We start from the raw sequence: 56,148 nt of genomic DNA on the forward strand, positions 1-56,148 counted from the left end.
CGATGATGCTCGGCGCCACGCGCGCCGGCAACCGCATCGTGGCCGTGGGCGAGCACGGCGTGGTGCTGCTGTCCGATGACAACGGCCAGCATTTCCGGCAGGCGGCGCGCGTGCCGGTGCGCGCGCTGCTGACCGGCGTGAGCTTCGCCGATGCCCAGCACGGATGGGCCGTCGGCCATGCCGGTGTGATCCTGCATACGGCGGACGGCGGCGAAACGTGGCAACTGCAGCGATCGGACCCCGGCGCGGACCAGCCGCTGTTCTCCGTGCTGTTCCGCGACGCGGATCACGGCTTTGCCGTGGGGCTGTGGTCGCTGCTGCTGGAGACGGCCGACGGCGGCAAGACCTGGCGCAAACATGACCTGCCGCCGGCACCGGGCAGCCAACACGCCGACCGCAACCTGTTTCGGCTGTTCGCTGCACCGGACGGGGCGATCTTCATCGCGGCAGAGCAGGGACTTGTGCTGCGCTCGACCGATCAGGGCAAGTCGTGGCGATACCTCGAAACCGGCTACAAGGGCAGCCTCTGGGCCGGGGCGGCGCAGCCGGACGGCACGCTCGTCGTCGCGGGCATGCGCGGCACCGTGTACAGCAGCCGCGACCGCGGCGAAAGCTGGGTGCCCGTGCGCAGCGGCACGCACAGCGCATTGACGGATCTTGTGGCGGTGCCGGGCGGGCTGGCCGCGGTGGGCACCGAAGGCGCATCCATCCGCGGCTCGGCGGCAGGCGGCCTTGTGCCTGCGCCACGCAAGGACCGCGTCGACCTGACCGCAGTCGTTGCCGCGCCGGACGGCAGGCTGGTCGATTTTTCCGCGCATGGGCCGCTTGCGCCGCGCTGACATACCCATGTAACAAAGCGCGGATGCAGCTTGCCATTTCGGGCCATTCGGGCCCGGAAGGCGACCCTATAGTTGACCCACACTTCAGCCCCCCCATTCCTACCATGCGCCACCCCATCCAAAGAACCGGCAAGTGCCACTGGCTGGCGGGCGTCCTGCTGTACGCGGGCATGACGGCATCCCATGCCGCCGAGCCGCTGCAACCGGAGACGCTGACCGTCAGGCCCATGCCGCCGCGCGGCGACCATGCCATCTATGCGCTCGAGATGGACAATCCGCTCGACACGCGGGTTGTTGTCTATGACATCGACAAGAAGAAGCTGATCGCCCAGAAGGGCGCGGGCTTCATGCCGGGCGTCGCGCGGTCCGGCGACTATCGCTACACGTACGTCGCCACCAGCTATTTCTCGCGCGGCACCACGGGCGAGCGCACCGATGTGCTGGAGATTACGGACAACGCGTCGTTCCGCAAGGTCGGCGAAGTGGTGCTGCCGTCCAAGCACGCGCAGCAGGTTCCGTCGCTGTTCAATACGACGGTGTCCGACGACGGCGGCTTTGCCTACGTCACCAACATCACGCCGGCCACGTCGGTCACGGTGGTCGACCTGAATGGCCGCAAGGTGGCGGGCGAGGTTGATACGGCCGCGTGCGTCCTGACCTATCCGGCCGGCAAGAACCGCTTCGCGTCGCTGTGCCAGAGCGGCAAGGCGCTGATCGTATCGCTCGACAAGGACGGCAAGGAAACCACGCGCGAACAGTCGGCACCGTTTATCGACGTCGAAAACGATCCCGTTTTCACGCATGCTGCGCGCTGGGGTGACGGTTATCTCTTCCTGACATTCAGCGGCAAAGTGACGCCAGCCGACTTCAGCGTCAGCCCGGCGCGCTTCGACGCGCCGTGGCAGATCGTCACGCCGCAAGACGCCAAACAGGGCTGGCGCCCCGGCGGCCTGCAGCCGTTCGCTGCCAGCGAGAAGGCGGGGCGGCTCTACGTCGCCATGCACCAGGGCGGCGAGGGTAGCCACAAGGAGCCGGCGACCGAGATCTGGGTATTCGACATGGCGAGCCATGCCCGCGTCGCCCGCTGGAAGCTGACCGGCGCGAAGCTGCTGCCGATGCTCACGCTGTCTGTGTCGGAAGGCGATCGTCCGCTGGTGTTCGGCAGCACCTATCACGGCGTGCAGGCCTTCGACGCGATGACCGGGCAACTGGTCCACGCCGACGCGAAGATCGGCAAGGCCATCGTACAGATGTTCCCGTTCTGAGGCCGCCATGGAAATCGATCCGGTTTTCCTTCGAACGAGCCAGGGCGCCGTGGCCATCGTGTTCGGCGCCGCGGCAGTCGCCAAGCTGCTCGATCTTGAACGCTTCGAGCAGGCGCTCGGCTCGTACGGGCTCGTACCGTCCATGCTGGTCGGCCCGCTGGCCCTTGCGATTGCGCTGCTAGAGCTGGCGGTAGCTGCGGCGCTTCCCGTCGATGCGGCCCGACAGCTCGCCGCCACGACGGGACTTGCGTTGCTGACCGTGTTCTTCGCCGCGATGGCGATCAACCTGGCGCGCGGCAATCGCGATATCGACTGCGGTTGCTGGGCCTTCGGCCAGAAGGGCGACGCCCGGGCACGGCTGTCCGGCTGGCATCTGGGCCGCGCGGCGCTGCTGGCGGCGCTGCTGTCGCCGTGCCTGTTCGAGCCCTCGGCGCGTGGCGTCGTTTGGGTCGACTACTTCACTGTCGCGGGCAGTCTGGCGATTGCCGGCGGCGTGTTCTTCGCTATCGATTTGCTGCTGGCCAATGGCGTCGCAGTACAGAAACTGAGGTCCTGAAATGCAGAATGCTCTGGTGATTTCCCAAATCATGCTCTGGCTCGTGGTAGTCGTGCTCGGGGTGGTATGCCTGGCCATGGTGCGCCAGATCGGCGTGCTGTACGAACGCATGATGCCGGTTGGCGCGCTGGTCGTGGACAAGGGGCCGGCCGTTGGCGCCGTGGCGCCCGCGTTCGACCTGCGCGACCTGTACCAGCGTGAAGTCCGCATCGGCGGCCGCGCTGCCGACGGGCGCAGCACCTTCCTGTTCTTCGTCTCGCCAACTTGCCCGGTGTGCAAGAAGCTGCTCGCGCTGTTGCCTTCGCTGCAGGCGAACGAAGGCGCGAACTACCGCTTCGTGCTCGCCAGCGACGGCCAGCGCGCCGAGCATGAAGCGTTCTATCGCAAGGCTGGCCTGTCCGCGTTTCCCTACATCCTGTCGCAGGAACTTGGCATGGCGTATCACATCGGCCGCCTGCCGTACGCCGTCGTGATCGACAGCGACGGCACGGTGCGTTCGAAGGGGCTTGTGAATAACCGCGAACACCTGGAAAGCCTGTTCGTTGCCAACGAACTGAAGGTGGCCTCGATCCAGGAATACGTCGCGCGCCGTGACGAGCAGCAGGCGCAAGCATAAGCAGGCACAAGAAGGCATAAGGAGTCGGGAAATGAAGTGGATTGACGGACTGTTCGAGCGGTCGGCGCGCACCGTGGCGCAACACCACGGCCGCCGCAGCGCGCTGGCGCGCATGGGCAAGCTGCTGGTGGGCGCGGCCGCCGTGCCGCTGTTGCCGGTGGACCGCCTGGCGCACGCGGCCGGCGCAGCGCCTGTCGCAAAACTGCCGGCCGGCATTGACGACGAAACCAGTTGCGAGTACTGGAAGCACTGCGCCATCGACGGCTTTCTGTGCGCGTGCTGCGGCGGCAGTTCGAGCAGCTGTCCGCCGGGCACCTCGACCTCGCCGATCACGTGGATCGGCACCTGTCTGAATCCGCACGACGGACGCAACTACATCGTGTCGTACAACGACTGCTGCGGCACCTCCAGTTGCGGGCACTGCCTGTGCAACCGCAACGAACGCGAGCGGCCGATGTACAAGATGTCGCTCAACAACGATATCAACTGGTGCATGGCCAGCCAGCCTTCCACCTATGTCTGCTCGGTGTCGGTGCTGCTGGGGGTGCAGGAACAATGAAGCGAATGACTTTCACCGCGCGCGCCACTGCAGCCATGTTGCTGGCGCTGGGCATGACCGGCGCCATGGCGCAGGACATGTCGGCCGGCAAGGCCGTGTTCTCCAGCAACTGCGCCGTGTGCCACCAGGCGGCAGGGCAGGGGCAGGACGGGCTCGCACCCGCGCTGACGACGTATCCGGGCCGCTATGCAAGCACCGAGGCCGGACGCAAGCTGCTCGCCCATGTCGTGCTGAATGGCATGGTGGGCGCCATCGAAAATGGCGGCAAGCAGTACAACGGCAATATGCCGAACTTCCGCGCGTTGTCCGACGCCGAGCTGGCCGATGTGCTGAACTACATCGCCACGGGCCTGTCGGGGGCGTCCGCTGGCGGCAGCCAGCCGTTCACTGCGGACGAGGTCAAGGCCGGCCGGGCGCAGAGCCTCACGCCCGCTGAGGTCCGGCGCCAGCGTGCCGACGTGGTCAGGGAAGCCGGGCTGTGAAAAAGCCGGCCGCAGCTGGCCTCGCCGCCGTCGCCGTGTGCGCTGTGCTGGCTGGCACGGCAAGCCTGCCTGCGCTGGGCCAGCCACAGCAGGATCGGGCGGGCGACGACATCGATGCCCACCGGAACTACGTGCTGCACTGCATGGGCTGCCACGGGCCAAATGGAGATGGCGTGCCGGGCAAGATTCCGCCGCTGAAAGGCGCGCTCGGTCTGTTCATCCGCTCCGAGGCAGGGCGACAGTTCATCGTTCGCGTGCCGGGGGCGTCGACCTCGGCGCTGTCCGACGGCGAACTGGCGGCTGTCACCAACATGATGCTCGTGCGCTTCAACGCGAAAGAATTGTCGCCCGGCTTCGTACCCTACACGGAAGCTGAAGTCGCCCGCGTTCGCCGCCCGGCGTTCCAGGACGTTGCGACCGTGCGCCACGGCGTCATTGAAGAGCTGCGCCGGCAAGGCATTCCGCTGCCGTTCGGATACTGAGCCTTGCTGGAGAGCGCACGGAGTATCGCATGACCGGCATACCTGGCGGGTGGCTACCGAGAGCACCAAGCTTTCTGATATCCGCGCGGCTGACTCGACCCGACTCAGGGCGGCAAAAGCGCTGCCCGGGCGGCGGCCAGCACCTCGCGACTCAAACCATCGATCAGCCCTGACGTCGCCCGGGCATGTTGCCAGTAAAGCGGTACATCCAGCGGCGTGTCCGGCACCAACTCGACGAGTGTGCCGTCTTCAAGATAAGGCGCGATGAGCGCCTCGGGATGCAAGCCCCAGCCCATGCCCGCCAGGGCAGCAGTCACGAACGCGTGGGCGGAGGGCAGCGTGTGCCGGGGCAGCTCCACGTGCCGGTGGCACAGACGCCGCGCCCAGCTTGCCTGCAATTCGTCCTTGGTGTTGAACACCAGGCTGGGCGCTTTCGCCAGGGAGCCAGCGCCGATGCCGTCGGCAAAGTGGCGTCGCATGAATCCGGGGCTCGCCGCCGCAAGATAACGCATGGCGCCCAGCGGGCTGCTGTTGCAGCCTGCGGCGGGGCGCGCCGACGCGGTGACGGCGGCCAGCACTGCGCCGCTGCGCAACCACTCGGTGGTATGGTCCTGGTCGTCCACGGCCACATCCATCAGCACGGGATTCTCCGCGGCGAACCGGGCGATCGCCGGGGCGATCCACGTCGCCAGGCTGTCGGCATTCACCGCAACAGGCAGCGTTACCCTCGCAAGCCCCTGCGGCGCGAGCGCCGGCAGCGCTTCCTGCAACGCCTGTTCGAGCAGCCGCACGCGGTCCATGTGCTGGCACAGGCGCCGCCCCGTCTCGGTCGGCCGACAAGGCTGATCGCGGACCACCAGAGTGCAGCCCACCTTTTCTTCCAGCAGCCGGATGCGTTGCGAGATGGCTGACGGCGTCACGCTCAGCGCGCGGGCGGCACGCTCGAAGCTGCCCTCCCGGATTACGGCAGCCAATGCAGAAAGGGCGGCGTAGTCGATCATGGATTAAGTTTTTCTAAACTGGATGAAGAAAGGATAGTTTGTCTTCACCAAAAGGTGATGGCAAGCTCGGGGCATGAACTTCCTGCCTGACACTGCTTCACTTGCCCTGTCCATTTCCCTGCAGGGTCTTGCCCTGAGTCTTGGGCTGATCGTTGCCATCGGCGCGCAGAACGCTTTCGTGCTGCGCCAGGGTTTGCGTCGCCAGCATGTGGGCAGCGTGGTGCTGTTCTGTGCTGCGGCGGATGCCTCGTTGATTGCCGCTGGCGTCATGGGCATGGCGCAGGCCTTGGGGGACCGGCCCGGACTCGCACGTGCCCTCGCCCTGGCCGGATCCGTCTTCCTGGCGCTATATGGCTGGCAGGCCTTGCAGCGAGCGCGGCAGTCGCATCAATTGAAAGCCTCGGACGGTGGGGACGGGCTCGGCCGGGGCGCCGTACTGGCGCAGGCGGCGGCCTTCACGCTGCTCAATCCCCATGTCTACCTCGATACGGTGCTGCTGGTCGGCAGCATTGGCGCCCAGCAACCGGCGGCGCTGCGCGGCTGGTTCGTGGCCGGCGCAAGCGCCGCCAGCCTGTTCTGGTTCGGGCTACTGGGATTTGGCGCACGGTGGCTGGCGCCCTGGTTCGCGCGGCCGACAGCCTGGCGGGTGCTGGACGGCGTCATCGCCATGACCATGTTCGTGCTGTCCGCCCTGCTGGTGCGTCACGTGTTCAACGGCATGTGACCCGCCGCAGGGCCACGGAGGCCTGCGACTCGTTCGGGCGTTGAAAAACCACGAACGCCCGGTTCGAAACTTTCGGATAGGTCTCTTCGAATCACAAAAATATACTGGCGTCACAACAAAACACACGGGCCCGGATGGCGGCCACGTGCAGACTGACGCAGGAGACATTGATGATTCGAAGCCTTACCCGCCGGCGCCTTGTCGCCACGCTTGGTGCTGCCGTAGTCCTGGGCGGCGCAGTTGGCAACCTGGCCCATGCCGAAACCTATCCCGGCAAGCCGGTCACGATTGTGGTCGCGTTTGCCCCCGGCGGCATGACGGATATCGTCGGGCGGCTGGTGGCCGCCGAGCTGACCGAGTCGCTCAAGCAGAGCTTTGTTGTCGAGAACCGGCCCGGTGCGGCAGGACAAATTGCCACGGAGTATGTCGCCCGGAAACCCGCTGATGGCTACACGCTGCTGCTGAGCGCCACCGGGCACGTCATCGGGCCGGCGGTCCAGAAATCGGTCCGATACCGGCCCGTGCTGGACTTCGAGCCGATCGCGCTGATTGCGAAGGCGCCCAATATGCTCGTGGTGAATCCGTCGGTGCCGGTCCATACCGTGCCCGAGTTCGTCAAATGGGCGAAGGAGCAGGGCAGCGTTCCCTATGGCTCGGCCGGCGCCGGCGGTTCCACGCACCTGGCTGGCGAGCTGTTTCGCCATATGACTGGCGCGCCGCTGGTTCATGTTCCGTACAAGGGCGCGTCGCCTTCGACCAATGCCGTGGTGGCAGGGCAGATTCCCGTTGTCTTCCAGGATTCCATGAGCGTTTCCGCATTTGTCGCCGCCGGCAAGCTGCGTCCCATCGCGGTCACCAGTGCCGAGCGCAGCAAGCTGTTCCCCGATGTGCCGACCATTGCGGAGGCCGGCTACAAGAACTTCGATGCCTACACCTGGCTTGGACTCTACGCACCCGCCGGCACGCCGCAGGCCATCGTCACGCGGTTGAATGCCGAGGTGAACCGCATCATGGCGTCGCCCGACATGGTGGCCAAGCTCAAGCGGCAGAACGCGGAAGCGGCCGGTGGCCTGAATCCCGCCGAATTCCGCAAGTATGTCGAGACTGAAGTGGCCAAGTGGCAGAACACCGTGAAAGTCACCGGTGTGCACATCGATCAGTGAGAGAGGCCATGACCGACAGCAAAACGCAAGGCGCTGATGAACATTACTTCGGCCGGCTGGCGCAAGGTGCGTTTGAAATTCCCCGGTGCCGCGCCTGCGACAAGTATCACTTCTACCCGCGCGTGGTCTGCCCGTTCTGCGGCTCGGACGATCTGCACTGGGCCGCACCATCTGGCTACGGGCGCGTCTATTCCACCTCGGTGGTTCGCGGTAAAGCGGCCAGTCACAACATTTGCCTCGTGGATCTGGACGAGGGCCCGCGCCTGATGAGCCGCGTTGTCGGCGTCGATCCCGAAGCGGTAAAGATCGGGGCACGGGTGAAGGCGCAAATCACACAGGAAGACGGGGCGGCGCTCCTCGTGTTCAGTCCGGCGGGAGAGACGCAATGAGGAAGGCAACAGACCGCGGCGGCGTGGCGATTCTCGGGACCGGACTTGCCGGCCTCGGGCACGCGGGCGGCCGCACCGAGCAGGAGATCATTGCTGAGGCAGCGAGAACTGCGGTCGCGGCAAGCGGGCTGCGCATGGCGGACATCGACGGCATCATCACGTCGAGCCTGACCTCGCCCTGGTGGGTCATGCGAATGTCCGAGTACCTGGGCATCCGGCCGCGCTTCTCGGACAGCACGATGTTCGGTGGCTCGTCGTTTATCGCCGACATCCGCATCGCGGCAATGGCGATTGAAGCCGGCGAATGCGAGAACGTGCTGATCTGCTACGGTAGCAATCCCCGCAGCATCCCGAGCAGTTCGCGTGTCAATGCAATGCGTGCGGAACTCGACCCGCAACCGTACGAGCACCCGTACAAGCCGTTCAACCCAGTGACGAGCTATGCGCTGGCCGCGGCCCGGCACATGCACGAATACGGCACCACGCGCACGCACCTGGCTGAAGTGGCGGTGGCGGCGCGCAAGTGGGCACAGCTCAATCCGGATGCCTTTGCGCGTGATCCGCTTTCGATTGACGACGTGCTCAACGCCAAGATGGTTTCAGACCCGTTGACCGTGCGGGATTGCTGTCTCGTCACCGACGGTGCTGGGGCATTTGTCGTGACACGCGCCGATCGTGCGAAGGACCTGCACGTCAAGCCGGTCTACGCACTGGGCGTCGGCCATGCTCACTGGCACCGCCAGATTTCCTGCATGGACGACCTCACGCGCACGCCGGCGATTGAATCGGGCGCCAGGGCGTTCTCGCAGGCAGGGCTGACACCGAAGGATATCGACGTTGTCGAACTGTACGACGCGTTCACGATCAACCCGATTCTCTTCCTTGAAGACCTCGGGTTCTGTGCCAAGGGCGAAGGCGGCGCATTCATTTCGGGTGGACGGATCGCGCCGGGCGGCGATTTCCCGATGAACACGAATGGCGGCGGTCTGTCATGTGTGCATCCGGGCATGTACAGCATCTTCCTGGTCATCGAAGCCGTGACGCAGCTGCGCAAGGAGGCGGGAGACCGCCAGGTCGCGGGCGCGGAGACCGCGCTCGTGCACGGCAATGGTGGTGTGCTCTCGAGCCAGGCCACTGCGATTCTTTCGATCCACCAATAAGCGCAAGCTGCACGCCGCATCGTTTCCGGAAAATCGAGATGTCTCAAGCTTCTGAATCTGTTCGTCTTTCGCCCACCGTCGGCTATCAACGGCAAGCCGATATCGCGGTACTGTGGCTCGACAATCCGCCGGTCAACGGACTGGGTGACAGCACGCGGGCGGGAATCCATGCCGGTCTGAAACTGGCGGTCGAGGACCAGGGCGTCGTCGGGATCGTCATCGCAGGAACGGGCAAGGTGTTCTGCGGCGGCGCCGATATCCGGCAGTTCAACACGCCTGCCGCGACGGCAAGGCCGCAATTGCGGGATATCCAGCAATGGATGGAAGCCTCGCCCAAGCCCGTGGTGGCAGCCATTCATGGCGTTGCTCTGGGAGGCGGTCTGGAACTGGCATTGGGCTGCCACTATCGCGTGGTGGCCCACGATGCGCGACTGGGGCTGCCGGAGGTCAATATCGGCCTGGTCCCCGGTGGTGGTGGCACGCAGCGGCTGCCACGGCTGGTCGGCGTGGAGCGGGCGTTGGACATGATCCAGCACGGCACGCCTGTCACCGGCAAGGGTGCGGTGCAGATCGGGCTGGCCGATGCAGTGACCGAAGGCGCAGGGGCGACGCGAGACGCGGGCGAAGTCGTGGCGCTGGCCGTCGAGTTCTGTCGTCGGGCGGCGGCCAGATCAAGCGCACATCCGTTGGTTGCAGCCCATGAGGTGCAGGGATCGTCCATCGATTTCGAAGCGAGGCTTGCAGCGGTCAGCAGGAAATCCCGAAACGCTTCGGCGCAGCGGGCGTGCGTTCTCTGCCTGAAGGCCGCGACCCAATTGCCCTTCAGCGAAGGGCTTGCATTCGAACGCGCGCGATTCGACGAACTGGTCGCCGGGGCCGAGTCGCAGTCGCTTCGCCATATCTTCTTTGCCGAGCGGGAAGCCCCGAAATTCAGCGATGGAAAAGGGCAGACGCTGCGCACCATCGACCGCGTTGCAGTGCTTGGTGCAGGGACGATGGGTGTCGGTATCACGATGGCTTTCGTCAACGCCGGCATCCCGGTCACGCTGGTCGAACGGGAACAGGCGGCGCTCGATCGCGGCATGGCCCTGATCCGGCGCAACTACGACGTCACGGCGTCAAAAGGCAAGCTGACATCGGCGCAGATCGAAGAGCGTATCGCGCGCATTGCGCCGTCGCTGGAGTTTGACGCGCTTGCCGATGCGGACCTCGTGATTGAGGCCGTATTTGAAGACATGGCGGTCAAGCGGGACATCTTCGAACGGCTCGACAAGGTCTGCAAGCCGTCGGCGATTCTTGCGACGAACACCTCGCGGCTCGACGTGGATGTCATTGCCGCATCCACACGGCGTCCGGGCGATGTCATCGGCCTGCATTTCTTCAGCCCGGCGAATGTGATGAAGCTGCTGGAGGTCGTGCGCGGAAAGGCCACCGGCCTCGACGTCATCGCCACCTGCCTCACCATGGCGCAACGTATCCAGAAGGTTCCGGTGCTGGTTGGCGTATGCGAAGGGTTTGTCGGCAACCGGATGCTGACGCCGTATTGGCGCGAAGCGGGCTTCCTGCTGGAAGAGGGTGCTTCACCGCAGCAGGTCGACCGCGCGCTGACCGAATTCGGCATGGCGATGGGGCCGCTGACCATGGCCGATCTTGCCGGCATGGACATCAACTGGGCAACGCGGAAGCGGCTGGCCTCGACGCGCCCCGCGCATCTGCGGTACTCCAGCGTGGCGGATCGCATCTGCGAAATGGGGCGGTTCGGGCAGAAGACCAGCGGTGGCTACTATCGTTACGAGCCCGGCAGCCGGACGCCGGTTCCCGACCCGCTCATCGACGACCTCATCGCGGACTGTGCCCGCGAGGCGGGCATCACAAGGCGCGCCGTGTCCGACGAAGAGATCGTGGAGCGTTGCATGCTTGCGTTGATCAACGAGGGCGCGCACATCCTGGAGGAGGGCATCGCCCAGCGAGCGTCGGATATCGACGTCGTCTACGTGCATGGCTATGGCTTCCCGGCCTGGCGCGGCGGCCCGATGTTCTATGCCGAAACGCTTGGTCTGGACAAGGTACTCGCCAGGATTCGCGCCTTGCGGGACGCGCACGGCGCGCACTGGGAACCGGCGCCGCTGCTGGAACGCCTTGTGTCGGGCGGCGCGCGGACGTTCGACCGCAAGGACTGAGCGAGGCGGCCCAGGCGCCGCCACCCCCGCACCCTGATATTCTCACGGTACTACGGGAGGAGAGGGACAGGGGGAGACTTGCAGACCAACGACAACACAAGCCAGAGCAACAGCACAAGCAAGAGCCGACCCGGTGAAGTACATTGGGTCGTGAAGATGAACCACCGCAACCGCACGGCGTCCTGGTGGATCGTTTTCCTGATTCTTGCGTTGCAGTTCCACGCCACGGGCCGCGACACGACGGCATGGGTCCTGATGTCGCTGCAGTTCCTGGTTTATCCGCACGTGGTCTATCTCGTCGCCAGGCATGCGCGCGCGCCGCTCGAAACGGAGATCAACAACCTGCGGCTCGACGACTTCTGCTTTGGCCTCTGGACCGCATGGCTGGGATTCCCGCTATGGATCACCTACCTGCTGGTGATATGCGGCGGCATCAACCTGGCCGCATTCCGCGGCTTTCGCGGGGCGCTGGAGGCGGTGGCCCTGTCGGCGGCCGGGGCTGCCGTGTCGGTGGCATGGTTCGGTCTGAAGTTCGAACCCGACACGACGATGCCGGTCACGGCCCTGAGCATGGCGTGCCTGACCGTGTACCTGCTGCTGTTCGCACGCGGCGCCTATTTCCGCGCGCTGTCGCTGAGCGAGACGCGCCACAAGCTGAAACTCAGCGAACAGGCCTTGCAGGGCCAGCTCGAGGCCGTGCACGCGCTGCAGGCCCAACTGACCGAGCAGGCCAACCGCGATCCGCTGACGGGCCTGTACAACCGGCGCTATCTCAACGACTCGCTCAGGCGTGAATTCGGCCCCGGTGCGCGCACGGACCAGTCCGTGGCGGTGCTGCTGGTCGATATCGACCACTTCAAGCAGATCAACGACCGGGATGGGCACTCGGCCGGGGACCAGGTCCTGAAACAGGTGGCCACGCTGCTGCAGCAGCAGGCGCGCGCCAATGACGTGGTGTGCCGTTACGGCGGAGAGGAATTCCTGGTGCTCCTGCCCGGATTGGAAGTCGATGCGGCCTTGAGCCGTGCGGAGCGGTACCGGCAGACGGTCTCGGTGCCCGGCACGGTCATCGCGATGGACGGTGCGGTGGTGACACTATCCATCGGGGTCGCCGGAACAACCGACAAGGCGGTGAACCCCGAGCACCTGATCGACCGGGCGGACAAGGCGCTGTATCTCGCGAAGTCGAACGGGCGCAATCGGTCTGTACTGTTTGCCGAGACGGATGCCAACGTGTCTGTCACCTGAGACAGGCCGCCTATGCGGCAATGTCTGCGGTTTCCACGGGCTTGTCATCTCGCGATGCCGGTGGCGCGCCGGGGCGCTTCAACGGGCTGTCGGGCATGTTGATCAGGTAGTGCGCCTCGCGCCGCAGTTGTGCGGCGAAACTGGCGACCACCGGAGGCATCGGGGAATCGGCGCGGTAGATCAGGCAGACGGTATGGCTCGGCAACGGGTCTTCGATCGGAAGGACCGCCAGCCCTGTTGAGGCACCCACGCGGTCTTGCATGAGCTGGCGCGCGACCATGCACAGCAGCCTGCGGTCCTGCAGCAGCGCCTGGATGAGGTTGAAGGTGTCGCACCGCACGGCGACGCGCGGCAACGGCAGATCCTGCGCGCGGAAGGCATCCATGATGGCCGCGCCCGGCCCGTGCATGCGGCAGGTGGTCAGGATCCATTCCGAACCCACCAGCTCGCGCAGCGTGCGCGCATTGCGCAGCGGATGGTCCTGGTGTGCGACCACGACCGAGTCGTTGTTGTAGAGCGGCTCGCAAATGAAGTCGTGGTCGATGCCTTCATCGGGAATCGGGCTCACCGCGACGTCGATCAGGCCCGCACGCAGATCCTGCAGGTGCACCGCAGAGCGGCCGCTGTCGATGTAGACCTGAACTTCCGGATGCTGCCGGCGGAACCGGTTCAGGGCGGCGGGCAGCAGCAGGTGCGCCGGACCGCCGGTGACGCCAATGCGAACCGTGCCGGTACGCGCGCCCAGCATCTGCGTCATTTCCTCCGTGGCCCGACGGGCTTCGGTGGCAATCAGCCGCGCGCGGCGCAGGAACGCTTCGCCGTAGTGCGACAGCACGACCCCGCGCGTCGTGCGCGTGAGCAGCGGCACATGCAGTTCATCCTCGAGCTGGCGGATGCTCTTCGTCAGCGCGGGCGCCGACACGTCGCGCGTCCGTGCCGCGGCGCGGATGCTGCCGCCTTCCGCCACCGCGATGAAATCCTGTATCTGGCTGAGTCGCATGCTGTGCATCCGGGTTCGAATCGGCGTCCAAAGTACCTTATGCCCTACTCGTGGAACGGGTCAAGGCGATGACCTATATTTCCAATATTTGGAAATGGATTCCACGTTTTGACACTGGGCGGCTCCGTGTCCAGACTGGATAGAGAGGAAACGCCATGAACCTGCCCGTCGAACAATTCATTGCCGAGCGCCGCCGCGAAGACCCGTCTTTCGGGGGGCTGCTGGCCAAAGGCTTTGCCTTGCTGCGCTGCTTTATCGACGAGCCGCGCCCGCTCGGCAATGGCGAACTCGCGCAGCGGCTGCAACTGCCGCGCGCCACGGTATCGCGCATCTGCCGCACGCTGTTCGAGCTTGGCTACCTCGACTGGGATCCCAAGCTCGACAAGTACTTCGTCAGCGCCCAGGTGCTGGCGCTCGGTTACCCGTACCTGACCGGCCTGCAAGTGCGCCATGTGGCCCGTCCGCTGATGCAGGCGCTGGCCGACCGCATCGAAGGCGCGGTGTCGATGGGCGTGGCGCACCGGCTCGACGTGACCTACCTGCAGTCCTGCACCCACAACGAAGGGACGCCGGCCCGGCCCGGCACCGGCGCCGTGCGCTCGGTGCTCAGTACGGCCATGGGGCGTGCCTATCTGTGCACCTTGTCAAAGGCCGAGTTCCAAAGCCTGATGACCGCCGCGAGCGAGGAGCGGCCGGAGGAATACGCCGCGTTCTACGACACGCTGTGCCACAACGTCGCCCACTACCCGAAGCGCGGCTTCGCGCTCAACGAGGGCGATGCCGGCATCGGCGTGCATGGCGTGGGCGTTTATTCGCGCATCCGCTACCTGAACCGTCCGCTGCTGTTCAACTGCGCCGTACCGGGATCGCAGGTGAAGCGCGGGATGATGGAAAAAAAGATCGCGCCGCTGCTGAGGGAGATGGTCCGCTCCATCGAGGCAGCCACCGGCCTGCAGCAATAGCGGCAGCCGCCCAACATCCACAACAAGACCGCATTGGAGACGCTCGTATGGTTGACCTGAATTCCCTGCTGTATCCGCGTTCGATCGCCGTGATTGGTGCTTCTACCCAGCCGGACAAAGTGGGCGGCATGCCCATCCGGCTGCTGCGCGAACTGGGCTATGCGGGACGCATCTATCCGGTCAACGCATCCGCGCCCGAAGTGCAGGGTTTGCGCGCCTATGGCTCGCTGTCCGATATCGGCGAACCGGTGGATCTTGCGATCGTCGCGGTGCCGGCCAGCGCCAGCCAGGACGTGATGGCGCAGCTTGCCGGCAACGGCACGCGCGCCGCGGTGGTCTTCACCTCGGGTTTCGCCGAGGCCGGCGGCGCCGGCGTGCCGATGCAGGAGCGCCTGGCGCGCAGCGCGCAGCAGGCCGGCATTACGCTGCTGGGCCCCAACTGCCTGGGCGCCATGAATCTGCGCGAGCGCGTGTTCGCCACGTTCTCGCCGATCGCGCTGAGCGGCACGCCGCCGGTCGGCGAAGTCGGTCTGGTGAGCCAGAGCGGCGCGTTCGGCGCCTATGCGTTTGCGCTAGCGCGTGAAGCGGGCCTGGGCCTGAGCCACTGGGTCACGACCGGCAACGAGGCGGGGCTGCAAGTGGCCGATGTGATCGAGTGGCTTGCCCATGATCCGAACACGCGTGTGATCCTGGCCTATATCGAAGGCTGCCGCGACGGCACGCGCCTGCGCCGGGCACTCGCCGCCGCGCGTGCGGCCGGCAAGCCGGTCGTGGTTACCAAGGTGGGTACGACCGAAGCCGGCGCGCGTTCAGCACAGTCGCACACGGCCAGCCTGGCCGGCGAAGACGCGGTGTACCAGGCGGTGTTCGATGCCTACGGCGTGCACCGCGCCCATACGCTCGAAGAGTTCTTCCGGCTCGGCTATGTGCTGTCGCGTGGCCGGCGGCCAGCCAGCTGGCAGCGCACCAGCGCTGGCGAGGCCAGTGCGGTCACGCCGCTGGCCATCGTCACCGTATCGGGCGGCGTCGGCATCATGATGGCGGACCGCGCCGAAGAACTCGGCCTGCCGCTGCCGCCGATGCCCGATGCCGCGGCCGAGGCACTGCGTACCGCGATTCCGTTCGCGAGTACCGCCAATCCGATCGACGTCACGGGGCAGATCGTGGCGCAGCCGCGCGTCTTCATGGACGCTATCGCCAACGTGGCGCGCAGTGGCGCCTACGGCAGCGTGGCGGTCTTTCTCGCTGGCGGCGCCAATGCCCCGCGGTTCTGGCCGGAGTTGCAGCAAACCATCGGCGCGCTGAGCGAAGCGCCGGACGCCGCGCCGCTGATGGTGTCCGGCCTCGTCGATGACGACAAGCGCGCCTGGCTCGAAGCGCGCGGCTGCCTGGTGTTCCGCGAACCGGGCCATGCGGTGGAAGCGGTCGCCACGCTGGCGCGTGCGGCCGCGCTCGAAGACGCGCGCGGAGATGACGCAGCGGAAGGGCATGCCCAGCCGACTGCGCAGGACGATCTGCTGCGCGATATTCCGCCTGCTGCCACCGCACTGTCCGAGTACGAGGCTATGCGCCTGCTCGCCGAGGCCGGTGTGCCGGTTGCCCCGCACGACCTCGCCCGTGACGCCGATGAGGCTGTGCGTATTGCGGAACGTCTCGGCTACCCCGTCGTGGTCAAGCTTTGCTCGCGCGAGATCCTGCACAAGAGCGATGTCGGCGGCGTGGCCCTCAACCTCGCCAACGCGCAGGCGGTGCGCGATGCCTTTGGCCGCATGGCGCAGGCCGTCGCCGGTCTGCGCACGGACAGCGGCGCACCGGTCGCGTTCGAGGGCGTGCTGGTGGCGCGCATGGTGCGCGGCTGGGGCGAGGTCATGGTCGGCGTGCGGCGCGATCCGGTATTCGGCCTGGTTGCGCTGGCGGGCATCGGCGGCACGGCCGTCGAGATCTTCCGCCAGACTGCCTGCGGGCTGGCGCCGCTGTCGCGCGAACAGGCGCACGCCATGCTGCACGCGAGCCGCGTCGCCGCGCTGTGCGAAGGGCACCGGGGCCATCCGCAGGTGGACCTGAATGCTGCCGCCCAGGTGCTGGCCAGCGTGTCGCAGCTTGCCGCGGAACTTGGCGACCGGCTGGATACGATCGAGATCAATCCGTTCATCGTCACCGCGCAGGGACTGGTCGCCGCCGACGCGGTCGTCACGCTTCGCGAGGACAGCCACGGCGCGCCGTAGCGCACGGAGTCCCATCCGAAGAAAAGGAGTCAGGATGTCCGCACAGACAGGCACCGGCTCCGCAGCAGACCCTCAATAAAACAGGAGACAAAACATGCAATTGCAGACGCACTTGACGGCGCGGCGCATGGTGCTGCGTGGACTGGGCGCACTCGCCGCGACAGCATTTTGCGCGGTGGCACCCGTTGCGCACGCGGGCGCCTATCCCGACAAGCCGATCCGTCTCGTGGTGCCGTTTCCGGCGGGCGGCGGCACCGATGTCGTGGGTCGGCTGGTCGCGGCCGGCCTGTCCAAGGATCTCGGCCAGACGGTTGTCGTCGAGAACATCGCCGGGGCTACGGGCACCATCGGCTCGGCACAGGTCGCGCGTTCCGCGCCCGACGGCTACACGCTGGTGCTCGGCATTTCCGCCACGCATGCGATTGCACCGGCCATCTTTCCCAAACTCCCGTACGATCCGGTGCGCGATTTCGTGCCGATCGGCCGGCTCTTCTATGGCGGCAATGTGCTGATCGCCGGGCCCGCCTTCAAGGGCCGCGACCTGCCGGCGCTGATTGCCGAGGCGAAGCGCCCCGGTGCGGATCTGGCCTACGGCTCCTGGGGCAATGGCTCGGGCGGTCACCTGGCTGGCGAAAGCCTCAACGTCCTGAGTGGCATCCACCTGCGCCATATCCCGTACAAGGGCGTCAACCCGATGCTCACCGACGTGATCGGCGGCACGCTGCCCGTGGCCATGTCCGATCTGGCCGGCACGCTGCCCCTGATTCGCAGCGGCAAGGTGAGGGCGCTGGCCGTCACCGGCTCCGAACGTTCGCCCGCGCTGCCCGATGTGCCGACCTTCACCGAATCCGGCGTCGCGTTCGGTGTCGACAGCTGGTTTGCCCTGTTCGCGCCCGCGCGCACGCCCACCGACATCGTCGACCGGTTGGAGCGCGCGTTGGCCGCAGCCATGCGCGACCCGGCGATCAAGGCACAGGCCGACTCGCTCGGCATGCGCTATACGCCTCAGCCGCGCAGCGCTTTTGCCGTGCAGATGCGCAGCGACGTGACGTCCTGGGCCGCACTGGTCAAGTCAAGCGGCGCGGCACAGGAGTGAGCCGCCGCGCCCGTCCGCTATTCCCTCAAGATTCCCGGAGCCCTGCATGAACCATCCCGCGCCACAGTTGTTTTCCGCCCCCGTCTACAGCTCCAGCCAGGAAGCACTGGTTGCCGCCGCCGCATTGCCTGTCGTGATCTATGGCTATCCGCTGATCGAGACCTTGCGCACCTGCCGCATACAGACCTCGGTCAGCACGGCAACCGGCTATGGCCGCGCGCCGGTCAATACGTTGTCGGCCAGCGAACGCCAGTGGACGCATGAAGACCGCGACGTCGTCACGCCCGCCAATGACCTGCTGTACTTCTGCGGCTGGATCAACCTCGCCGACGGACCGGTCACGCTGCGTGTGCCGCCGCTGCCCCAGCGCGACCGCTATTACGTCGTGGAACTGCTCGACGCCTGGACCAACAACTTCGAGAACCTCGGTCCGCGCAACGTGCCCGCCGAAGGCGGCACGGTGACGCTGGTCGGCCCCGGCCAGCAGGCCACGGGGAGCCATGTGGTGGCGTGCCCGACTTCGCTGGTCTGGCTGCTGGGCCGCGTGCTGGTGCAGGGCCCCGCCGACCTGGCCGCGGCGCATGCGTTCGAAAGCGGCTTTGCGCTCGATGCGCCTGCGAAGACAGTGCCTGAATGCTTGCGCGCCTGGAGCGACACTGGCAACGAAGCGCTCGATTTCTTCCAGAACCTGTTCAACGCACTGCGCGAGTACCCGCCCGCCGAACGCGAGCAGGGCGTGCTGACGCTGCTGCGCAAGGCCGGCCTGAAGCTCGAGGGCGAGATCGACATCGCCGGCCTGCGCGCCGAAGTCCGTGCCGGCCTGGAGAACGCGTATCGTCAGGCCCTGCAGGTGATCGAGGCACATACGCGCAGCCAGGGTCGCAAGAGCTGGGGCTACAGCATGAAGCTCGGGCTCTATGGCGACGACTGGCTGCAGCGTGCCTGCACCGCGATGAAGGGCCTGGGCGCGTTGCGGGCCGACGAGGCGATCTACGCGATGGCCGATTTCGATGCCGATGGCGAACCGCTGCGTGGCGAGCACATGTACGAGCTGCGCTTCCCGCCCGGCATGCTGCCGCCCGCGCAGGCGTTCTGGTCGGTGTCGCTGTATGGCGAGGACCGCTTCTTCAGCGCCAACGAGATTGGTCGCTACGCCGTGGGCGACCGCACGCCCGGCCTGCGCATGGAGCCGGACGGCGGCCTGGTCATCCCGATCTCGCACCAGCGGCCGGCGCACGCAGAGAACTGGCTGCCGGCGCCCGCGGGCTCCTTCTATCTGATCCTGCGTCTCTACCACCCGGCACCGGCCTTTATCGAAGGCCAGTACCGCATCCCCGCAGTGCGCCGCGTTTCCTGAGGAGCGAGGTCCATGAAGCTCAAGACAGACGACAACGCCATATCGCGCAGGGCCATGCTGGCCCGCATGCGCGACCTGTTGCTGCTGGGCGCGGCGCCCGCGCTGGCGCCATGGAGCGCGCTGGCGCAGGCCTATCCGTCGCGCACGGTGCGGCTGATTTCCCCGTACGGGCCGGGCGGGTCCAACGATACCTCGGCCCGGCTGCTGGCCGAGGCGCTGAGCCGCAAGTACGGCCAGCAGTTCGTGGTCGAGAACAAGCCGGGGGCCGGCACCCGCGTCGCCAACGAAACGCTCGCACGTTCCGCACCGGATGGCTACACGCTGCTGTGGGCCGCCGCGCCGTTCGCCATCAACACGGCGGCCGGCCTGCCGCAGCAGTACGACATCCACAAGGATTTCGTGGCGGTGGGCCCGCGCGTGGTCGGCCCGGTCTTCCTGATCGTCAAGGCCGATTCGCCGGTGCGCACGGTTGCGGACTTCGTGCGGATGGCGCGCGCAAAGCCTGGCGGCGCCACGTTTGCCTCGCCCGGCGCCGGCTCGGGGCCGCACCTGACCGCGGAACTGTTCGCCGCACAGGCGAAGTTCAAGGTGCTGAACGTGCACTACCGTGGCGACGCGACGGCCTACACGGAACTGCTGGCCGGCCGCGTGGACGCCACGCTGACGGCGATCACGTCCGCGCTGCCGTTCATCAAGGCCGGCCAGTTGCGCGTGCTGGCCGTGGCGTCGGAGCAGCGCACGCCGGTCTATCCGGATGCGCCGACCTTCGCCGAGCAGGGGTTCCCCGGTGTGGTCGGCTACGGTTGGTTCGGCCTGCTGGCCCCGGCGCGCACGCCAGCTGCCATCGTCCAGCAGATCAACCGCGATGCCAGCGCCGTGCTCGCGGACAGCGATGTCCGCAACAAGCTCACGGCGCTGGGGCTGCAGCCCGAGCCCGGTGACAGCGCGAGCTTCGCGCGGTTTATCGATGAGGAAGTGCGCAAGTGGGGCACTGTGATCAAGACCAGCGGCGTGGTGCTGGAGTAGCCGCGCCAGGACGCACGCCGCAGGCCGGCGCTCAGTGGATGCCGAAGGTATCCGCTGCGCCGTTTTCCAGCATGTCGGCAGCGGCGCCGTACAGGCTGCGGGACACGTAGCTCCGTACCTCGCCCGCACGCTGGCGCAGCCACGCGGCCTTGAGCCGGCGGGCTTCGGCCAGCGTGGGCGCGTCACCGGGCGCGAGTGCGAGCACATCGATCACGTGCAGCGCCAGCTGGATCTCGCCGCGCGTGGCCAGCGACTGCGCGTGGCGGATCAGCGCGCCGTGGTCGGCCACTGCGGCGGCGATTTCGGCCGCGGCTTGCTCGGGCGCGGCAGGGTGCAGCGAGGTCGCGTTGCGGTCCCACCAGCCATTCTCAGAGCGATAGATATCGCGCGCGATATAGCTCGGATCGCCGTACGTGGGCCGCATCCAGGGCTGGTCGAACAGTTCCGCGGGCGGCTTGAGCGCGGCAAGCATCTGGCGCTCGTTGCAGCCCGCGTTCATGAGCCGGACCACTTCCGCTCGCAGCCAGCGCAGCGCGCGCGCCGTCTGGCACAGCACGCGTTCGCATTCGTCCGCGCCGCGCAGCGTGGGGCCGAACTCGCGCACGACGGTGCGCGGTCCCAGCGCGGCCATGCGTTCGAGCGTTTCGGCCCAGCGCACGGTATCGCGCAGCGTGCGGAACGGCGTGCCGACGTTGGGAATGGAATCGATGACGGCCGGGCCGCCATACAGCAGCCGCCGTCCCGGCAGCCAGACCGCGACGGCGTCGTCGGTCTCCGATGGCGCCCACAGGATCTCCGCACGGCCATTGCCGTGGCCAATCGTCACGCCGTCGGCAAAGGTCTCGGTGGGCGCGGTGTGGCCGAGCTTGCCCGCCATGGCGCCGGCAGGGCGGCGGAACTGGATCTCGGCCATGCGTTCCTGCATGCGGCTGGTTTCGCGATAGCGCGCCTGGCGTGCCAGCACGTTCACGTGGGCGAGCACGCGTGGCGCGGGCTCGCCGCGTGCGGCAGCATGGTCGAGCCATTGCTGCAGACCGGCGTTGTAGCCCATATGGCCGTGGCTGTAGCAGATCGCCAGCACCGGCAGGCTGGTCTGCGTGCGCAGCGCGTCGATCATGCCGGCGGTGACGCGCCCGCCCGGGCCGCTGTCGACTACCAGCAGGCCGCCGCCGACATCCGCTACAAAGCTCTGCCCTTGCCCGTGCAACAGCCAGACACCGTCGTCGATGGCTTCGATGCCGGTGCCCGTTACCAGCGCGACGGCCCTTTCCTCGAGATCCTGCATGCGTGACTCCTTTCGCAAAATGGTGAATCCGGCTGGCCGCCATGCATGTCCATGGCAGCCGTCTTCAGCACGAATTTCAGGGCAAGCGGCCGAGGATTGGGATAGGGGAAACTCCGCTCCGCCGCTCCCCGATCACCCGTCGGGCCAGCGCTGGCGCGGCCCGCCGGCCGTTCGGGTTGGCGCCGTGTAAACCGGTGGTTAGCAGCGAGCATTGCGCGGCAGTTCCCCGCAGGCGCGGGACGCGCTAGCGCATACCCGGCAGCCGGGATAACCCCGAGGTGCTAACCACAGGTTTACGCGGCAGCGATCCTGCCATCTGCCGCAAACGCCGCTGCTGCCGCATGATCCTTTCGCATCATCGCAACGCCGGGCAAACCGGCATGGAGTCCATGGCATGGCAAGCCGGCAAGACCTGCCCCTCGCAGGCATTCGGGTAGCGGAGTTTGGGCAGTTCATCGCGGCGCCAGGCGCGGCCATGATGCTGGCCGATCTCGGCGCCGACGTGGTCAAGGTGGAAGCGCTGCGCGGCGACAGCGCGCGGCGTTTCGACGGCACCAGCGCGCAGAGTCCGATGTTCCTCGCGTACAACCGTGGCAAGCGCGGCATCGCGCTGGACCTGCGCAGCAGCGGCGGCGTGGAAGCCGCGCGGCGGCTCGCGCTGGCCAGCGACGTGGTGCTGCATAACACGCGTCACGGCGTGATGGAAGCGCTGGGGCTGGATGCCGCGACGCTGCGCGCTGAGAAAACCGAACTGATTCATGCATCGATCAGCGGCTTCGGCACGCGCGGACCGTCGCGCTCGCGGCCGGGGCTCGATATCGCCGCGCAGGCCGAAAGCGGCATGATGTCCGTGACCGGCGAAGCCGGCGGACAGCCGCTGAAGGCGGGCTTTGCACTGATCGACGCGGCTACCGCACTGGCTGCTGCCAACGCGATTCTCGCCGCGCTGTTTCGCCGCCTCCGTACCGGCAAGGGCGAAACCATCGAGACGTCGCTATTGCAGGTTGGCGTGCAACTGCAGGCGCAGTTGTGGGCGGAGTACCAATGCTCGGGCGCGCTGCCTGTGCGCAGCGGCAACAGCCAGCCCAAGGCCGCACCTGCGGCGGATGTCATCGCAGTGGCCGATGGCCATGTGGTGTTGTCCGCGTATCTCGACGAACACTGGGCGCGCCTGTGCGAAGCGATCGGTAATCCCGCGCTCGCGCAGGATCCGCGCTTCGCCAGCAATGCACTGCGCGTGCAGAACCGTCCGGCGCTGCTCGCGATCCTGCACGATGCGCTGCGCCAATTGAGCGGCGACGCTGCGCGTGCGCTGCTCGAACGCCATCAGGTCGTGGTTGGCGTGGTGCGCAATTACCACCAGGTCGGCGCCAGTGCGGATGTGCGCGCCAGCGGCATCCTGCGCGCGGTTGGCAATGGCGAAGGCGGCCTGCTCGAACTGCCGGGGCTGCCGTTCTCGATGGCGAGCCTGCAAGGGGACGATATTCCTGCTGTGCCTCGGCTGGGCCAGCACACCACGGAAGTGCTGACCGAGCTTGGCTACGGTGCCACTGAAATTGATGAACTGGCCTGCGCCGGCGCCATTGGCTGCGAGCAAGGAGCGATTGCATGAGTGAAGCGGCAACAACCTCACCGGTACTGCTGGAGCGTCATGCCGGCTGGACCGAGATCGTGCTGAACCGGCCGGAGCGGCGCAATGCCATCGACAACGCGCTTGCGCACGCACTGGCTGCCACAATCGACAGCGTCAACGCCGACGACAGCACGCGTGCCGTGCTGCTGCGCGGCGCCGATGGCGCGTTCTGTTCGGGACTGGATCTGAAGGCGCTGCAGGTCGAGCCGGACGGCATGGAAAAGTTCGCGCAGGTCTGGGAGCGTGTGCACTTGTCGTTGCTGCAGAGCGAGAAGGCGTGGATCGTGGCGCTGGAGCGCCATGCGGTCAACGGCGGCGCGGCACTGGCGCTGGCCGGCGACCTGATGGTCTGCGGCGCTGGTGCCTTCCTGCAGATCGGCGAGATCCGCCTTGGCATGGCGGCGCCGCGCAATGCGGCATGGCTGGCACTGCGCCATTCCGAAGCGGTTGCCGCGCGGCTTTGCCTGCTTGGCGATCGCGTACCTGCAACTGACCTGCTTCGGCTCGGCGTTGCCACCGAAGTCACCGACGACACGCAGGTGCTCGACCGCGCGCGCGACCTGGCCGCGACCATTGCCGCATTCCCGGCCGGCGGCGTGACCGCGATCAAGCGCGGCATGCGTGCCGCCAGCACGCGCATGGCGCTGCCGCAGTGGCTCGGCGCCTGCCGCGATACCCACGACTGAAGCGAGATCCCGCATGAGTGAATCCATCACGACTGACAGCGAAGCCTCCCTGGAGGCATTCCGTGGCGAGGTGCGCGCCTTTGTCGCGCAGGCCTTGCCGGAAACCGTGCGCGAGAAGGTGCGCCTCGGCCTTGAGGTCAGCAAGGACGAAATGATCGCCTGGCAGCACCGGCTGGCCGAACGCGGCTGGCTGGCGCCACACTGGCCGCGCGACTGGCAGGGCCTGGGCTGGAGCGCCGAGCGTCGCGCGGTATTCCAGGAAGAACTTGTGCTTGCCCACGCGCCGGAGACGGGTGGCATCTCGATCGAGATGATCGGACCGATCCTGATCCGCTACGGCACGCCGGCGCAGCAGCAGTATTTCCTGCCGCGCATTCTCAACCTGGAGCACTGGTGGTGCCAGGGGTATTCGGAGCCCAATGCGGGCTCGGACCTCGCTTCGCTGAAGACGCATGCGGTGCGCAAGACGCGCGCGGACGGCACCGAAGTCTATGTCGTCAACGGCAGCAAGATCTGGACGTCGTACGCGCAGTACGCGGACTGGATCTTCTGCCTGGTGCGGACCGACAGCGCAGCGCGCGCGCAGCAGGGCATCAGCTTCCTGCTGATCGATATGCGCAGCCCCGGCATCAGCGTGCGGCCGCTGGTGGGCATCCACGGCTGGCACCTGTTCAACCAGGTGTTCTTCGATGATGTCGAGGTGCCCGTCGACCACCGCGTCGGCGACGAGAATGCGGGTTGGGGCATCGCCAAGTCGCTGCTCGAGCATGAGCGCCTGAACCTGGCCCGCGTGGCCGAGAACCGGCGCCGCCTGGCCAAGGTGCGCGCCATTGCCGCGGAAGTCGAAGAGGCCGGGCAGCCGTTGACGGAGCGGCCATGGTTTGCGCGCCGATTCCGCGAACTCGACGTGCGCCTGGAAGCGTTGGCCGCGACCGTGCTGCGCTTTCGCCAGAGGGCGCGGGCGGGCGAGCGGCTTGGTCCCGAGACCGGCATGCTCAAGCTGCTTGGCAGCCGACTGATCCAGGACATCGAGAACCTCGCCGTCGACGCGCTCGGTCCCGGCACGCTCGCCTACGACCGCGCCGCGCACTTCGAGCCGGCGGCGCCACGCGCCGGGCAATCCGCGTATGCGGCAGCCGCATCCGCCCGGCGTTTCGTGACGCGCGGCTACACCATCGCCGGTGGCTCCAGCGAGATCCAGCACGAACTGCTGGCCAAGCAGGTGCTTGGGCTCTAACAAACTCAGCGAAAGGAACGGAACCCATGAGCGATTCCCACGACGACCGCCGCATGCTGCAGGAAAGCGTGCGGCGCTATGTCGAACGCGACTATGGCTTTGAACAGCGCCGCGCGGCACGGGCGGAGCCGGGCGGCTTCTCGCGCCGGCACTGGCAGGCGTTTGCAGGTTTCGGCTGGCTCGCGCTGGGCCTGCCAGAAGCCTGTGGCGGGTTTGGTGACGCCGCGGACCAGGCCGTGCTGGCCGAGGCGCTGGGCAGTGCCCAACCCGCCGAGCCGTGGCTGGCCAATGCCGCCTTGTGCGGCCCGCTGCTGGCCGCGAGCGGTGACGCCGCGCATGCCGCTACCGCCGCAGCAATGGCGGAGGGCAGGACGATGCTGGCGCTGGCCGCGTGGGAGCCGCAGGGTCGCTATGACGCGTTCGATGTCGCCACGTCCGCCGAGCCGCGGCACGGCGGCGGCGCCAGCGACTGGATTCTGGATGGCCGCAAGACGCTGGTGCTGGCTGGTGGAAGCGCCGACATGGTGCTGGTACTGGCGCGCACCAGCGGCCAGCGCCGCGACCGCGACGGCCTCACGCTGTTCGCCGTGCCCGCCGGCACGCGCGGCATCGCTATTGAAGCATTGCCGACCTACGACGGCCGCCAGACCGCCACGGTCACGCTGCGCCGTGTCAGCGTCCCCGACAGCGCGCGAGTCGGCGCCGTAGGCGGCGCATGGCCAGGCGTCGAAGCCGCGATCGATCGCGCGACCACCATGGCCTGCGCCGAAGCCGTTGGCACCATGGCGCGTGCGTTCGAGCTGACGCGCGACTACCTCGTCACGCGTGAGCAGTTCGGCCGGCCGTTGTCCGCGAACCAGGTGATCCGCCACCGGCTGGTCGACCTCTATGTCAGCGTGGAACAGGCGCGTGCCATCACGGAAGCGGCCGCCGCCGCGCTGCACGACGATGCGTCAGCGCGAATGCGCGCGGTCTCGCTCGCCAAGGCCTTCGTCTCGGTCGCGGGACGCGCGCTCGGCGAAGACGCGGTGCAGTTGTACGGCGCGGTCGGCATGACCGACGAGATGGAAGTCGGCCACTGCTACAAGCGGCTCGCCGCGCTGGCCAATCTGTTTGGCGATGCCGACTGGCACTACGAACGGCTTTCTGCCATCGATTCCGCGACACAGGCGCTGGCCGCCTGAGACGCATTAACCAGGGCGCCAGCGAGCGCCCGTCGACAACCAGCCGGCAACGCACCGGCATGGGCGGCCAATGCGCCGCCATGGAGACCACATCATGATCAGCCAGCACACCGGCGCACGCTGGGCCGGGGCGGCCCTCGCCGTGCCTCTGGCCTTCGCGAGCGCCACTGCCGCGCACGCCGAGGCCCCCTATCCGAACCGCCCGATCCGCATGGTGCTGCCCTCCGGCGCCGGCACCGTAACGGACCAGACTGCCCGGCTGATTGCCGAGCGACTGAGCACGTCGCTCAAGCAACCGGTGGTCATCGACAACCGCCCCGGCGCCAACGGCATCATCGCCGGCGAAACCGTGGCGCGCGCTGCGCCGGACGGCTACACGCTGCTGTTCACGTACTCGGCGACGCTGACGGTGAACCCGTGGACCACGCCGTCGCTGCCGTACGACCCGCTCAAGGACTTCACGCCGATCGCGCGGCCCAGTGCGCCCGGCGGCAACCTGCTCGCGGTCAGCGCGAGCGTGCCGGCGCGCAACCTGCAGGAGTTCCTGGCGTATGTGAAGGCCAGCAAGTCGGAGCTCGCGTATTGCTCATGGGGCGTCGGCTCGGGCGGCCATCTGGCGATGGAGTATCTGAAGGCCAAAACCGGCATCCACCTGCGCCATATCCCCTACAAGACCGCGACCCAGTGCAGCAATGACCTGGCGGCCGGACACGTAACCATCGGCATTACCGATTCGGTCTCGTCGATTCCGCACCTGAAATCCGGCCGGATCCGCGGCATCGCGGTCTCGGGTCCCGAGCGGCTGCTGCCCACGCCTGACGTGCCGACCATGACGGAGCAGGGCGTGCCGTTCCAGCAGGCGAGCTGGGTCGCGCTGTTCGGGCCCAAGGGCCTGCCGGCGCCGATCGTCACGCGGCTCAACGCCGAGGTGAACCGCATCCTGCAGTCCCCGGAAGACCGCGAGCGCTTTACCGCGATGAACCTGAAGCCGGCCGCGCCGGCGAGCGCGGCGGAGCTGGGCAAGCTGGTCAGCTCCGACCTGGCGGCATGGGGCGAGGTAGTGAGGGTCGCAGGACTCAAGGCGCAATAAGTCCAGAAAGCGCTGCAGGCCAAAGCACAACACAACAAGCAGTGAGAACGGGAGAGTGCAAGCGTGAACGCAAGACAGTGGATGGCAATGGGGGTGACTGGGGCGGCGCTGGCCGCCGGCAATGCGGCAGCGGGAACGATGCAGCTGTTCGGCGTGGTGGATGCCTCGCTCGAATATGCGAAGGGGTCGGACAGCGTGGTGCGGATGCGCGAAGGCCAGCAGGCGGCCTCGCGCTGGGGGATTCGCGGCATCGAGGATCTTGGCGGCGGACTGAAGGCGAACTTCCTGGTCGAGTCGGGCTTCAACATCGACACTGGCACGGAGTTCTTCGGCAACAACCGGTTGTTCGGACGGCAGGCCTACATGGGCCTGTCGGATGGCTGGGGCGAGTTCCGGCTTGGGCGCCAGTACACGCCGTCGTTCTATGCGTTGCTGCGGCTCGATCCGTTCCTGCTCAACGGCGCGGTGTCGCCGTTCAACCTGCTCAGCGCCACGGCGTCGCAGGGTACCGGGCACGTGGCCTACGGCGCGCGCTTTGACAATGCCGTGCAGTACTTCTCGCCGAACTGGGGCGGCTTTTCGTTCACGGCCGCGGTGGCGCCGGGCGAAGTCCCCGGTGCGCCGCGCTCAGGCCTGAACTTCGGCATGAACGCGACGTACGAGGCGGGCAACGCCTATGCGTTCTACAGCTACCAGGGCATGTACACGGGCGCTAACGTGCCTGTCGATACCACGCTGACATCGAACCACTTTGTCGGCGGCTCGTACCGGTTCCAGCCGATCGAAGTCGGGTTGCTGTTCAGCACGGCCAGCAGCGACCGGCCCAATACGCGCTCGGCGCGCCACTATGGCGTGACGTTCAGCTGGACGGTGACGCAGCGCGACACGTTCAAGGCCGCCGCGGTCAAGCGGCAGATCCTGGGCGGTGGGGAGCGGCCGCTCGCGGTGACGCTCGGTTGGGACCATGACCTGAGCAAGCGCACCACGGCCTACCTGCGCGCGGTGCTCGTGCATAACAGCCCCGGCGGCAGCGTCACCAACAACAGCATCGCGATCGATCCGGGCAGCGGGGATGATGCCAGGTCCGTAAGCGTCGGCTTGCGCCACCGGTTCTGAAGACCGTCAGCCCTTCGCGGGCTGGCCGTCCTTCAGGCGCCACAGGTCCAGCGGATTGCCGTCCTGCAACGCGGCCGGCAGCAATTCCGCGGGCACGTTCTGGTAGCACACCGGCCGCAGGAAGCGGTCCATCGCCGTGGTGCCGACCGAAGTCGTGCGCGTATCGGACGTGGCGGGGAAGGGGCCGCCGTGAACCATGGCGTACGACACTTCCACCCCGGTCGGATAGCCGTTGAACAGCACGCGGCCCACCTTGCGTTCGAGCAGCGGCAGCAGTTGTGCGGCCAATGCGTAGTCGCCGCGGTCGGCCTGCACGGTGGCGGTCAACTGGCCTTCCAGTTCGCGCGTGACGGTAAGCAGGTCTTCCACATCGCGGCAGACCACCAGGACAGTGGAAGGGCCGAACACTTCGGCATGCATGCGCGGATCGGCGATAAAGCGCTGCGCCGTGGTTTCGAATACTGCGGCGCAGGCCTGGTTCGGGCCTGTGCTCGCCTGGCCGGTCGCGGTGCGAGCGAGGCCGGGGATGTCCGACAGACTGGTGATGCCATGTTCGAACGCGCGCTGAATACCCGGCGTCAGCATCGTGCCGGCCGGCTTCGCGGTCACTGCGGCGCCGGCCGCCGCGCGGAACGTGTCGAGCGCCGGGCCTTCGAGCGCGAGCAGCAGGCCCGGATTGGTGCAGAACTGTCCCACGCCGAGCACCAGCGAATCGGCCAGTTCGCGGGCGATGGCTTCGCCGCGTGCCGACAGCGCCTCGGGCAGCAGGAAGACCGGGTTGATGCTGCTCATCTCCGCATAGACGGGAATCGGCTGCGCGCGGTTGCTGGCGACCTGCATCAGCGCCAGGCCGCCACTGCGCGAACCCGTAAAGCCCACGGCCTGGATGGCCGGGTGCGCAACCAGTTCCGTACCGACGGTGTGACCCACGCCGGTCAGCAGCGAGAACACGCCCTCCGGCAGGCCGGCATCGGCCACTGCCTTGCGGATCGCACGGCCGACTAGTTCCGAAGTGCCCGGATGCGCGGGATGCGCCTTGGCCACCACGGGGCAGCCGGCGGCCAGTGCCGAAGCGGTGTCGCCGCCGGCCACGGAGAAGGCCAGCGGGAAGTTGCTGGCGCCGAACACGGCGACCGGGCCAATTGCGATCTTCTGCATGCGCAGGTCCGGCCGCGGCGGCGTGCGCTCGGGCAGGGCGCTGTCGAGCGTGGCCGTCTGCCACCGACCGGCGCGCAGCACGCTGGCGAACAGGCGCAGCTGACCCGTGGTGCGGCCGCGCTCACCTTGCAGGCGGGCAATGGGCAGTGCACTTTCGGCATGCGCGCGCGCGATCAAGGTATCGCCGAGCGCTTCGATCTGGTCGGCGATTGCTTCGAGGAAACGTGCGCGCTGGTCAGGCGACGTGGCGCGGAAGGTATCGAACGCCGCTTCGGCCAGTTCGCAGGCGCGTGCCACATCATCGGTGCCGGAGCTGTGAAATACGGGCTCGAGCGTCGCGCCCGTGGCCGGGTTGATCGCGTGGAAGGGTTCGCTGCTGCCGTGCACGGCGCTCGCGCCGATCAGCATTTCGCCGGTAATCGTCATGGCTGGGGTTTCCTGCAGAAGAAGGGTGCGAGGGCACCGTCAAACGGAATGACCGGTCGGAGCGTGCCGCCGAATCTCATAAGACATCATATGACATGAGGCGGTCGTCCGCAACACCGGGGACGACGAAGGCTCAGCCGGCCGCGGAGGCCTTGCGCAGGCGCTCGCGGCTGTTGGTCAGGTGCATGCGCATGGCGGCCTTGGCGGCCTCGGGGTCGCGGCGCTCGATGGCGTCGTAGATGTTTTCGTGCTCGATATGCACGCGTTCCAGGTACTGGGCGCGCTCCTGCGAATTGACCTGCAGGCGGCTGCGCGGGATCAGCATGGTGCCGAGGTGGCCCATGATGTCAGTGAAGTAGCGGTTGCCGGTGGCGCGCGCAATAGACAGGTGGAACTCGAAGTCGGCGCCGACGGCGTCGCTGCCCTCGGTCGTATTGCGCTTCATGGTGTCGAGCGCCCGGCGCATGGCCCCCAGATGTTCGTCGTTGCGGCGCGTGGCGGCCAGGCCGGCGGCCTCGGCCTCCAGGCTCACGCGGAATTCCAGCATGGCCAGTACGTCCATGGCGGTGCCCATGGCGGCGATATCGATGCGGAACGGCGACGGCGTTTCCGCAGGGCGTGCCAGCACGAAGGTGCCGATCCCGTGGCGCGTTTCCACCAGCCCGCTGGCTTGCAGTCGCGACAGCGCCTCGCGTACCACGGTGCGGCTCACGCCGAACGTGGCCATCACTTCCGATTCGGTGGGCAGCTTGTCGCCCGGCTTGAGTTGCCCCTGGCGGATGCGTTCGGTCAGGCCACTCACCACTTCCTCGGCAAGCGTACGGCCGCGGCGGCGCAGGGGTGCGGGCGAAGTCATCTGGGCGTCGGACATGGTCGTGGGGAAAGGCGTAGGGAAATTGCGGCCTTGACCTGGCCGGGATGCCCTCATTATACTCGGTTGTAAGTCATACGACGACTGATAACGTATGCTAAAACATTCAAGCATGCGCCGCCAACCACGCATGCCAATCAGATCCTGGAGACAGCCCGCATGAACGCCACGCAAGCCGCCATCCCTGGCCAAACCGCCGCCACGCCGGTCGTGACCGAACTGACCGTGGTGCCGGTCGCCGGCCACGACAGCATGTTGATGAACCTGTCGGGCGCGCATGGCCCGTACTTCACGCGCAATATCGTGATCCTGCGCGACAGCGCGGGCAATACCGGCGTGGGTGAAGTGCCGGGCGGGGAGGGGATCCGCCAGACGCTCGAAGACGCCCGGACGCTGGTGGTGGGGCAGCCCATCGGCCAGTACCAGGCCGTGCTCAACCGCGCGCGTGCTGCGTTTGCCGGTCGCGACGCGGGCGGCCGCGGCCTGCAGACGTTCGACCTGCGCATCGCCATTCACGCCGTGACGGCGCTGGAAGCGGCGCTGCTCGATCTGCTTGGCAAGCATTTGCAGGTGCCCGTGGCGGCGCTGCTTGGCGAAGGCCAGCAGCGCGATGCGGTCGAGATGCTCGGCTACCTGTTCTACATCGGCGACCGCCGCCGCACCACGCTCGACTACCGTACCGAGCCCGACGCCGGCAATGACTGGTTCCGCCTGCGCAATGAAGAGGCCATGACGCCCGAGGCCATCGTGCGCCTGGCCGAGGCCGCTTACGAGCGCTATGGCTTCAACGACTTCAAGCTCAAGGGCGGCGTGCTGCGCGGCGACGAAGAGATGGAAGCGATCATTGCTTTGCATGAGCGCTTCCCGAAGGCGCGCGTCACGCTCGATCCGAATGGCGGCTGGCTGCTGGCCGACGCGATCCGCCTGTGCCGCGACAAGCACGGCGTGCTGGCCTACGCGGAAGACCCGTGCGGGGCCGAAGACGGCTACTCGGGCCGCGAGATCATGGCCGAGTTCCGCGCGGCGACGGGCTTGCCGACCGCCACCAATATGATCGCCACCGACTGGCGCCAGATGGGCCATGCGGTGCGGCTGCAATCGGTCGATATTCCGCTGGCCGATCCGCACTTCTGGACCATGCAGGGCTCGGTGCGCGTTGCGCAGATGTGCGCCGAGTGGGGCCTGACCTGGGGCTCGCATTCCAACAACCACTTCGATATCTCGCTGGCGATGTTCACCCACGTGGCCGCCGCCGCGCCGGGCCGCATCACCGCGATCGACACGCACTGGATCTGGCAGGACGGCGAACGCCTGACGCGCGACCCGCTGAAGATCGAAGGCGGCATGGTTCAGGTGCCCAAGACGCCGGGCCTTGGCGTGGAGCTGGACATGGATGCGCTGGCGCGCGCCAACGCGCTCTACCAGCAGAAGGGCCTCGGTGCGCGGGACGATGCGATCGCCATGCAGTTCCTGATCCCGGGCTGGAAATTCAACAACAAGGCGCCGTGCATGGTCCGCTAAGGGCCGCTGCACAGCCACCACACAACACGCAGCGACATAAAACAACAGGAGACAACCATGATCGAACTTTCCACGCTGCTGCGCCGCTGTGCGGGCGCGGGCATTGCCCTGGCGGCGGTAGCCATGACCGTTGCCGGCGGCGTTGCCGCGGCAGCCAGCCCGGCCTGGCCGCAAAAGCCCGTGTCGGTGGTCGTGCCGTTCCCGGCAGGCGGCTCGACCGACACGATCGCGCGCATGCTCGCCGTGCCGCTCAATGAAAAGCTGGGCCAGCCGTTCGTCATCGACAACCGCCCCGGCGCCACGGGCGCGATCGGTGCGACCTTCGTCAAGCGCGCGCCTGCGGACGGGTACACGATGATGGTCGCCTCGATCGGCGTCTATGCCGTCAATCCGTTCCTGCAGAAGAACCTCGGCTATGACCCGGCCAAGGACTTCGACCTGCTCACCGTGGCCGTGCGTGCGCCCAATGTGCTGGTGGCCAACCCGAACTTCCCGGCCAAGACCCTGCCTGAACTGGTCAGCTACATGAAGAAAAACCCCGGCAAGGTCAGTTTCGCGACCTCGGGCGCCGGATCGTCGGATCATCTGACTGCCGCGCTGTTCTGGCAGAAGAGCGCCACCGAGGGCCTGCACGTGCCCTACAAGGGCGGTGCGCCAGCCATCTCCGACCTGCTGGCCGGGCAGGTCGATGTGTCGTTCCAGAACATCAACGCAGTGCTGCAGCACATCCGCAGCGGCAAGCTGCGCGCGCTCGCGGTGACTTCAGACAAGCGCGCCGCGGTGCTGCCGAACGTGCCGACCATGGCCGAAGGCGGCGTGAAGGAGGTGGAGGTCTATTCCTGGCAGGGCGTGGCGGCGCCGCGTGGGCTGCCGGCTGACGTGAAGAGCCGCCTGCATGGCGCGCTGGTCGGTGCGCTCAACGAGCCGAAGATGCGCGAAAAGCTGGCCGAGAACGGCTTCGAGGTCGTGGGCAATACGCCCGAGCAGTTCGCGCAGTTCGAGAACCAGGAACTCAAGCGCTGGAAGACGGTGATCGAGCAGGGCAAGATCACCATCGAATAAGGCGCTGCCGAGGCGCTAGCGCGCAAGCTGCAGCGTGATGATCCCTGCCAGGACCAGCGCCGTGGCGGCAAGCCGGCGCCGGTCGAATGGCTCGCGCAGCAGGAAGTGGCCAAGCAGTGCGGCGAAGATGACGCTTGATTCGCGCAGCGCCGCAAGCTTGGCCACCGGCGCCAGCGTCATTGCCCACAGCATCAGCGCGTACGAGCCCACGCGGTTGATACCGCCGATCCACGCGCGCTTCCATTCGCTGCGCAGTAGCGTCACCAGCGCTTGTCCGCGCCGGGCAAAGGCGTAGGACGGCATGAAGATGTGCGACAGGGCCTGCAGCCAGACGATGTAGGTGAAGACCTCGCCGTAGCGCTTGACCGCTGTGCCGTCGATGACCGTGCCACCGGCCAGGCATGCACCCGCCAGCAGCGCGAAGCCGAGCAGGTCGGGCGCCTGCTGCCGCCAGCGCACCAGGCTGACCAGCCCGCAGCAGATCAGCGCAATGCCGGCATAGCCGCCGGGCCCCAGGCGTTCGCTGCCCGTCAGCAGCAGGATGACTGCCACCATCATCGGTGCCGAACCGCGCATCAGCGGATAGGCCTGGCTGAAATCGCCGCGGTTGTAGGCGGCCACCAGCGACAGCTTGTATCCCACCTCCAGTGCCACCGTGCCAAGCAGGAACGGCCATACCTGCGGTGCCGGCAACGGCACGAAAAACAGCAGCGGCGCCGCCGCGAGCAGGCAGAACGTGTCGATCAGCGCCATCGACGAAAGCCGGTCGCCACCGACCTTGACGATGGCATTCCAGGAAGCGTGCATCAGCGCGGACAGCATGACGGCTGCGAACGCCATGCCATGGAAGTCGGCGGGAAGGGGCATCAATATGGTGTTCGTGGCGCTGACAGGGTGAGCCCATCCCCGGCTGGCGGGGATGGACGTGGGCTGGAAACAGGCGTGGTCAGGCGGCCCGCACCAGCGCCTCCGGCTGCATGCTGATGCCCATCTCGCGCAACGTCTCGCCGATCGCCGAGACGACATTGCGCATCTCGTTGTCGTCGATCGCGCCGATGCAACCGACGCGGAACGTCTCCACCTGGGTCAGCTTGCCCGGGTACAGGATGTAGCCGCGGGAGCGCACTTTTTCGTAGAACGTCCTGAAGTCATAGCGGGCGTCGGCGGGCGCGTGGAACGTCACGATGATCGGCGCCTGCACATCGGGCGACAGGAACGGACGGAAACCCAGCGCCGCCATGCCTTGCACCAGCGTTTCATAGTTGCGGCGGTAGCGCTCGCCGCGCACCGGCTGGCCGCCTTCCTCCAGGAACTGGTCCAGCGCCGTGCGGAAGGCCGCCACCACATGCGTGGGCGGCGTGAAGCGCCACTGCGTGGTCTTCTGCATGTAGGTGTACTGGTCGTACAGGTCCAGCGCCAGCGAGTGGCTGTTGCCCTGGCTGCCTTCCAGCACGGTCTTCTTCACCAGCACGAAACCCATGCCCGGCACGCCCTCGATGCACTTGCCGGTCGCCGCGACCAGCGCGTCGAACGGCATCGTGCGCGCATCGATCTCGATCGCGCCGAACGAGCTCATGGCATCGACGATCAGCCCTTTGCCCAGGCGCGCGCACAGCGCGGCAATTTCGGGCAGCGGATTGAGCACGCCGGCGCCGGTCTCGCAATGGACCTGTGCCACATGCGTGATCGAGGGGTCTTTTCTGAGCGCCGCTTCGATCGCGGCCGCCGTGGCAGGCTGATCCTCGGGAATCGGCAGTTCCACGTGGGCGCGGCCCAGCACCTTGCAGATCTTCAGGATGCGCTGGCAGTAGGCCCCGTTCTGCGGCACCAGGACCTTGCCGTCGCGCGGCACCACGTTCGCAATGGCCGCTTCGACGGAGAAGGTGCCGCTGCCCTGCATCGGCACGCAGACGTGCGTGCCTTCGCCATGGACGATGCGCACCAGGTCCTCGCACAGGCTGCCCGTGATGGCATTGAAGGCGGCGTCCCACGATCCCCAGTCGCGCAGCATCGCCTGCTTGGTGGCCAGCGATGTGGTGAGAGGGCCGGGGGTAAGGAGGATCGGGTCGTTGCCGCGGATCATGTTCGGGCTCCTGGTGTTGGGAGGAGGTGGTCGGATCAGTGCCTGGCCGACGATGCCACAGGGTTTCGCTGAGGCTCCTTCGTCGGTCGGCTTTGTGGCATTGTAGTTGGCATTTTGTGTCAATGTGGTGAATATTTTACGCTGTGATAAAGTTGATTATAGTTCATATATTTATCGTAAGGTATTGAATTTGCGTGAACTTATGGAAGTTTGCCTGCTAGGCATCGCCAAAGATTTTGTTGGCGATACTTGATGATTGTTGACAATAGACAAATCCCTTGATGTAATCGCAGCCATCAAACCTGCCGTGGCGCGAGCGCGCCGAACCCGGAGCCTTCATGTCCATCCAAGCCCCGCTTGCGAGCGAAATCTCGATCCTGCAGAGCCAGTCGCTGACCACGCTGGTTCAGCGCGAACTGGAGACGCGGATCATGTCCGGCGGCCTTGTCCCGGGCGCCAAGCTCAATGAGATCGAGGTAGCGGGGCAGCTCAATGTGTCGCGCGGCCCGGTGCGCGAGGCGTTCCGGGCACTGGAACAGGCCGGCCTGCTGCGCATGGAGAAGAACCGGGGCGTATTCGTGCGCGCCATCTCGCTGCAGGAAGCCGACGAGATCTATGAACTGCGCGCGGTGCTGGACGAGCACGTGGGCCGGGCGCTGGCCGCTCGCGCTACGCCCGAGGGCGTGCGCGAACTGCGCGCCTTTGTCGAAGGACTGGCGCAGGCCAGCGCCGACCGCGACGTGGACGCGTACACGCGCCTGAACCTGCGCTTCCATGACCGCATGGTCGAGCTGACCGGCAACGGCAAGCTCGTCGACACCTACCGCCGACTCGTCAAGGAACTGGCGCTGTTCCGCCGCGAGGCACTGTCCGGCAACAGCGCTGCCATGCCCGATTCGACACGCGAGCACCGCGAGATCGTCTCCGCCATCGCCGCGCGCGATGCCGATCTGGCCGGACGCCTGATGCGCGAGCACGTCGAGCGCGGCCGTGCCCGGCTGCATGCGGCCGTGGCCCCCGCGCAGGCAAACGCCTGATTACGCCCGCCGGGGCAGTACATTCCCCGGCGCCATGGAAACCGAACCCAAGTCCCGCACTAATCGTCGTAATGCCTGATAGCCAAGCCTTGCCCCGCACCGTCACCGTCAACCAGCGTACCTACCAGTGGATGCAGCAGCCCATCGTCGTGGTCTGCGTCGACGGTTGCGAGTACGACTATCTCGAAGCCGCGGCTGCCAGCGGCAGTGCGCCGTACCTGAAGCGCGTGCTGGCCGAAGGCTCGGCCTTCCACGGCAAGTGCGTGGTGCCGACCTTCACCAACCCGAACAACCTGTCGATCGTGTGCGGCGCGCCGCCGGCCGTGCATGGCATCTGCGGCAACTACTTCTTCGACCGCACCGCCAACGGCGGCAAGGGCGAGGAAGTCATGATGAACGACCCGAAGTACCTGCGCGCCGGCACCATCCTGGCCGCGTTTGCCGATGCCGGCGCCAGCGTCGCGGTGGTCACCGCCAAGGACAAGCTGCGCCGCCTGCTGGGCCACGGCATGCGCGGTATCTGCTTCTCGTCGGAGAAGGCCGACCAGGCCACCGTCGAGGAAAACGGTATCGACAGCGTGCTCGAACTGGTCGGCATGCCGGTGCCGGAGGTCTACAGCGCCGAGCTGTCGGAATTCGTCTTTGCGGCCGGCGTGCGCCTGATGGAAACGCGCCGCCCGGACCTGATGTACCTGTCTACGACCGATTACATCCAGCACAAGTTTGCGCCCGGCTCGGACGGCGCCAACGCGTTCTACGCGATGATGGACAAGTACCTCGCGCGCCTCGAAGCGCTGGGCTGCGTGGTGGCGCTGACGGCCGACCACGGCATGAACGCCAAGCATGACGACGAGACCAAGGCGCCCAATGTCATCTACCTGCAGGACCAGCTCGACGCGTGGCTCGGCCGCGGCGTGGAAGCGGGCGGTGCGCGCGTGATCCTGCCGATCACCGATCCATACGTGGTGCACCACGGCGCGCTCGGTTCGTACGCGACGATCTACCTGCCCGAGGACGTGGACGCAGCCTCTACCCGCGCACAGCTCGCCGCGCTGCCCGGCGTGGAAGGCGTCATGGACAACGCCGAAGCGTGCGCACGTTTTGAATTGCCGACCGACCGCGTGGGCGATCTCGTCGTGGTCAGCGACAAGCATGTGGTGCTCGGCACGAGCCGCGCGCGCCACGACCTGTCCGGTCTCGATGCGCCGCTGCGCTCGCATGGCGGCGTGTCCGAGCAGACCGTGCCGCTGGTGTTCAACCGCACCACCGCCGGTATCCCCGGCAAGGCCGTCCTGCGCAATTTCGATATTTTCGATGTGGCGCTGAACCATCTGCACTGAGCCGCCCATCCTTTGAACGCAATCCGGAGACCGACCATGAATGCCCCCCAGTTTCCCGACAAGGCTGTCAGCCCCCAGTTCCGCGCCGAAGCGTTGCGCATCGATGGCCATAAGGTCGTGCGCGAGCGCGTGATCGAAGTGCGCAACCCGTATGACGGTACGCTCGTCGGCACCGTGCCCAAGGCCACGGTGGAAGACGTGCGCCGCGCCTATGAGGTGGCGCACGGCTATCGCTCGACGCTGACCCGCTATGAGCGTGCAGCCATCCTCAACCGTGCCGCCGCGCTGCTGCGCGAGCGCACGGAAGAAGCATCGGACCTGATCACGCTGGAATCGGGCCTGTCGAAGAAGGACTCGATCTATGAAATCGGCCGCGTGGCCGATGTGCTCGGGTTTGCCGCCACCGAGACGCTGCGCGACGACGGGCAGATGTTCTCGTGCGATCTCACGCCACACGGCAAGCGCCGCCGCGTGATGACGCAGCGCGAGCCGCTGCTGGGCGCCATCTGCGCCATCACGCCGTTCAACCACCCGATGAACCAGGTCGCGCACAAGATCGCGCCCTCCATTGCGACCAACAACCGCATGGTGCTCAAGCCGTCGGAGAAGGTGCCGCTGTCGGCGTACTACCTGGCCGACCTGCTCTATGAAGCCGGCCTGCCGCCGCAGATGCTGCAGGTCATCACGGGCGATCCGCGCGAGATCGCCGACGAGCTCATCACGCATCCGCTGGTCGACCTGATCACGTTCACGGGCGGCGTGGCCATTGGCAAGTACATCGCGAACAAAGCCGGCTACAAGCGCGTGATCCTGGAGCTGGGCGGCAACGATCCGCTGATCGTGCTCGACGATGCCGACCTGGACCGCGCCTCCGACCTGGCCGTGCAGGGCTCCTACAAGAACTCCGGCCAGCGCTGCACAGCGGTCAAGCGCATGCTTGTGCACGAGGCGGTTGCCGCGCGTTTCACCGAACTCGTGGTCGAGAAGACCCGTGCGTGGCGCTATGGCGACCCGATGGACCGCAGCGTCGACATGGGCACCGTGATCGACACGCAGGCCGCCGAGCTGTTCGAGGCCCGCGTGAACGAAGCCGTGGCGCAGGGCGCGCGGCTGCTGATCGGCAATAAGCGCAATGGCGCGAGCTATTCGCCGACCGTGCTCGACCGTGTCGATCCGTCGATGACGGTGGTGCGCGAGGAAACCTTCGGCCCGGTGTCGCCGATCATTACGTTCCGGGACGTGGATGATGCCATCCGTATCTCCAACGGCACGGCGTTCGGTCTGTCGTCGGGTGTCTGCACCAACCGCATGGACGATTTCACGAAGATTGCCAATTCGCTGCACGTGGGTACCGTCAACCTGTGGGAAGTGCCGGGCTACCGGATCGAGCTGACGCCGTTCGGCGGCATCAAGGACTCGGGCCTTGGCTACAAGGAAGGCGTGCAGGAAGCGGTCAAGAGCTTCACGAACCTCAAGACGGTCACGCTGCCCTGGGGCTGAGCGCGGGGCTGCAAGGCCGCAGTCCGGCGGCCTTCGGCTAGAATCGGCGCACTTGTCCGTCTCTTCCGGAGTCCATTGTGCTGGCCGAACAGCGGCAGAAACACATCCTCAATCAGCTTGCCGCGACCGGTGCGCTGGCTATCAGCGCGCTGGTCACGGAACTCGGCGTCTCGCGCGAGACCATTCGGCGCGACCTCAATGCATTGGCCGAACGCGGCCTGCTGGTGCTTACTCATGGTGGCGCGCTGGCGCCGAATCGCACCGAGCCCGACACGCAGACCCGTGCCGCGATCAACGCCGAGGGGAAGCGCGCCATCGGCCAGCGTGCGGCGGAACTGGTGCCGGACGGCGCGTCGCTGATCCTCGACTACGGCACCACCACGCACGCTGTGGCGCAGGCGCTGCAAGGCCATCACAACCTGCTGGTCTATACCAACGACCTGTCGATCGCGTTGCTGCTCGGGCGGCGCAATGGCAATCGCGTGATCGTGCTCGGCGGGGAGTTGCAGGACAACGAGGATGCCACCCACGGGTGGGACACCATCGAACAGGTCTCGCGCTATCACACCGACTTCGCTTTCGTCGGCATCGGCGGCGTGACGCCGCGCGGCGAGATCTGCGATTTTTCGCGTGGTGCGGCGGAGCTGCGCAGCCGCATGCTGCTGGCTGCCGATGTCGCCTGCGTGCTGGCCGACTATACGAAGTTCGGCCGCAACACCGGCGTGACCATCCGCCACTTCGAACAGGCCGCGTGGCTGGTCACCGATATGGCGCCCGAGCCGCCGCTGGCCGAAGCGCTGCGGCAGGCAGGGCCGAAACTGTTGATCGCCTGACCCGCGCGGGCAGGGCCGCGGCGCTACTGGTAGTCGAACGTGAATGTCATCGCACCGCTGACCGCGCCAGGCGTCGCGTGCGGAGCCAGCGCGAAGTATCTCAACGCGTAGGCGTAGGTGGCCGGCGCATTGGCGTCGATATTGCCGACCGGATTGCTTTGTTGCAGCGGCACGGGGTTGGTGGTGCGCGCATCGGTGAGTTGCACGCCGACTCCGCCAGCGGCGCCGGGCGCGCCTTCATTGCCCGGGCCGAGAACCCCGGCCTGCGCCGACTTGACGCTCGAGCCGCCGGCGGCATCGAAACTCACGCCAACGCGTGCAGTGCCATTGCAGTTCAGCACGATGGAGAACGGCGTCGCGCCTGCGGTGGCGCCCGCAGATGCCAGCGTCGAAGCTTTGACCCTCGGTAGTCGTACGGCCGCAGGATACGTGGCATTACAGGCGATCTGGCGTACCTGCAGCATGCCGCTGAAGCCGATGTAGTTTGATGTTCCGCCAAGTCCGTTCCCGCGATACACACCGAAGCCGAAGCGCGTTTGTGCCGAGTCCAACGTCCCGGCGGCCATCGGCCCTGTCTTGACGAACTCGGTCGATACGCTGACCGAATATGTCATGTCGGCATTGAGCGCTCCGAGCGAAGCGCTGCGGGTATCACAGCTGTACCCGGCCGCATTCTGCATGGGCTGGCCGGCGGCGTTGCGCAGGCGGATGCCAAGGCCGGAAATGCCGGTCGAGTACACGCCTGGGATGACTTCCTTGCCGGAACCGTAGTAGCAGGCGATGATCGCTCCGCCCGGCACCTGGTTGGGCTCGCCATAGTCGCATTTGCCGTTCAGTGTGTAGTGCCTGACCGTGCCTGGGATGGTCTCGCCAACCGCGAGGCTCGATTCCGCGGCAATCGTATCGATCGTCTGCAGGTAGGGCATTCCGGGTGTTGACGTGCAGGCCGCCCGGGCGTGACAGGGATAAAGCAGACTGGCAAGCAGCAGGGCCATCGGGAAAGCGGTGCTTTTCAAGGCGTCGATCATGAGCGTTGTGAGGGCAGGGGAGCGCGGAAGAGCCCGTCACTCTAGGCGGCGCCCGCCCCGGCCGACATCGCCGAACCTTGAAATGGCGAGGCTGGCTCCGGTGATTGCTGCAACACCTGTGCGCCAGTCACGGCAGTTTTGACTGTCGGCAGATCGTCACGAAATGGTAAAGTGCCACCTCGTTGATACATTCAATGCCGAACTTCAATGTATTAACAATTGCGACGGTCGGGGTTCTTCCACGGATCGCCGCAATTCTCACGGCACGCAGTCGGGCACGCATCCGGCGCGGCCGCCTTTTCCAGCACAGCAGAGACATCCCGTGAATTCTCCCTCCCTCGACGCATTCCTTGCCGGCGTCGCCCGGCGCGACCCCGGCCAACCTGAATTTCTGCAGGCCGTGAAGGAAGTCATGATGACGCTCTGGCCGTTTGTCGAGCGCCACCCGCGCTACGCCGACCAGGCCCTGCTCGAACGCCTGGTCGAGCCCGAGCGCGTGATCCAGTTCCGCGTGGCGTGGACCGACGACCAGAACCGCGTGCAGGTCAATCGCGCGTTCCGCGTTCAGCACAGCTCGGCTATTGGCCCGTACAAGGGCGGCATGCGCTTCCATCCGACGGTGAACCTGTCGGTGCTCAAGTTCCTCGGCTTCGAGCAGACCTTCAAGAACGCACTGACCACGCTGCCGATGGGCGGTGGCAAGGGCGGCTCGGACTTCGACCCGAAGGGCAAGTCGGACGCTGAAGTGATGCGCTTCTGCCAGGCGCTGGTCACCGAGCTGTACCGCCACCTGGGGCCGGACACCGACATCCCCGCCGGCGACATCGGTGTTGGCGCGCGCGAGGTCGGCTTCATGGCCGGCATGATGAAGAAGCTGTCGAACCACTCGGCCTGCGTGTTCACCGGCAAGGGCCTGGCGTTCGGCGGTAGCCTGATGCGTCCGGAAGCCACCGGCTACGGCACCGTGTACTTCGCGCAGGAAATGCTCCATCGCCGCGGCATGGGCTTCGACGGCCTGCGCGTGCTGCTGTCCGGCTCGGGCAACGTGGCGCAATACGCGGCCGAGAAGGCAATCGAACTGGGCGCCAAGGTACTGACGCTGTCGGACTCCGGCGGCGTGCTGCACTACCCGCAGGGCATGACTACCGAGCAGCTGGCCGAAGTGATGGCGTTCAAGAACGAAGAGCGTGGTCGTCTGTCCGACTTTGCCGAACGCCATGGCATGAAGTTCGAGTCCGGCCGCACCCCGTGGCACGTGCCTGCCGACGTAGCGCTGCCGTGCGCAACGCAGAACGAACTCGACGGCAACGACGCCGAGACCCTGCTTGGCAACGGTGTGGTCTGCGTGGCCGAAGGCGCCAACATGCCTTCGACGCTCGAAGCCGTGGACCGCTTCGTCGACGCGAAGATCCTCTACGCACCGGGCAAGGCCAGCAACGCCGGTGGTGTGGCCACGTCGGGGCTGGAAATGTCGCAGAACGCGATGCGCCTGTCCTGGCACCATGCCGAGGTCGATGAGAAGCTGCACGCGATCATGAAGGACATCCACCAGAACTGCATCCACCACGGGCAGAAGGATGGCGGATACGTCAACTATGTCGAAGGGGCGAATATCGCGGGGTTTGTGAAAGTGGCGGATGCGATGTTGGCGCAAGGGGTGATCTAAGGGCGGGGCAGGTGGGATGGTCGGTGGTTGCCGATACCCCCGCCTTCGTGGGGATAACCCGACTCACCACACTTCCCGCCTTCAGGCTATCATCGCCACTTCGACAGGCCCACGGCCTGACGAAAAAGCGGTGCCGGACTACCCTCCGGCACCGTGCGACCTCGCAGGAGAGACCGGAACGCCGCCAGGCGCGTCCGGCGCCGACGGAGCAACCGCCCCGGAAACTCTCAGGCACACAGGACTGTGGCGTCGCAAGTACAGATCTGGAGAGAGGCGCTACGCGCCCACCGAAGGGGACGGCATGGCCTGGCCATGTCCAAGCTCTCAGGTACCACGGACAGATGGGGCAGGGGACCGGCAACGGTCAAATTCATCCTTGCTTCAGGACAATCTGTCATGTCTCACATGCTCGTCATCGGCGCCGGCATTACCGGCGTCACGACCGCCTATACCCTCGCGAAACTCGGCTATCGCGTCACCGTGCTGGACCGCCACGACTATCCGGCGATGGAAACGTCCTTCGCCAACGGCGGACAGCTTTCCGCTTGCAATGCCGAGGTCTGGAACAACGCCGGCACGCTGCTCAAGGGCCTGAAATGGATGATGAAGCGCGACGCGCCGCTGCTGCTGAATCCGCGTCCGTCGTGGCACAAGTATTCGTGGCTCGGCGAATTCGTCGGGCACCTGCGTGGCTACCGCGCCAACACGATCGAGACCACGCGGCTGGCCATTGCCGCGCGCCAGCACCTGTTCGAGATGGCCGAGCGCGAGCAGATCGATTTCAATCTCGAGCGCCGCGGCATCCTGCACTTCTATCACGACCGGCCAAGCTTCGAAGCCGCGGGCCGCACCAACCGGATGCTGGTGGAAGGCGGGCTGGAACGCTATGCCGTCACGCCGGAAGAGATCCGCACCATCGAGCCCACGCTGCAGGGCAACTACTACGGCGGCTATTACACGCCGTCCGATTCCACCGGTGACATCCACAAATTCACGCGTGGCCTTGCACGCGCGTGCGAACGGCTCGGCGTGGCGTTCGTGCACGGCGTGGATGTGAAGAGCGTGGACCAGCGCGCGGATGGCGTGACGATGCGCGTGGCGGCATCGGAAGCGGCCATGGCCGCGGGACAGCATGGCGGCGAGCGCGAGATCAAGGGGGCGGCGGTCGTGGTGTGTGCTGGCGTGGGCAGCCGCCATATCGCTGCCATGCTGGGCGATCGGCTGAACGTGTATCCGGTCAAGGGATACTCGATCACCGTGCATCTCGATGATGCGCACAGCGTGAACAATGCGCCGTACGTGAGCCTGCTCGACGAGAGCGCCAAGATCGTGACGAGCCGGCTCGGTGCCGACCGCTTCCGCGTGGCCGGTACCGCCGAATTCAACGGCCACAACCGCGATATCCGCGCCGACCGCATCGCGCCGCTGGTGTCATGGGTGCGGCGCAATTTCGATATCGAGACCTCACGCGCGGTGCCTTGGGCCGGGCTGCGGCCGATGATGCCCGACATGATGCCGCGCGTCGCACGTGGCCGCGCGGCGCGCGTGTTCTACAACACGGGGCATGGGCATCTGGGCTGGACGCTGTCGGCCGCCACGGCGACGATGATCGGCCAGACCATCGCTGCAAGCCATCCCGTCCACTGACTGCGCTCAGGTCTCCGTGATGCCGGCCGGCGCCATGCGCCCGGCCGCACGGTGCGCCACGAGCTTCTTGTAGAACGCCGCACGGCTGATGCCGATGGCCCTGGCCGCGCGTGGCACATTGCCGCCGCTTGCGGCCAGCGCCTGTGACAGGTAGGCGGCTTCGTACTGTGCCATTGCTTCCGCGTATCCGAGCGGATCGGTTGGCGGCATTTGCTCCGGCGTGCGTGTCTGCGCGAGCGGCGAGGCCGTGACCGGCGCAACTGGCGGTGCCGTGACTGCGCGCCGGCCAAGCAGCGGCGCCAGCCTTGATGCATCGACGGCGCCGCCATCGTGCAGCATCACGAGGCGCTCCAGCGTGTTGCGCAGTTCGCGGACATTGCCGGGCCAGTCGTGCTGCCCCATCAGGCTCAGCGCGCAGTCGGACAGCACCGGCGCGTCGCGCTCCGTGCGGCGGCAGATTTCTTCGAGGATCGCGTAGGCGAGCGGCAGCAGGTCCGCCTGGCGCTGGCGCAGCGGCGGCAGGCAGATCGGCACGACGTTGAGCCGGTAGTAGAGATCCGCGCGGAACTTGCCGGCTTCCACCAGCGCAGGCAGGTCGGCCGAGGTCGCGGCAATGATGCGCACATCCGAGCGGATGATGCGGTTCGAGCCGATCGGTTCGATCTCCTTGTCCTGCAACGCGCGCAGCAGCTTGCTCTGCAGCGCGAGCGGCATGTCCCCGATCTCGTCGAGGAACAGCGTGCCACCATCGGCCAGCTCGAACTTGCCGACGCGTCCCTTGCGTTCCGCGCCGGTGTAGGCGCCCGGCGCGGCGCCGAAGAACTCCACTTCGAGCAGCGCATCGGGAATTGCCGCGACGTTGACGGTGACCAGCGGACGGTCGGCACGCAATGACCCGGCATGGATCGCGTGAGCGAGCAGTTCCTTGCCCGTGCCGGTCTCGCCAAGCAGCAGCACTGGCGCATCGACCTGCGCAGCCCGGCGCGCAAGGCGCTTGACCTCCAGCGTCGCGGGCGAGTTGCCGACAAAGCTCGCGAAGGTGTACTTGGCGCGGCGCGTCTGCTCGAGCGTTCGGCGCGTGGCGGCGAGTTCGTCGCGGGCACGCGTGTAGTGCGACAGCAGCGGCGTCAGCGCCTTGAGTTCGTCGAACAGCGCGAAGCCCACCGCGCCCACGGTGTTGCCGTCGTCGTCCTTGATCGGCAGCCGCATCACGATCATCGGCTCGCGTCCAGCCTCCATGATGTCGAGCAGGATCGGCTTGCCGGTGTCCACCACATCGCGCATCAGGCTGTTGGGAATGACCCGCTCGCAATCGAGCCCGACCGCTTCCTGCGGATCGGCAAAGCCGAAGCGCGCCGCATATCGCTTGTTGATCCACACGACGCGGCCGTGCACGTCGACCACGATCGTGCCCTCGCTGAAATTCTCGAACGTGCGGAACAGCGATTCCATCGCGCGGCGCGCCACGGAATCGTAGTTGCCCAGTACGTTGTCTCCGGCTTCGCTCAGTGTTTCCATGTTTTGTCTCGATTTGGAGATGGATAGTCTCATAATCGAGCGCATATGTCGTAGCGGTTTTCGGCTTCGTCTCGAAATCAAGACGTCATCCCAGTAATTGGCGGTTGAATTTCGATAAAAGATATTTATAAGTCACGTATTGCGTTGGCATGTTCCGTGCGATGTCACCCCGCTCCCTGAAGCGCGTCCCCGGCCGCGCGGACTGCCATAGATGTAAGTGGCCGGGCGCGCTCACGCGCCGGGACCTATATTTCCCCAGACCAAGAACAATCCTCGCGGAGACTTCATGTCCTTTGTGATCGTCGTTGCAGCCCTAGCCTTCCTGATGCTTGCCGCCTATCGCGGCTACAGCGTCATCCTGTTTGCCCCGCTGGCCGCCCTTGGCGCCGTGCTGCTGACCGACCCGTCGGCCGTGGCACCTGCCTTCACCGGCATCTTCATGGAGAAGATGGTCGGTTTCGTGAAACTGTATTTCCCCGTGTTCCTGCTCGGCGCGGTGTTCGGCAAGGTGATCGAGCTGTCCGGCTACTCGCGCTCGATCGTCGCGGCCGCAATCCGCTACATCGGCAGTTCGCGCGCCAACGCGGTGATCGTCGCCGTGTGCGCGCTGCTGACCTATGGCGGGGTGTCGCTGTTCGTGGTCGTGTTCGCGGTCTATCCGTTCGCGGCCGAGCTCTACCGCCAGAGCAATATTCCGAAGCGGCTGATGCCGGGCGCGATCGCGCTGGGCGCGTTCTCGTTCACGATGGACTCGTTGCCCGGTACGCCGCAGATCCAGAACATCATTCCGACCACCTTCTTCAAGACCACCGCCTGGGCGGCACCCGTGCTGGGCGTGGCTGGTGCACTGTTCATCATCGTGGTTGGCCTGAGCTACCTGGAGTGGCGCCGCCGCGCCGCCATGGCGAAGGGCGAGGGCTATGGCACGTCGCTGCTGAACGAGCCGGAGCCGATCGAGACGGCCCAGCTTCCGAACCCGCTGCTGGCCATCGCGCCGCTGGTGCTGGTCGGCGTGTCCAACTTCGTGCTGACGCGCATGATCCCGCAGTGGTACGGCGCATCCGCTGCGCTGGAACTGCCCGGTCTGGCCAAGCCGGTGACCGTCGCGGTCCCCTCTGTGGTCGCGATCTGGGCCGTGGAAGGCGCACTGCTGCTGGGTATCCTGCTGGTGGTCGTGACTGCGTTTGGCACCGTGCGCCAGCGCTTTGCCGAAGGTAGCAAGGCCGCGGTGGGCGGCGCACTGCTGGCCGCCATGAACACGGCATCGGAATACGGCTTCGGCGGCGTGATCGCTGCGCTGCCGGGCTTCCTGGTGGTGGGCGACGCGCTGCACAGCATCCCGAACCCGCTCGTCAACGCGGCGGTTTCCGTGAGCGCGCTGGCAGGCATTACCGGCTCCGCATCCGGCGGCATGAGCATTGCGCTCGCGGCCATGGGCGATACCTTCATCCAGGGCGCGCAGGCAGCCGGCATTCCGATGGAAGTGCTGCACCGCGTGGTGTCGATGGCCAGCGGCGGCATGGACACGCTGCCGCACAACGGCGCCGTGATCACGCTGCTGGCCGTGACCGGCCTCACGCACCGCGAGTCGTACCGCGACATCTTTGCCGTCACGATGATCAAGACGCTGGCGGTGTTCTTCGTGATCCTGGTCTACTACATGACCGGCCTGGTCTGACCGTTCCGAACGTTTCGAACGTTTCCCGCATTTCCTGAATCCGCATTGCCATGACTACCCTGAACGGAAAGACCGCGCTCGTGACCGGTTCCACGAGCGGCATCGGCCTGGGCATCGCCCGGGCGCTGGCCGAGGCCGGCGCCAACATCATGCTCAATGGCTTCGGCGACGTCGATGCCGCGCTCGACACCATCGGCGCCACGGGCGCACAGGTCGCGCACCACCCGGCTGACATGCGCAAGGCCGACGAGATCGGCGCCATGATCGCCATGGCCAACGAGCGCTTCGGCGCAGTGGACATCCTCGTCAATAACGCCGGCATCCAGCACGTATCGTCGATCGAGAGCTTCGATGCGCAGAAATGGGATGACATCATCGCCATCAACCTAAGTTCCGGCTTCCACACCACCCGCCATGTATTGCCCGGCATGCGGGCGCGCAACTGGGGCCGCATCGTCAATATCGCTTCGGTGCACGGGCTGGTCGGCTCGGCAGGCAAGTCGGCCTATGTGGCCGCCAAGCATGGGCTCGTCGGCCTGACCAAGGTGACGGCGCTGGAGACGGCCGGCACCGGCGTGACCTGTAACGCCATCTGCCCCGGGTTTGTGTTGACGCCGTTGGTGCAAAAGCAGATTGATGATCTCGCCACGCGCGAGGGCATCGCTACCGATGCGGCGCGGGCGCGCCTGCTCGGCGAGAAGCAGCCCTCGGGCCAGTTCGTGACGCCCGAGCAGTTGGGAGGGCTGGCGCTGATGTTGTGTTCGCCGCTGGCGGCCGAAGTACGTGGCGCCACGTGGGTGGCTGACGGAGGGTGGACGGCGCAGTAGTCGCCCGGGCCGGAAACGGCTTGCGCACCACATCCACGTCAACAGGCGCAAAAAGCCGGCGGTCACCGCCGGCTTTTTTGCTGACCAGAGCGGCCGGCCTGACGTTGTGCGCTCAGCTTGACTTCGGCTTGAGCAGCGCTCCCGCTTCCTGCAGGTTTTGCTGCGCGCGGTTGCCGATCACGGCCATCGCATCGGCCTGCGACTTGCGGGCCATCTCCGCCAGCTCGCGCATATTCTCCAGCGCCTGGTGCAGGGCCTTCTGCACGAACTCGTTCTGCTGCGTCATGGCCTCGGCCGGATTGGAGCCCGTGCTCATCTGTTGCGCGGCGGACTGGATCTGCTGCATAGCCTGGCCAAAGATCTCAGTCTGCTTCTGTATCAGCGCCTGCATGCCTTCATAGGCGAGCTTGTTGGCCTCGCCGAGCGCCTCGATATCCTTGCGCCGCGCTTCCATCACGGCGCTCATGTCCATGCCCGGAAGCTTGAATTGCTCAAACATCTTGGTGAAATCCGCGAAGGGGTTGGGAGGGGTTGTCATGCGGTCACTCCTTGTCATCAGGGGGAATCGGCGTGGCGGTGCATGCTGCATGTCTGTGAATACTCTAGATGGTGGACGGGCTGGGCGGCAAGGAATGGGATGATCTCCGGACGCAATTTCCGGGTCTGGCAGGCACACCCCACCATCGCCGGGTATTCGCAAAAACCCTAAAGTTTCGCCTTCCCGCTGCCGTTCCCATCCATAGCCCGCCACAGCCCCTGTCCAGGTCGGCGGGCCACGAGAGCGAAAGGCGGCGTCCGCGCGCCAGCACTTCGCCGTATCGAAGTCCAGATCAGGTAGAAGAAATAATGAAGAATTTCGGAATCGGGGTACGCCTCGGCATTGGCTTTGGCGTGGTGTTGGTGCTGTGCGCGTTGATGTCCGCGTTCGGCATCATGCGCCTGCAGCAGGTGGCGGAGCGCACGCATGACATGATGCAGCAGCCGCTGACCAAGGAGCGGCTGGTCAGCGACTGGTATCGGCTGATGCATACCAGCGTGCGCCGTACCACGGCGGTGGCCAAGAGCGCGGATCCGTCGCTCGGTGCGTTCTTCGCGAAGGAAACCAAAGCGTCGCTCGAAGGCATCGCCGCGCTGCGCGACAAGATGCAGCCGATGCTGACGTCCGAGGCCGAGAAGGCCGCGTTCGCGAAGATCCTGCAGGTGCGCGAGCCCTACAACGCGTCGCGCGACAAGATCACGAAGCTCAAGCAGGAAGGCCTGACCGAGGAAGCCAACGCGGTACTCGAGAAAGAGTTCGTGCCCGCCGGTGATGCCTACCTGGCCGAGATCCAGAAGCTGCTCGATATCCAGCGCACCAGCATCGATGCGACGGCTGCCGAGATCAACACCATCTACGTCAATGCGCGCAACAGCCTGATCATGCTGGGCGTGCTGGTGCTGGCCATCGGCGTCGCGTTTGCCGTGTGGCTGACGCGCGGGATTATCCGCCCGCTGGGCCACGCCGTCGATATCGCTCGCACCGTGGCGTCGGGCGACCTGACCAGCCGCATCCGCGTGGATAGCCAGGATGAGACCGGCCAGCTCCTGCATGCGCTGTCGGAGATGAATACCAACATCCTGCACATCGTGCGCGATGTGCGCACCGGCACCGAGGCCATTGCCTCCGGCACCAGCCAGATCGCCGTGGGCAACACGGACCTGTCGCAGCGTACGGAAGAGCAGGCGTCTTCGCTGCAGCAGACCGCGGCCAGCATGGAAGAGCTGACCAGCATCGTGCGCCAGAACGCGGACAATGCGAAGCAGGCCAGCGCGCTGGCCGTGAACGCATCGGAGATCGCGGCCAAGGGCGGCGACGTGGCCGACAAGGTGGCCGAGACCATGGAAGAGATCAACGGCGCGTCGAGGAAGGTGGTCGACATCATCGCCGTGATCGAAGGTATCGCGTTCCAGACCAATATCCTCGCGCTGAACGCCGCAGTGGAAGCTGCGCGCGCAGGCGAGCAGGGCCGTGGCTTTGCCGTGGTGGCGGGCGAGGTGCGCAGCCTGGCCCAGCGCAGCGCCACCGCTGCCAAGGAAATCAAGGCACTGATCGGCGATTCGGTCGACCGCGTGGAGAAGGGTTCGACCCTGGTGGCGCAGTCCGGCCAGACCATGCTGGAGATCGTCGAAGCGGTCAAGCGCGTGACGGACATCATGGGCGAGATCAGCGCGGCGTCGGCGGAGCAGAGTGCCGGCATCGAGCAGGTCAACCAGGCCGTGACGCAGATGGATTCCGTCACGCAGCAGAACGCCGCGCTGGTGGAAGAGGCTGCTGCCGCGGCCGGCTCGCTGGAGGAGCAGGCGCAGCGGCTCAAGCAGGCGGTGGCTACGTTTCGTATTGCGGCCTGACGCTGGCTGTTGTGTCCCCTCTCCCGCTTGCGGGAGAGGGGTTGGGGGAGAGGGCAGGCGCATGGCAAGCATCGTGACGCCTGACTTCGTGGAAGCGCCTGCCCTCTCCCCCGCCCCTCTCCCATAAATGGGAGAGGGGAGACAACACTTGCAGCTTTTCGCTTAGCGCGCCTTCAGGAGGTCACCGACTTCCAGCAACACCAGCTCATTGTCATCCGCACGGTTGGGCTCGCGGCTGCTGGAGAAGGGCAGGTTGTTATCGTTGCCCACGACGATGTGGGTGGCGTCCACCACGTCGACGTTCTCGATTGTGAAGAACGGGAAGGCCAGCACACCATCGGTCAGCGGCTTGCGTGCGAGGTGGTTCGGATCGGCAATGCGCAGCAGGTCGATATAGCCGATCTTGCGTACCGGCGCGCCGGCGTTCGCGTCGGTCAGTTCGATCTTGTAGATGCGCTTGAACTTCGCCACGTCGTCAAAGCAATCGCTGCGCTTCTGCCCGGCCGGGCAGGCCTTGTCAGGCGTGCCTTCGCCGTTGTCGCGCTCGATGATCAGGCCCGTGGTGGCGTCGATCATGTTGAAGTCGCCGATGGCGTGGTGGCCGGCTTCGAGCACGTATTTCCAGTGGCGGCCGGTCCAGGCACGCTGCTTCACGTCGAACTCCAGCACGCGCAGGTACGGCTTGCCGTCTTCCGACTCATAGGCGCGGCTGGCCTCGTTCCACAGTGCGCCTTCCAGCAGCGCATAGAGCTTGCTGCCATCCGGCGATGACGCCATGCCCTCGAAGCCCTTCGAGCGGCGCACCTCGAATTTCACAGTGCCGTCCGGCGCCCCGGGCGCGGTCACGGCCGGGTGGTCGGGCGAGCGTACCAGCTTGCCGTCCACCTTCGTCTCGAATACCGCCAGCACCTTGCCGTCCAGGTCGGCCTGGATCAGGAACGGGCCGAACTCGTCGCCGATCCACAGCGAGCCGCCGGCGAACTGGAAGCTCTCGGTGTCGAAGTCCGAACCGGTGAGGTAACGCGCCTTGCTGCCTTCGTGAACGATGCGGAACGGCACCTTCTTGTCCGGGTCATGCAGGAACACGGTCTTCAGGCGCTGGAACTTGCCGCTGGCGAAGTCGACCTTGTAGTGGTTCAGGTACAGCATGAAGTCCGGCGAATTGGCCTTGGCGCCCGCGCCGTTGTCCGTCAGTACCCAGAAGGTGCCATCGGCCATGCGCTTGATGCCGGAATGGCCCTGTGCAGGCTGGCCCTGGAACGGCAGCGATACGCCGGTCGGACGGCCGTTCGACTTGCCTTCCACGGTGCCCGGCACGTCAGCCCGCTGCGCGGTGGTGAACTTGCCGCTGAGATGCAGGTCAGCCGGTGCATCTTTCGGCACGGGCAGATAGGTCTGGGCTGGCAGCACGGCGTGGCCGGCCAGCGTGGCGGGATAGGCGGTCTGGGCTTGCAGCGACGGCGACAGGCCAAGACAGGCCAGCGCGATGGCGCTGGCCAGGACGGTTTGACGGAACATCGGGCGGGCTCCTTTGCCGGGATTTTCGGTAAGCACGGCAACACGCCGCGCAAGCAAAGCGCCCATTCTGGCGGCCCTGTTTTACAGATTTGTGATGCAGCCGCCGCAGCCAGGCCGTGGGCTGCCAGTGGCATGCCCGGCAAGGCTGCCGAAATTACCTGCCGTAGCGGCCTACAACACTGGCGCCGCCGCGGGCGTGGCCCTTGAGTGCGGTCATCAACTCGTCGCGGGTCAGGCCGGCTGGCAGGGCGCCCGGCTCCAGATCCGTGGCGACCACCGTCACGATGTAATGGTGCGGCACATCGCCGACGGGCGGGCAGGGTCCGCGGTACGCGGCTTCGCCGGAAATGTTCTTGCCGACGGTAATCCCGGCGCCATCCTTCTGTCCCTCGCCCTGCTTGAGATGGCCGCGGTCCGCGGCGATGTTGTAGGCGACCCAGTGCGAAACGCCCAGCCCCATGGCGCCATCCGGATCGAACATGAAGATCGCCACGGATTTCGTTCCGGCAGGCAGGCCCGACCATGCCACGGGCGGCGAAACGCCCTGACCGCCGCAATTGGGGGGCGTGTTGCCAGCATGGGCGGCCGGAATGACGGCGTTTTCGGAGAATGCGCTCGACGATACGGTCATCGGAGCGGCAGTGACCATCGAGGTGCAGGCCAGACACAGCGCTGCCACGGTGCCACAGAGCAAGAGGGTCGCTTTCATAGGGATTTCCGTTCGGTTTGACGGGCGGGATTGTCCGCGTCGACTCCAATACGGTAGGACGGAATCCGCAAAATGCCTAGAACGTTGCCTGCCCACTGGAGGCAATGCCTATGCCATGGCAAAACGCCTGCGCAGCACGCGGGTGGCATTGGCCAGCGTGCCATCGGACACCTCGACCACCTCGCGCAGATAGTCCTCGCTGGCATCCAGCAGTGCCGCATACATATCACGGCACAGGTCTCGCGCCGTGCGGCCGGGCCAGTCCGCAGGCAGCAGCTGTTCCGGCAGGTTCGGGTCGCGCAACAGCACGCGGCGGTATTCGTGCAGCAGCAGCGTGCGTACGAAGAAAGCGTCGGCCGGCGTCATGGCATGTGCGTCGGCCAGCACGGGCGAGAAGCGGCGCAGCAGCGCCTGCCACGCGGACGCCACGTCACCGAGCTTGAAAGTCTGGTGCATCAGCGCCTGCAGCGGGCGGATCGAGAACGCCTCGAGGCTGGTCGCTTCCATCACCGCGACGAAGTCCTCTGCATGTGCCGCGCGGATGATCTCGCGCAGCGAGCCCGCATCGGCGTTCGGATGCGCATACACGCCCAGCGCGATCGCGCCGAACCCTTCCCACAGCAATTCGCGCTTGAGCCGCTGGCGGATGGTGGCACGTGCGTCGCCGCGCACGAATGCCAGCGTCCAGCGGCCGTCCCAGTCGGGTGCATCGCCGGCGTAGATGCGCTTGCCGGCATGCAGGCAGCGCTGCAGGCCGGCTTCCGACAAGCCGTAATAGCTGCGCCGCCCGATGCGCGTGGCGTTGAGCCAGTCGTCGGCCGTCAGCCGGAACGTCGCGGTGCGCACCAGCCGGTCGTTGATGCCGAACGGCTCGGCCAGGCGGATCAGGCTGCCCAGCCACAGCGCCTGCGGCCGCGGCGCGACCACATCGCCGAACAGCGTCACGAGCATCGAATTGGCGCCGAGCTTGAGGCCGCGAGCGAGCCGAGCGACCTGCGGGGAAACTGGTTCTATCGCCGAACGGGTGACCATGCATGCACCTCAAAGTGATCCCGAAAGTGATACACAAACGTCGATTGTTTGAATCAAATTGTATCACTATCATCCATTGCAACCGAATGATTTGACGCAGGTCAAGACCCTACAAAGCGGAGTACTGCATGTACGCACAGTTGGTGGATACCGGGGCAACGAGGCTCCGCGCGATGGAAGACATGGACCCGCAGGAGCGCGAGTTCCAGGCACGCGTGGATGCCGGCATCAAGATCGAAGCCAAGGACTGGATGCCCGAGGCCTACCGCAAGACCCTGATCCGCCAGATCTCGCAGCACGCGCATTCGGAGATCGTCGGCCAGCTGCCCGAAGGCAACTGGGTCACACGCGCGCCGACGCTCGAACGCAAGGCCGTGCTGCTGGCCAAGATCCAGGACGAAGCGGGCCACGGCCTCTACCTGTACAGCGCCGCCGAAACGCTCGGTGCCTCGCGCGACGAACTGCTGGGCGACCTGCACTCCGGCAAGGCCAAGTATTCGAGCATCTTCAACTACCCGACGCTGAGCTGGGCTGACATCGGCGCGATCGGCTGGCTGGTCGACGGCTCGGCCATCATCAACCAGGTGCCGCTGTGCCGCTGCTCGTTCGGCCCGTATGCGCGTGCCATGGTGCGCGTGTGCAAGGAAGAATCGTTCCACCAGCGCCAGGGCTACGACATCCTGCTCAAGCTGTGCCAGGGCACGGCCGAGCAGAAGCAGATGGCGCAGGACGCGTTGAACCGCTGGTGGTGGCCCGCGCTGATGATGTTCGGCCCGTCCGACGCGGATTCGCCCAACAGCGCGCAGTCGATGCAATGGCGCATCAAGCTGTTCTCCAACGACGAGCTGCGCCAGAAGATGGTCGACCAGACCGTGCCGCAGGCCGAATACCTTGGCCTGATCATTCCCGATCCGGATCTCAAGTGGAACGAGGAACGCGGCCACTACGATTTCGGCGCGATCCACTGGGACGAGTTCTACAACGTCCTGCGCGGCAACGGCCCGTGCAACCGCGACCGCCTGCGCACGCGCGTCAAGGCCTGGGACGACGGCGCCTGGTTCCGTGAAGCGCTGGTGGCTCACGCCGACAAGCCAGAGCGCGCCGCCGCCTGAATCTACGGCGCGCCCGCGCCGACAACCCCGCAAAACTGACAGGAGAGTTGCCATGAAAGAGTGGCCGCTTTGGGAGATCTTTATCCGCAGCCAGCACGGCCTGGCCCACAAGCACGTGGGCAGCCTGCATGCGCCGGACGGCGAAATGGCGATCAACCATGCACGCGACGTCTACACGCGCCGCAATGAAGGCGTCAGCGTCTGGGTCGTGAAGGCCGCCGACGTCGTCGCCAGCAGCCCCGGCGACAAGGGCCCGCTGTTCGAGCCCGCCAACAGCAAGGTCTACCGCCACCCCACCTTCTTCCCGATGCCGGAAGAGGTCAAGCACATCTGAATTCCAGGCGCGAGGACGCATCCACCATGGACCAACACAAGTTCGAATATCTGCAGCGCCTGGGCGATACCACGCTGGTGCTCGGCCAGCGCCTGTCGGAATGGTGCGGCCGCGGCCCCGCGCTGGAAGAGGACATTGCGCTGACCAACGTCGCGCTGGATCTCGTCGGCCAGACCCGCCTGTGGCTCGGCTACGCGGCCGAAGTCGAAGGCGCGGGCCGTGACGCGGATCAGCTTGCCTACCTGCGCGACGCGCACCAGTTCCGCAACCTGCTGCTGGTGGAACAGCCCAACGGCAGC

Annotated in this window: 51 protein-coding genes and 1 riboswitch (2 of these 52 only partly in view); of the genes, 38 read left to right on the top strand and 13 right to left on the bottom strand. The window is 66.4% G+C overall.

Annotated elements, in window-relative coordinates; translation table 11 throughout:
- From KHO41_RS20640 to KHO41_RS20670, 7 genes are all read left to right on the top strand, one after another.
- A protein-coding gene (locus tag KHO41_RS20640; RefSeq protein WP_244873928.1) for a WD40/YVTN/BNR-like repeat-containing protein crosses the window boundary here: on the top strand, positions 1 to 839 show its 3' portion. It extends 136 nt beyond the left edge of the window; the window shows 839 of its 975 coding nt (coding positions 137–975); its start codon lies beyond the left edge, outside the window; the stop codon is at positions 837 to 839.
- A 104-nt stretch (positions 840 to 943) separates the two neighbouring features.
- A complete protein-coding gene (locus tag KHO41_RS20645; RefSeq protein WP_211955151.1) occupies positions 944 to 2,104 on the top strand; it encodes an amine dehydrogenase large subunit in 1,161 nt (386 codons plus the stop codon).
- Positions 2,105 to 2,111: 7 nt separating this feature from the next.
- Positions 2,112 to 2,660: a MauE/DoxX family redox-associated membrane protein gene (locus KHO41_RS20650; protein ID WP_211955152.1), complete on the top strand. Its 549-nt coding sequence runs from the start codon at positions 2,112 to 2,114 to the stop codon at positions 2,658 to 2,660.
- A 1-nt stretch (position 2,661) separates the two neighbouring features.
- Positions 2,662 to 3,276: a methylamine dehydrogenase accessory protein MauD gene (gene mauD / locus KHO41_RS20655; protein WP_211955153.1), complete on the top strand. Its 615-nt coding sequence runs from the start codon at positions 2,662 to 2,664 to the stop codon at positions 3,274 to 3,276.
- Positions 3,277 to 3,307: 31 nt separating this feature from the next.
- Positions 3,308 to 3,835 carry a methylamine dehydrogenase light chain gene (locus KHO41_RS20660; protein ID WP_211955154.1) on the top strand — a complete coding sequence of 176 codons (528 nt, stop codon included), beginning with the start codon at positions 3,308 to 3,310 and terminating at the stop codon, positions 3,833 to 3,835.
- Positions 3,832 to 4,317, top strand: a complete 486-nt coding sequence (locus KHO41_RS20665; RefSeq protein WP_244873929.1) for a c-type cytochrome — start codon at positions 3,832 to 3,834, stop codon at positions 4,315 to 4,317. Before KHO41_RS20660 ends, KHO41_RS20665 begins: the two co-directional genes overlap by 4 nt.
- Positions 4,314 to 4,799 (top strand): c-type cytochrome, encoded by a 486-nt coding sequence (locus KHO41_RS20670; RefSeq protein ID WP_211955155.1) that lies wholly within the window; start codon positions 4,314 to 4,316, stop codon positions 4,797 to 4,799. Before KHO41_RS20665 ends, KHO41_RS20670 begins: the two co-directional genes overlap by 4 nt.
- A gap of 104 nt (positions 4,800 to 4,903) precedes the next feature.
- Here KHO41_RS20670 and KHO41_RS20675 read toward each other — a convergent pair whose 3' ends face one another.
- Complete coding sequence (locus tag KHO41_RS20675) at positions 4,904 to 5,800, bottom strand: LysR family transcriptional regulator ArgP (protein WP_211955156.1); 897 nt, start codon at positions 5,798 to 5,800, stop codon at positions 4,904 to 4,906.
- Positions 5,801 to 5,873: 73 nt separating this feature from the next.
- Here KHO41_RS20675 and KHO41_RS20680 point away from each other — a divergent pair, with 73 nt between their 5' ends.
- The 6 genes from KHO41_RS20680 (at position 5,874) to KHO41_RS20705 (ending at position 12,664) form a co-directional block, all read left to right on the top strand.
- Positions 5,874 to 6,524 carry a LysE/ArgO family amino acid transporter gene (locus KHO41_RS20680; RefSeq protein ID WP_211955157.1) on the top strand — a complete coding sequence of 217 codons (651 nt, stop codon included), beginning with the start codon at positions 5,874 to 5,876 and terminating at the stop codon, positions 6,522 to 6,524.
- Between the two features lie 170 nt (positions 6,525 to 6,694).
- Positions 6,695 to 7,687 (top strand): tripartite tricarboxylate transporter substrate binding protein, encoded by a 993-nt coding sequence (locus KHO41_RS20685; RefSeq protein WP_211955158.1) that lies wholly within the window; start codon positions 6,695 to 6,697, stop codon positions 7,685 to 7,687.
- Between the two features lie 8 nt (positions 7,688 to 7,695).
- Positions 7,696 to 8,076, top strand: a complete 381-nt coding sequence (locus KHO41_RS20690; protein WP_211955159.1) for a Zn-ribbon domain-containing OB-fold protein — start codon at positions 7,696 to 7,698, stop codon at positions 8,074 to 8,076.
- The gene (locus KHO41_RS20695; protein WP_211955160.1) at positions 8,073 to 9,236 is read left to right on the top strand and encodes a thiolase; all 1,164 of its coding nucleotides are present in this window, start codon (positions 8,073 to 8,075) and stop codon (positions 9,234 to 9,236) included. Before KHO41_RS20690 ends, KHO41_RS20695 begins: the two co-directional genes overlap by 4 nt.
- Positions 9,237 to 9,274: 38 nt before the next feature.
- Positions 9,275 to 11,416, top strand: coding sequence for a 3-hydroxyacyl-CoA dehydrogenase NAD-binding domain-containing protein (locus KHO41_RS20700; RefSeq protein WP_211955161.1), 2,142 nt, complete (start codon positions 9,275 to 9,277; stop codon positions 11,414 to 11,416).
- A gap of 156 nt (positions 11,417 to 11,572) precedes the next feature.
- Positions 11,573 to 12,664, top strand: coding sequence for a GGDEF domain-containing protein (locus KHO41_RS20705; RefSeq protein ID WP_211955162.1), 1,092 nt, complete (start codon positions 11,573 to 11,575; stop codon positions 12,662 to 12,664).
- 10 nt (positions 12,665 to 12,674) lie between these two features.
- Here the strand turns inward: KHO41_RS20705 and KHO41_RS20710 are convergent, their stop codons facing one another.
- The gene (locus KHO41_RS20710; protein ID WP_211955163.1) at positions 12,675 to 13,664 is read right to left on the bottom strand and encodes a LysR family transcriptional regulator; all 990 of its coding nucleotides are present in this window, start codon (positions 13,662 to 13,664) and stop codon (positions 12,675 to 12,677) included.
- A gap of 155 nt (positions 13,665 to 13,819) precedes the next feature.
- Here KHO41_RS20710 and KHO41_RS20715 point away from each other — a divergent pair, with 155 nt between their 5' ends.
- From KHO41_RS20715 to KHO41_RS20735, 5 genes are all read left to right on the top strand, one after another.
- The gene (locus KHO41_RS20715; protein ID WP_211955164.1) at positions 13,820 to 14,626 is read left to right on the top strand and encodes an IclR family transcriptional regulator; all 807 of its coding nucleotides are present in this window, start codon (positions 13,820 to 13,822) and stop codon (positions 14,624 to 14,626) included.
- A 47-nt stretch (positions 14,627 to 14,673) separates the two neighbouring features.
- The gene (locus KHO41_RS20720) at positions 14,674 to 16,851 is read left to right on the top strand and encodes an acetate--CoA ligase family protein (RefSeq protein WP_211955165.1); all 2,178 of its coding nucleotides are present in this window, start codon (positions 14,674 to 14,676) and stop codon (positions 16,849 to 16,851) included.
- 94 nt (positions 16,852 to 16,945) lie between these two features.
- Positions 16,946 to 17,947 (top strand): Bug family tripartite tricarboxylate transporter substrate binding protein, encoded by a 1,002-nt coding sequence (locus KHO41_RS20725; protein WP_211955166.1) that lies wholly within the window; start codon positions 16,946 to 16,948, stop codon positions 17,945 to 17,947.
- A gap of 46 nt (positions 17,948 to 17,993) precedes the next feature.
- Complete coding sequence (locus tag KHO41_RS20730; protein WP_211955167.1) at positions 17,994 to 19,304, top strand: DUF1254 domain-containing protein; 1,311 nt, start codon at positions 17,994 to 17,996, stop codon at positions 19,302 to 19,304.
- Positions 19,305 to 19,370: 66 nt separating this feature from the next.
- Positions 19,371 to 20,330, top strand: coding sequence for a Bug family tripartite tricarboxylate transporter substrate binding protein (locus KHO41_RS20735; RefSeq protein WP_244873932.1), 960 nt, complete (start codon positions 19,371 to 19,373; stop codon positions 20,328 to 20,330).
- Positions 20,331 to 20,361: 31 nt separating this feature from the next.
- Here KHO41_RS20735 and KHO41_RS20740 read toward each other — a convergent pair whose 3' ends face one another.
- A complete protein-coding gene (locus tag KHO41_RS20740) occupies positions 20,362 to 21,615 on the bottom strand; it encodes an alkyl sulfatase dimerization domain-containing protein (RefSeq protein WP_211955169.1) in 1,254 nt (417 codons plus the stop codon).
- 394 nt (positions 21,616 to 22,009) lie between these two features.
- On the opposite strand from KHO41_RS20740, the gene KHO41_RS20745 reads away from it, so the two are divergent.
- From KHO41_RS20745 to KHO41_RS20770, 6 genes are all read left to right on the top strand, one after another.
- Positions 22,010 to 23,227 carry a CaiB/BaiF CoA transferase family protein gene (locus tag KHO41_RS20745; RefSeq protein ID WP_211955170.1) on the top strand — a complete coding sequence of 406 codons (1,218 nt, stop codon included), beginning with the start codon at positions 22,010 to 22,012 and terminating at the stop codon, positions 23,225 to 23,227.
- Positions 23,224 to 23,934: an enoyl-CoA hydratase/isomerase family protein gene (locus KHO41_RS20750; protein ID WP_211955171.1), complete on the top strand. Its 711-nt coding sequence runs from the start codon at positions 23,224 to 23,226 to the stop codon at positions 23,932 to 23,934. The genes KHO41_RS20745 and KHO41_RS20750 overlap by 4 nt, the downstream gene beginning before the upstream one ends.
- Before the next feature lie 13 nt (positions 23,935 to 23,947).
- Entirely contained in the window at positions 23,948 to 25,171 is a 1,224-nt protein-coding gene (locus KHO41_RS20755) for an acyl-CoA dehydrogenase family protein (protein ID WP_211955172.1), read from the top strand.
- A 26-nt stretch (positions 25,172 to 25,197) separates the two neighbouring features.
- Complete coding sequence (locus tag KHO41_RS20760; protein WP_211955173.1) at positions 25,198 to 26,355, top strand: acyl-CoA dehydrogenase family protein; 1,158 nt, start codon at positions 25,198 to 25,200, stop codon at positions 26,353 to 26,355.
- A gap of 94 nt (positions 26,356 to 26,449) precedes the next feature.
- The gene (locus tag KHO41_RS20765; RefSeq protein WP_211955174.1) at positions 26,450 to 27,445 is read left to right on the top strand and encodes a Bug family tripartite tricarboxylate transporter substrate binding protein; all 996 of its coding nucleotides are present in this window, start codon (positions 26,450 to 26,452) and stop codon (positions 27,443 to 27,445) included.
- A gap of 81 nt (positions 27,446 to 27,526) precedes the next feature.
- Positions 27,527 to 28,561 carry a porin gene (locus KHO41_RS20770; protein WP_211955213.1) on the top strand — a complete coding sequence of 345 codons (1,035 nt, stop codon included), beginning with the start codon at positions 27,527 to 27,529 and terminating at the stop codon, positions 28,559 to 28,561.
- 6 nt (positions 28,562 to 28,567) lie between these two features.
- Here KHO41_RS20770 and KHO41_RS20775 read toward each other — a convergent pair whose 3' ends face one another.
- A complete protein-coding gene (locus tag KHO41_RS20775) occupies positions 28,568 to 30,145 on the bottom strand; it encodes an aldehyde dehydrogenase (NADP(+)) (RefSeq protein WP_211955175.1) in 1,578 nt (525 codons plus the stop codon).
- 133 nt (positions 30,146 to 30,278) lie between these two features.
- Positions 30,279 to 31,016, bottom strand: a complete 738-nt coding sequence (locus KHO41_RS20780; protein ID WP_211955176.1) for a FadR/GntR family transcriptional regulator — start codon at positions 31,014 to 31,016, stop codon at positions 30,279 to 30,281.
- A 159-nt stretch (positions 31,017 to 31,175) separates the two neighbouring features.
- On the opposite strand from KHO41_RS20780, the gene gudD reads away from it, so the two are divergent.
- Positions 31,176 to 32,537, top strand: coding sequence for a glucarate dehydratase (gene gudD, locus KHO41_RS20785; protein WP_211955177.1), 1,362 nt, complete (start codon positions 31,176 to 31,178; stop codon positions 32,535 to 32,537).
- Positions 32,538 to 32,594: 57 nt separating this feature from the next.
- Entirely contained in the window at positions 32,595 to 33,599 is a 1,005-nt protein-coding gene (locus tag KHO41_RS20790) for a Bug family tripartite tricarboxylate transporter substrate binding protein (RefSeq protein ID WP_211955178.1), read from the top strand.
- Positions 33,600 to 33,614: 15 nt separating this feature from the next.
- On the opposite strand, the gene KHO41_RS20795 is transcribed toward KHO41_RS20790, so the two are convergent.
- A complete protein-coding gene (locus tag KHO41_RS20795; RefSeq protein ID WP_211955179.1) occupies positions 33,615 to 34,466 on the bottom strand; it encodes an EamA family transporter in 852 nt (283 codons plus the stop codon).
- 79 nt (positions 34,467 to 34,545) lie between these two features.
- Positions 34,546 to 35,682, bottom strand: a complete 1,137-nt coding sequence (locus KHO41_RS20800) for a 2-aminoethylphosphonate--pyruvate transaminase (protein WP_211955180.1) — start codon at positions 35,680 to 35,682, stop codon at positions 34,546 to 34,548.
- 338 nt (positions 35,683 to 36,020) lie between these two features.
- Here KHO41_RS20800 and KHO41_RS20805 point away from each other — a divergent pair, with 338 nt between their 5' ends.
- From KHO41_RS20805 to KHO41_RS20820, 4 genes are all read left to right on the top strand, one after another.
- A complete protein-coding gene (locus KHO41_RS20805) occupies positions 36,021 to 36,719 on the top strand; it encodes a phosphonate utilization associated transcriptional regulator (RefSeq protein WP_211955181.1) in 699 nt (232 codons plus the stop codon).
- Positions 36,720 to 36,790: 71 nt separating this feature from the next.
- Positions 36,791 to 38,059 (top strand): phosphonoacetate hydrolase, encoded by a 1,269-nt coding sequence (gene phnA, locus KHO41_RS20810; RefSeq protein WP_211955182.1) that lies wholly within the window; start codon positions 36,791 to 36,793, stop codon positions 38,057 to 38,059.
- A 36-nt stretch (positions 38,060 to 38,095) separates the two neighbouring features.
- Positions 38,096 to 39,559 (top strand): phosphonoacetaldehyde dehydrogenase, encoded by a 1,464-nt coding sequence (phnY, locus tag KHO41_RS20815; RefSeq protein ID WP_211955183.1) that lies wholly within the window; start codon positions 38,096 to 38,098, stop codon positions 39,557 to 39,559.
- A 77-nt stretch (positions 39,560 to 39,636) separates the two neighbouring features.
- Positions 39,637 to 40,392, top strand: a complete 756-nt coding sequence (locus tag KHO41_RS20820) for a DeoR/GlpR family DNA-binding transcription regulator (protein ID WP_211955184.1) — start codon at positions 39,637 to 39,639, stop codon at positions 40,390 to 40,392.
- A 23-nt stretch (positions 40,393 to 40,415) separates the two neighbouring features.
- On the opposite strand, the gene KHO41_RS20825 is transcribed toward KHO41_RS20820, so the two are convergent.
- On the bottom strand, positions 40,416 to 41,318 hold the full coding sequence (locus KHO41_RS20825) for a fimbrial protein (RefSeq protein WP_244873930.1): 903 nt from the start codon (positions 41,316 to 41,318) through the stop codon (positions 40,416 to 40,418).
- 424 nt (positions 41,319 to 41,742) lie between these two features.
- Between KHO41_RS20825 and gdhA the strand changes: the two genes are divergently transcribed.
- Both gdhA and KHO41_RS20835 read left to right on the top strand, forming a co-directional pair.
- The gene (gene gdhA, locus KHO41_RS20830; RefSeq protein ID WP_211955186.1) at positions 41,743 to 43,086 is read left to right on the top strand and encodes an NADP-specific glutamate dehydrogenase; all 1,344 of its coding nucleotides are present in this window, start codon (positions 41,743 to 41,745) and stop codon (positions 43,084 to 43,086) included.
- 154 nt (positions 43,087 to 43,240) lie between these two features.
- Positions 43,241 to 43,340, top strand: a riboswitch (glycine riboswitch).
- Between the two features lie 142 nt (positions 43,341 to 43,482).
- Positions 43,483 to 44,733, top strand: a complete 1,251-nt coding sequence (locus KHO41_RS20835; protein ID WP_211955187.1) for a D-amino acid dehydrogenase — start codon at positions 43,483 to 43,485, stop codon at positions 44,731 to 44,733.
- A gap of 6 nt (positions 44,734 to 44,739) precedes the next feature.
- Here the strand turns inward: KHO41_RS20835 and KHO41_RS20840 are convergent, their stop codons facing one another.
- Positions 44,740 to 46,251, bottom strand: coding sequence for a sigma-54 interaction domain-containing protein (locus KHO41_RS20840; RefSeq protein ID WP_280519707.1), 1,512 nt, complete (start codon positions 46,249 to 46,251; stop codon positions 44,740 to 44,742).
- 286 nt (positions 46,252 to 46,537) lie between these two features.
- Between KHO41_RS20840 and KHO41_RS20845 the strand changes: the two genes are divergently transcribed.
- Both KHO41_RS20845 and KHO41_RS20850 read left to right on the top strand, forming a co-directional pair.
- Complete coding sequence (locus KHO41_RS20845; protein WP_211955188.1) at positions 46,538 to 47,929, top strand: GntP family permease; 1,392 nt, start codon at positions 46,538 to 46,540, stop codon at positions 47,927 to 47,929.
- A gap of 50 nt (positions 47,930 to 47,979) precedes the next feature.
- A complete protein-coding gene (locus tag KHO41_RS20850; protein WP_211955189.1) occupies positions 47,980 to 48,756 on the top strand; it encodes a 3-hydroxybutyrate dehydrogenase in 777 nt (258 codons plus the stop codon).
- A 112-nt stretch (positions 48,757 to 48,868) separates the two neighbouring features.
- On the opposite strand, the gene KHO41_RS20855 is transcribed toward KHO41_RS20850, so the two are convergent.
- Positions 48,869 to 49,294 (bottom strand): phasin family protein, encoded by a 426-nt coding sequence (locus KHO41_RS20855; RefSeq protein ID WP_211955190.1) that lies wholly within the window; start codon positions 49,292 to 49,294, stop codon positions 48,869 to 48,871.
- A gap of 308 nt (positions 49,295 to 49,602) precedes the next feature.
- Between KHO41_RS20855 and KHO41_RS20860 the strand changes: the two genes are divergently transcribed.
- Positions 49,603 to 51,144 carry a methyl-accepting chemotaxis protein gene (locus tag KHO41_RS20860; RefSeq protein WP_211955191.1) on the top strand — a complete coding sequence of 514 codons (1,542 nt, stop codon included), beginning with the start codon at positions 49,603 to 49,605 and terminating at the stop codon, positions 51,142 to 51,144.
- Between the two features lie 162 nt (positions 51,145 to 51,306).
- Here the strand turns inward: KHO41_RS20860 and KHO41_RS20865 are convergent, their stop codons facing one another.
- The 3 genes from KHO41_RS20865 to paaX form a co-directional block, all read right to left on the bottom strand.
- A complete protein-coding gene (locus KHO41_RS20865) occupies positions 51,307 to 52,662 on the bottom strand; it encodes an esterase-like activity of phytase family protein (protein WP_211955192.1) in 1,356 nt (451 codons plus the stop codon).
- Positions 52,663 to 52,816: 154 nt separating this feature from the next.
- On the bottom strand, positions 52,817 to 53,371 hold the full coding sequence (locus tag KHO41_RS20870; protein ID WP_211955193.1) for a YbhB/YbcL family Raf kinase inhibitor-like protein: 555 nt from the start codon (positions 53,369 to 53,371) through the stop codon (positions 52,817 to 52,819).
- A gap of 108 nt (positions 53,372 to 53,479) precedes the next feature.
- On the bottom strand, positions 53,480 to 54,403 hold the full coding sequence (gene paaX / locus KHO41_RS20875; RefSeq protein WP_211955194.1) for a phenylacetic acid degradation operon negative regulatory protein PaaX: 924 nt from the start codon (positions 54,401 to 54,403) through the stop codon (positions 53,480 to 53,482).
- Positions 54,404 to 54,531: 128 nt separating this feature from the next.
- Between paaX and paaA the strand changes: the two genes are divergently transcribed.
- The 3 genes in view from paaA to paaC are tightly spaced (at most 52 nt apart) and all read left to right on the top strand, a layout consistent with a single transcriptional unit that may run on beyond the window.
- Complete coding sequence (gene paaA / locus KHO41_RS20880) at positions 54,532 to 55,515, top strand: 1,2-phenylacetyl-CoA epoxidase subunit PaaA (RefSeq protein ID WP_211955195.1); 984 nt, start codon at positions 54,532 to 54,534, stop codon at positions 55,513 to 55,515.
- A 52-nt stretch (positions 55,516 to 55,567) separates the two neighbouring features.
- Positions 55,568 to 55,849, top strand: coding sequence for a 1,2-phenylacetyl-CoA epoxidase subunit PaaB (gene paaB / locus KHO41_RS20885; protein ID WP_011299861.1), 282 nt, complete (start codon positions 55,568 to 55,570; stop codon positions 55,847 to 55,849).
- A gap of 26 nt (positions 55,850 to 55,875) precedes the next feature.
- Positions 55,876 to 56,148, top strand: partial view of a 1,2-phenylacetyl-CoA epoxidase subunit PaaC gene (gene paaC, locus KHO41_RS20890; RefSeq protein WP_211955196.1) — the 5' portion only. The gene runs 480 nt beyond the window's last position; only the first 273 of its 753 coding nucleotides appear in the window; it begins with the start codon at positions 55,876 to 55,878; the stop codon falls past the right edge of the window.

Origin of the sequence: Cupriavidus numazuensis, from assembly GCF_905397435.1 — a bacterium.
GTDB classification, from domain to species: domain Bacteria; phylum Pseudomonadota; class Gammaproteobacteria; order Burkholderiales; family Burkholderiaceae; genus Cupriavidus; species Cupriavidus numazuensis.

Bases quoted from the DNA above. Each gene is read 5' to 3' on its own strand.
- KHO41_RS20645 (WP_211955151.1), top strand. From the start codon at position 944: ATGCGCCACCCCATCCAAAGAACCGGCAAGTGCCACTGGCTGGCGGGC.
- KHO41_RS20650 (WP_211955152.1), top strand. From the start codon at position 2,112: ATGGAAATCGATCCGGTTTTCCTTCGAACGAGCCAGGGCGCCGTGGCC.
- mauD (WP_211955153.1), top strand. From the start codon at position 2,662: ATGCAGAATGCTCTGGTGATTTCCCAAATCATGCTCTGGCTCGTGGTA.
- KHO41_RS20660 (WP_211955154.1), top strand. From the start codon at position 3,308: ATGAAGTGGATTGACGGACTGTTCGAGCGGTCGGCGCGCACCGTGGCG.
- KHO41_RS20665 (WP_244873929.1), top strand. From the start codon at position 3,832: ATGAAGCGAATGACTTTCACCGCGCGCGCCACTGCAGCCATGTTGCTG.
- KHO41_RS20675 (WP_211955156.1), bottom strand. From the start codon at position 5,800: ATGATCGACTACGCCGCCCTTTCTGCATTGGCTGCCGTAATCCGGGAG.
- KHO41_RS20680 (WP_211955157.1), top strand. From the start codon at position 5,874: ATGAACTTCCTGCCTGACACTGCTTCACTTGCCCTGTCCATTTCCCTG.
- KHO41_RS20685 (WP_211955158.1), top strand. From the start codon at position 6,695: ATGATTCGAAGCCTTACCCGCCGGCGCCTTGTCGCCACGCTTGGTGCT.
- KHO41_RS20690 (WP_211955159.1), top strand. From the start codon at position 7,696: ATGACCGACAGCAAAACGCAAGGCGCTGATGAACATTACTTCGGCCGG.
- KHO41_RS20695 (WP_211955160.1), top strand. From the start codon at position 8,073: ATGAGGAAGGCAACAGACCGCGGCGGCGTGGCGATTCTCGGGACCGGA.
- KHO41_RS20700 (WP_211955161.1), top strand. From the start codon at position 9,275: ATGTCTCAAGCTTCTGAATCTGTTCGTCTTTCGCCCACCGTCGGCTAT.
- KHO41_RS20705 (WP_211955162.1), top strand. From the start codon at position 11,573: ATGAACCACCGCAACCGCACGGCGTCCTGGTGGATCGTTTTCCTGATT.
- KHO41_RS20710 (WP_211955163.1), bottom strand. From the start codon at position 13,664: ATGCGACTCAGCCAGATACAGGATTTCATCGCGGTGGCGGAAGGCGGC.
- KHO41_RS20715 (WP_211955164.1), top strand. From the start codon at position 13,820: ATGAACCTGCCCGTCGAACAATTCATTGCCGAGCGCCGCCGCGAAGAC.
- KHO41_RS20720 (WP_211955165.1), top strand. From the start codon at position 14,674: ATGGTTGACCTGAATTCCCTGCTGTATCCGCGTTCGATCGCCGTGATT.
- KHO41_RS20725 (WP_211955166.1), top strand. From the start codon at position 16,946: ATGCAATTGCAGACGCACTTGACGGCGCGGCGCATGGTGCTGCGTGGA.
- KHO41_RS20730 (WP_211955167.1), top strand. From the start codon at position 17,994: ATGAACCATCCCGCGCCACAGTTGTTTTCCGCCCCCGTCTACAGCTCC.
- KHO41_RS20735 (WP_244873932.1), top strand. From the start codon at position 19,371: ATGCGCGACCTGTTGCTGCTGGGCGCGGCGCCCGCGCTGGCGCCATGG.
- KHO41_RS20740 (WP_211955169.1), bottom strand. From the start codon at position 21,615: ATGCAGGATCTCGAGGAAAGGGCCGTCGCGCTGGTAACGGGCACCGGC.
- KHO41_RS20745 (WP_211955170.1), top strand. From the start codon at position 22,010: ATGGCAAGCCGGCAAGACCTGCCCCTCGCAGGCATTCGGGTAGCGGAG.
- KHO41_RS20750 (WP_211955171.1), top strand. From the start codon at position 23,224: ATGAGTGAAGCGGCAACAACCTCACCGGTACTGCTGGAGCGTCATGCC.
- KHO41_RS20755 (WP_211955172.1), top strand. From the start codon at position 23,948: ATGAGTGAATCCATCACGACTGACAGCGAAGCCTCCCTGGAGGCATTC.
- KHO41_RS20760 (WP_211955173.1), top strand. From the start codon at position 25,198: ATGAGCGATTCCCACGACGACCGCCGCATGCTGCAGGAAAGCGTGCGG.
- KHO41_RS20765 (WP_211955174.1), top strand. From the start codon at position 26,450: ATGATCAGCCAGCACACCGGCGCACGCTGGGCCGGGGCGGCCCTCGCC.
- KHO41_RS20770 (WP_211955213.1), top strand. From the start codon at position 27,527: ATGGCAATGGGGGTGACTGGGGCGGCGCTGGCCGCCGGCAATGCGGCA.
- KHO41_RS20775 (WP_211955175.1), bottom strand. From the start codon at position 30,145: ATGACGATTACCGGCGAAATGCTGATCGGCGCGAGCGCCGTGCACGGC.
- KHO41_RS20780 (WP_211955176.1), bottom strand. From the start codon at position 31,016: ATGTCCGACGCCCAGATGACTTCGCCCGCACCCCTGCGCCGCCGCGGC.
- gudD (WP_211955177.1), top strand. From the start codon at position 31,176: ATGAACGCCACGCAAGCCGCCATCCCTGGCCAAACCGCCGCCACGCCG.
- KHO41_RS20790 (WP_211955178.1), top strand. From the start codon at position 32,595: ATGATCGAACTTTCCACGCTGCTGCGCCGCTGTGCGGGCGCGGGCATT.
- KHO41_RS20795 (WP_211955179.1), bottom strand. From the start codon at position 34,466: ATGCCCCTTCCCGCCGACTTCCATGGCATGGCGTTCGCAGCCGTCATG.
- KHO41_RS20800 (WP_211955180.1), bottom strand. From the start codon at position 35,682: ATGATCCGCGGCAACGACCCGATCCTCCTTACCCCCGGCCCTCTCACC.
- KHO41_RS20805 (WP_211955181.1), top strand. From the start codon at position 36,021: ATGTCCATCCAAGCCCCGCTTGCGAGCGAAATCTCGATCCTGCAGAGC.
- phnA (WP_211955182.1), top strand. From the start codon at position 36,791: ATGCCTGATAGCCAAGCCTTGCCCCGCACCGTCACCGTCAACCAGCGT.
- phnY (WP_211955183.1), top strand. From the start codon at position 38,096: ATGAATGCCCCCCAGTTTCCCGACAAGGCTGTCAGCCCCCAGTTCCGC.
- KHO41_RS20825 (WP_244873930.1), bottom strand. From the start codon at position 41,318: ATGCCCTACCTGCAGACGATCGATACGATTGCCGCGGAATCGAGCCTC.
- KHO41_RS20835 (WP_211955187.1), top strand. From the start codon at position 43,483: ATGTCTCACATGCTCGTCATCGGCGCCGGCATTACCGGCGTCACGACC.
- KHO41_RS20840 (WP_280519707.1), bottom strand. From the start codon at position 46,251: ATGGAAACACTGAGCGAAGCCGGAGACAACGTACTGGGCAACTACGAT.
- KHO41_RS20845 (WP_211955188.1), top strand. From the start codon at position 46,538: ATGTCCTTTGTGATCGTCGTTGCAGCCCTAGCCTTCCTGATGCTTGCC.
- KHO41_RS20850 (WP_211955189.1), top strand. From the start codon at position 47,980: ATGACTACCCTGAACGGAAAGACCGCGCTCGTGACCGGTTCCACGAGC.
- KHO41_RS20855 (WP_211955190.1), bottom strand. From the start codon at position 49,294: ATGACAACCCCTCCCAACCCCTTCGCGGATTTCACCAAGATGTTTGAG.
- KHO41_RS20860 (WP_211955191.1), top strand. From the start codon at position 49,603: ATGAAGAATTTCGGAATCGGGGTACGCCTCGGCATTGGCTTTGGCGTG.
- KHO41_RS20865 (WP_211955192.1), bottom strand. From the start codon at position 52,662: ATGTTCCGTCAAACCGTCCTGGCCAGCGCCATCGCGCTGGCCTGTCTT.
- KHO41_RS20870 (WP_211955193.1), bottom strand. From the start codon at position 53,371: ATGAAAGCGACCCTCTTGCTCTGTGGCACCGTGGCAGCGCTGTGTCTG.
- paaX (WP_211955194.1), bottom strand. From the start codon at position 54,403: ATGGTCACCCGTTCGGCGATAGAACCAGTTTCCCCGCAGGTCGCTCGG.
- paaA (WP_211955195.1), top strand. From the start codon at position 54,532: ATGTACGCACAGTTGGTGGATACCGGGGCAACGAGGCTCCGCGCGATG.
- paaB (WP_011299861.1), top strand. From the start codon at position 55,568: ATGAAAGAGTGGCCGCTTTGGGAGATCTTTATCCGCAGCCAGCACGGC.